General features: G+C 37.7%; 58 protein-coding genes and 1 pseudogene (2 of these 59 running past the window's edge). 36 read left to right on the forward strand and 23 right to left on the reverse strand.

What is annotated here, in order from left to right:
• From ACIQZI_RS09885 to ACIQZI_RS09915, 7 genes are all read right to left on the reverse strand, one after another.
• Nucleotides 1-185, reverse strand: partial view of a PucR family transcriptional regulator gene (locus tag ACIQZI_RS09885; RefSeq protein ID WP_403072560.1) — the 5' end (the start) only. 706 nt of this gene lie to the left of the window's left edge; only the first 185 of its 891 coding nucleotides appear in the window; its start codon is at nt 183-185; its stop codon lies beyond the left edge, outside the window.
• A 222-nt stretch (nt 186-407) separates the two neighbouring features.
• On the reverse strand, nt 408-593 hold the full coding sequence (locus ACIQZI_RS09890; RefSeq protein WP_403072563.1) for a hypothetical protein: 186 nt from the start codon (nt 591-593) through the stop codon (nt 408-410).
• 377 nt (nt 594-970) lie between these two features.
• Entirely contained in the window at nt 971-1183 is a 213-nt protein-coding gene (locus ACIQZI_RS09895; protein WP_403072566.1) for a DUF5342 family protein, read from the reverse strand.
• 57 nt (nt 1184-1240) lie between these two features.
• Complete coding sequence (locus tag ACIQZI_RS09900) at nt 1241-2440, reverse strand: YheC/YheD family endospore coat-associated protein (protein WP_403072569.1); 1200 nt, start codon at nt 2438-2440, stop codon at nt 1241-1243.
• Nucleotides 2437-3813 carry a YheC/YheD family endospore coat-associated protein gene (locus ACIQZI_RS09905; protein ID WP_403072572.1) on the reverse strand — a complete coding sequence of 459 codons (1377 nt, stop codon included), beginning with the start codon at nt 3811-3813 and terminating at the stop codon, nt 2437-2439. The genes ACIQZI_RS09900 and ACIQZI_RS09905 overlap by 4 nt, the downstream gene beginning before the upstream one ends.
• The gene (locus tag ACIQZI_RS09910; protein WP_403072575.1) at nt 3782-4888 is read right to left on the reverse strand and encodes a YheC/YheD family endospore coat-associated protein; all 1107 of its coding nucleotides are present in this window, start codon (nt 4886-4888) and stop codon (nt 3782-3784) included. Before ACIQZI_RS09910 ends, ACIQZI_RS09905 begins: the two co-directional genes overlap by 32 nt.
• Nucleotides 4889-4922: 34 nt before the next feature.
• Nucleotides 4923-6287 carry a YheC/YheD family endospore coat-associated protein gene (locus ACIQZI_RS09915; protein WP_403072578.1) on the reverse strand — a complete coding sequence of 455 codons (1365 nt, stop codon included), beginning with the start codon at nt 6285-6287 and terminating at the stop codon, nt 4923-4925.
• 188 nt (nt 6288-6475) lie between these two features.
• Between ACIQZI_RS09915 and ACIQZI_RS09920 the strand changes: the two genes are divergently transcribed.
• The 6 genes from ACIQZI_RS09920 to ACIQZI_RS09945 all read left to right on the forward strand — a co-directional run bounded on the left by ACIQZI_RS09920 (nt 6476) and on the right by ACIQZI_RS09945 (nt 12145).
• Nucleotides 6476-7615 carry a DUF445 domain-containing protein gene (locus tag ACIQZI_RS09920; protein ID WP_403072581.1) on the forward strand — a complete coding sequence of 380 codons (1140 nt, stop codon included), beginning with the start codon at nt 6476-6478 and terminating at the stop codon, nt 7613-7615.
• A 156-nt stretch (nt 7616-7771) separates the two neighbouring features.
• Nucleotides 7772-8122 (forward strand): YlbF/YmcA family competence regulator, encoded by a 351-nt coding sequence (locus ACIQZI_RS09925; protein ID WP_403072584.1) that lies wholly within the window; start codon nt 7772-7774, stop codon nt 8120-8122.
• A gap of 310 nt (nt 8123-8432) precedes the next feature.
• Nucleotides 8433-9299, forward strand: a complete 867-nt coding sequence (locus ACIQZI_RS09930) for a Cof-type HAD-IIB family hydrolase (RefSeq protein WP_403072586.1) — start codon at nt 8433-8435, stop codon at nt 9297-9299.
• A gap of 156 nt (nt 9300-9455) precedes the next feature.
• A complete protein-coding gene (locus tag ACIQZI_RS09935) occupies nt 9456-9674 on the forward strand; it encodes a hypothetical protein (RefSeq protein ID WP_062182345.1) in 219 nt (72 codons plus the stop codon).
• 367 nt (nt 9675-10041) lie between these two features.
• Nucleotides 10042-10314: an HU family DNA-binding protein gene (locus ACIQZI_RS09940; protein ID WP_028393229.1), complete on the forward strand. Its 273-nt coding sequence runs from the start codon at nt 10042-10044 to the stop codon at nt 10312-10314.
• 322 nt (nt 10315-10636) lie between these two features.
• Nucleotides 10637-12145: a coproporphyrinogen III oxidase gene (locus tag ACIQZI_RS09945; protein ID WP_403072591.1), complete on the forward strand. Its 1509-nt coding sequence runs from the start codon at nt 10637-10639 to the stop codon at nt 12143-12145.
• A 136-nt stretch (nt 12146-12281) separates the two neighbouring features.
• Here ACIQZI_RS09945 and ACIQZI_RS09950 read toward each other — a convergent pair whose 3' ends face one another.
• Together ACIQZI_RS09950 and ACIQZI_RS09955 are read right to left on the reverse strand one after the other, a co-directional pair.
• Nucleotides 12282-13130, reverse strand: coding sequence for a dimethylarginine dimethylaminohydrolase family protein (locus tag ACIQZI_RS09950; RefSeq protein ID WP_403072594.1), 849 nt, complete (start codon nt 13128-13130; stop codon nt 12282-12284).
• Nucleotides 13131-13417: 287 nt separating this feature from the next.
• Entirely contained in the window at nt 13418-13606 is a 189-nt protein-coding gene (locus ACIQZI_RS09955; RefSeq protein WP_403072597.1) for a YhzD family protein, read from the reverse strand.
• Nucleotides 13607-13856: 250 nt separating this feature from the next.
• On the opposite strand from ACIQZI_RS09955, the gene ACIQZI_RS09960 reads away from it, so the two are divergent.
• The 6 genes from ACIQZI_RS09960 (at nt 13857) to ACIQZI_RS09985 (ending at nt 22025) form a co-directional block, all read left to right on the forward strand.
• Nucleotides 13857-14756 carry an ABC transporter ATP-binding protein gene (locus ACIQZI_RS09960; RefSeq protein ID WP_062182322.1) on the forward strand — a complete coding sequence of 300 codons (900 nt, stop codon included), beginning with the start codon at nt 13857-13859 and terminating at the stop codon, nt 14754-14756.
• Nucleotides 14749-15999: an ABC transporter permease gene (locus tag ACIQZI_RS09965; protein WP_062182319.1), complete on the forward strand. Its 1251-nt coding sequence runs from the start codon at nt 14749-14751 to the stop codon at nt 15997-15999. The genes ACIQZI_RS09960 and ACIQZI_RS09965 overlap by 8 nt, the downstream gene beginning before the upstream one ends.
• Before the next feature lie 260 nt (nt 16000-16259).
• Entirely contained in the window at nt 16260-17468 is a 1209-nt protein-coding gene (locus ACIQZI_RS09970; protein WP_403072602.1) for a metallophosphoesterase family protein, read from the forward strand.
• Nucleotides 17469-17482: 14 nt separating this feature from the next.
• Nucleotides 17483-20482 carry an ATP-binding protein gene (locus ACIQZI_RS09975; RefSeq protein WP_403072605.1) on the forward strand — a complete coding sequence of 1000 codons (3000 nt, stop codon included), beginning with the start codon at nt 17483-17485 and terminating at the stop codon, nt 20480-20482.
• A 164-nt stretch (nt 20483-20646) separates the two neighbouring features.
• Entirely contained in the window at nt 20647-21591 is a 945-nt protein-coding gene (gene yhaM / locus ACIQZI_RS09980) for a 3'-5' exoribonuclease YhaM (protein WP_062182310.1), read from the forward strand.
• Between the two features lie 245 nt (nt 21592-21836).
• Nucleotides 21837-22025, forward strand: coding sequence for a sporulation YhaL family protein (locus ACIQZI_RS09985; protein ID WP_062182308.1), 189 nt, complete (start codon nt 21837-21839; stop codon nt 22023-22025).
• A gap of 105 nt (nt 22026-22130) precedes the next feature.
• On the opposite strand, the gene ACIQZI_RS09990 is transcribed toward ACIQZI_RS09985, so the two are convergent.
• Nucleotides 22131-23003, reverse strand: coding sequence for a peptidylprolyl isomerase (locus tag ACIQZI_RS09990; protein ID WP_062182305.1), 873 nt, complete (start codon nt 23001-23003; stop codon nt 22131-22133).
• Nucleotides 23004-23263: 260 nt separating this feature from the next.
• Between ACIQZI_RS09990 and ACIQZI_RS09995 the strand changes: the two genes are divergently transcribed.
• Both ACIQZI_RS09995 and ACIQZI_RS10000 read left to right on the forward strand, forming a co-directional pair.
• Nucleotides 23264-23350 (forward strand): YjcZ family sporulation protein, encoded by an 87-nt coding sequence (locus tag ACIQZI_RS09995; RefSeq protein WP_403073970.1) that lies wholly within the window; start codon nt 23264-23266, stop codon nt 23348-23350.
• A 154-nt stretch (nt 23351-23504) separates the two neighbouring features.
• On the forward strand, nt 23505-23588 hold the full coding sequence (locus ACIQZI_RS10000) for a YjcZ family sporulation protein (RefSeq protein WP_082190951.1): 84 nt from the start codon (nt 23505-23507) through the stop codon (nt 23586-23588).
• Nucleotides 23589-23755: 167 nt separating this feature from the next.
• Here the strand turns inward: ACIQZI_RS10000 and ACIQZI_RS10005 are convergent, their stop codons facing one another.
• On the reverse strand, nt 23756-23935 hold the full coding sequence (locus tag ACIQZI_RS10005) for a hypothetical protein (RefSeq protein ID WP_082191243.1): 180 nt from the start codon (nt 23933-23935) through the stop codon (nt 23756-23758).
• A gap of 116 nt (nt 23936-24051) precedes the next feature.
• The gene (locus ACIQZI_RS10010) at nt 24052-24594 is read right to left on the reverse strand and encodes a DUF3267 domain-containing protein (protein WP_403072612.1); all 543 of its coding nucleotides are present in this window, start codon (nt 24592-24594) and stop codon (nt 24052-24054) included.
• 215 nt (nt 24595-24809) lie between these two features.
• Between ACIQZI_RS10010 and ACIQZI_RS10015 the strand changes: the two genes are divergently transcribed.
• Nucleotides 24810-25145 carry a DUF1878 family protein gene (locus tag ACIQZI_RS10015; RefSeq protein WP_403072615.1) on the forward strand — a complete coding sequence of 112 codons (336 nt, stop codon included), beginning with the start codon at nt 24810-24812 and terminating at the stop codon, nt 25143-25145.
• On the opposite strand, the gene ACIQZI_RS10020 is transcribed toward ACIQZI_RS10015, so the two are convergent.
• Nucleotides 25142-25720, reverse strand: coding sequence for an HTH-type transcriptional regulator Hpr (locus tag ACIQZI_RS10020; protein ID WP_062182296.1), 579 nt, complete (start codon nt 25718-25720; stop codon nt 25142-25144). The two genes, ACIQZI_RS10015 and ACIQZI_RS10020, sit on opposite strands and share 4 nt — an antisense overlap.
• A gap of 246 nt (nt 25721-25966) precedes the next feature.
• On the reverse strand, nt 25967-26332 hold the full coding sequence (locus ACIQZI_RS10025; RefSeq protein WP_403072618.1) for a YtxH domain-containing protein: 366 nt from the start codon (nt 26330-26332) through the stop codon (nt 25967-25969).
• Between the two features lie 275 nt (nt 26333-26607).
• On the opposite strand from ACIQZI_RS10025, the gene yhzF reads away from it, so the two are divergent.
• The gene (gene yhzF, locus ACIQZI_RS10030) at nt 26608-26784 is read left to right on the forward strand and encodes a membrane protein YhzF (RefSeq protein ID WP_403072621.1); all 177 of its coding nucleotides are present in this window, start codon (nt 26608-26610) and stop codon (nt 26782-26784) included.
• 55 nt (nt 26785-26839) lie between these two features.
• On the opposite strand, the gene ACIQZI_RS10035 is transcribed toward yhzF, so the two are convergent.
• From ACIQZI_RS10035 to ACIQZI_RS10045, 3 genes are all read right to left on the reverse strand, one after another.
• Nucleotides 26840-27361 (reverse strand): tryptophan transporter, encoded by a 522-nt coding sequence (locus tag ACIQZI_RS10035; protein WP_403072624.1) that lies wholly within the window; start codon nt 27359-27361, stop codon nt 26840-26842.
• 102 nt (nt 27362-27463) lie between these two features.
• The gene (serC, locus tag ACIQZI_RS10040) at nt 27464-28570 is read right to left on the reverse strand and encodes a 3-phosphoserine/phosphohydroxythreonine transaminase (protein WP_403072627.1); all 1107 of its coding nucleotides are present in this window, start codon (nt 28568-28570) and stop codon (nt 27464-27466) included.
• Between the two features lie 176 nt (nt 28571-28746).
• A complete protein-coding gene (locus ACIQZI_RS10045; protein ID WP_403072630.1) occupies nt 28747-29172 on the reverse strand; it encodes an HIT family protein in 426 nt (141 codons plus the stop codon).
• A 1276-nt stretch (nt 29173-30448) separates the two neighbouring features.
• Here ACIQZI_RS10045 and ACIQZI_RS10050 point away from each other — a divergent pair.
• The 3 genes from ACIQZI_RS10050 (at nt 30449) to ACIQZI_RS10060 (ending at nt 33306) form a co-directional block, all read left to right on the forward strand.
• Complete coding sequence (locus ACIQZI_RS10050; RefSeq protein WP_062183369.1) at nt 30449-31192, forward strand: ABC transporter ATP-binding protein; 744 nt, start codon at nt 30449-30451, stop codon at nt 31190-31192.
• Nucleotides 31185-32390 carry an ABC transporter permease gene (locus ACIQZI_RS10055; protein WP_403072633.1) on the forward strand — a complete coding sequence of 402 codons (1206 nt, stop codon included), beginning with the start codon at nt 31185-31187 and terminating at the stop codon, nt 32388-32390. The genes ACIQZI_RS10050 and ACIQZI_RS10055 overlap by 8 nt, the downstream gene beginning before the upstream one ends.
• 202 nt (nt 32391-32592) lie before the next feature.
• Nucleotides 32593-33306, forward strand: a complete 714-nt coding sequence (locus tag ACIQZI_RS10060; RefSeq protein ID WP_403073973.1) for an EcsC family protein — start codon at nt 32593-32595, stop codon at nt 33304-33306.
• A gap of 133 nt (nt 33307-33439) precedes the next feature.
• Here the strand turns inward: ACIQZI_RS10060 and ACIQZI_RS10065 are convergent, their stop codons facing one another.
• Nucleotides 33440-34255, reverse strand: a complete 816-nt coding sequence (locus tag ACIQZI_RS10065; RefSeq protein WP_403072636.1) for an ABC transporter ATP-binding protein — start codon at nt 34253-34255, stop codon at nt 33440-33442.
• Between the two features lie 110 nt (nt 34256-34365).
• The gene (locus ACIQZI_RS10070) at nt 34366-35550 is read right to left on the reverse strand and encodes a M20 family metallopeptidase (RefSeq protein WP_403072639.1); all 1185 of its coding nucleotides are present in this window, start codon (nt 35548-35550) and stop codon (nt 34366-34368) included.
• Between the two features lie 117 nt (nt 35551-35667).
• On the opposite strand from ACIQZI_RS10070, the gene ACIQZI_RS10075 reads away from it, so the two are divergent.
• From ACIQZI_RS10075 to ACIQZI_RS10085, 3 genes are all read left to right on the forward strand, one after another.
• The gene (locus ACIQZI_RS10075; RefSeq protein ID WP_403072642.1) at nt 35668-36330 is read left to right on the forward strand and encodes a phosphatase PAP2 family protein; all 663 of its coding nucleotides are present in this window, start codon (nt 35668-35670) and stop codon (nt 36328-36330) included.
• A gap of 264 nt (nt 36331-36594) precedes the next feature.
• Nucleotides 36595-36849, forward strand: coding sequence for a hypothetical protein (locus ACIQZI_RS10080; protein WP_062182266.1), 255 nt, complete (start codon nt 36595-36597; stop codon nt 36847-36849).
• A gap of 339 nt (nt 36850-37188) precedes the next feature.
• A complete protein-coding gene (locus ACIQZI_RS10085) occupies nt 37189-37827 on the forward strand; it encodes a superoxide dismutase family protein (protein WP_403072646.1) in 639 nt (212 codons plus the stop codon).
• Nucleotides 37828-37855: 28 nt separating this feature from the next.
• Here ACIQZI_RS10085 and ACIQZI_RS10090 read toward each other — a convergent pair.
• Together ACIQZI_RS10090 and ACIQZI_RS10095 are read right to left on the reverse strand one after the other, a co-directional pair.
• Nucleotides 37856-38752 (reverse strand): annotated as a pseudogene (locus tag ACIQZI_RS10090) (hypothetical protein); the annotation flags it as partial.
• A 228-nt stretch (nt 38753-38980) separates the two neighbouring features.
• Nucleotides 38981-39496 carry an antibiotic biosynthesis monooxygenase family protein gene (locus ACIQZI_RS10095; RefSeq protein ID WP_403072649.1) on the reverse strand — a complete coding sequence of 172 codons (516 nt, stop codon included), beginning with the start codon at nt 39494-39496 and terminating at the stop codon, nt 38981-38983.
• A gap of 299 nt (nt 39497-39795) precedes the next feature.
• Between ACIQZI_RS10095 and hemE the strand changes: the two genes are divergently transcribed.
• The 10 genes from hemE (at nt 39796) to ACIQZI_RS10145 (ending at nt 50826) form a co-directional block, all read left to right on the forward strand.
• Nucleotides 39796-40833, forward strand: coding sequence for a uroporphyrinogen decarboxylase (gene hemE, locus ACIQZI_RS10100; protein ID WP_403072652.1), 1038 nt, complete (start codon nt 39796-39798; stop codon nt 40831-40833).
• Nucleotides 40834-40949: 116 nt separating this feature from the next.
• On the forward strand, nt 40950-41885 hold the full coding sequence (gene hemH, locus ACIQZI_RS10105; RefSeq protein WP_403072655.1) for a ferrochelatase: 936 nt from the start codon (nt 40950-40952) through the stop codon (nt 41883-41885).
• A gap of 507 nt (nt 41886-42392) precedes the next feature.
• Nucleotides 42393-42965: a TetR/AcrR family transcriptional regulator gene (locus ACIQZI_RS10110; protein WP_403072658.1), complete on the forward strand. Its 573-nt coding sequence runs from the start codon at nt 42393-42395 to the stop codon at nt 42963-42965.
• Between the two features lie 75 nt (nt 42966-43040).
• Nucleotides 43041-45245, forward strand: coding sequence for a YhgE/Pip family protein (locus ACIQZI_RS10115; protein WP_403072661.1), 2205 nt, complete (start codon nt 43041-43043; stop codon nt 45243-45245).
• A 297-nt stretch (nt 45246-45542) separates the two neighbouring features.
• Complete coding sequence (locus ACIQZI_RS10120; protein WP_403072664.1) at nt 45543-46277, forward strand: MBL fold metallo-hydrolase; 735 nt, start codon at nt 45543-45545, stop codon at nt 46275-46277.
• Between the two features lie 31 nt (nt 46278-46308).
• Entirely contained in the window at nt 46309-47298 is a 990-nt protein-coding gene (gene lplA, locus ACIQZI_RS10125) for a lipoate--protein ligase (RefSeq protein WP_403072667.1), read from the forward strand.
• 165 nt (nt 47299-47463) lie between these two features.
• Nucleotides 47464-47643 carry a hypothetical protein gene (locus tag ACIQZI_RS10130; RefSeq protein WP_403072670.1) on the forward strand — a complete coding sequence of 60 codons (180 nt, stop codon included), beginning with the start codon at nt 47464-47466 and terminating at the stop codon, nt 47641-47643.
• A gap of 48 nt (nt 47644-47691) precedes the next feature.
• Nucleotides 47692-48213, forward strand: a complete 522-nt coding sequence (locus tag ACIQZI_RS10135; protein ID WP_062182234.1) for an HD domain-containing protein — start codon at nt 47692-47694, stop codon at nt 48211-48213.
• A gap of 97 nt (nt 48214-48310) precedes the next feature.
• Entirely contained in the window at nt 48311-49582 is a 1272-nt protein-coding gene (locus tag ACIQZI_RS10140; RefSeq protein WP_403072674.1) for a M48 family metallopeptidase, read from the forward strand.
• Nucleotides 49583-50013: 431 nt separating this feature from the next.
• Entirely contained in the window at nt 50014-50826 is an 813-nt protein-coding gene (locus ACIQZI_RS10145) for a YitT family protein (protein WP_403072677.1), read from the forward strand.
• A gap of 251 nt (nt 50827-51077) precedes the next feature.
• Here ACIQZI_RS10145 and ACIQZI_RS10150 read toward each other — a convergent pair whose 3' ends face one another.
• Complete coding sequence (locus tag ACIQZI_RS10150) at nt 51078-51314, reverse strand: IDEAL domain-containing protein (protein WP_403072680.1); 237 nt, start codon at nt 51312-51314, stop codon at nt 51078-51080.
• A gap of 218 nt (nt 51315-51532) precedes the next feature.
• On the opposite strand from ACIQZI_RS10150, the gene ACIQZI_RS10155 reads away from it, so the two are divergent.
• On the forward strand, nt 51533-52108 hold the full coding sequence (locus ACIQZI_RS10155; RefSeq protein ID WP_062182223.1) for a competence protein ComK: 576 nt from the start codon (nt 51533-51535) through the stop codon (nt 52106-52108).
• Between the two features lie 70 nt (nt 52109-52178).
• Here ACIQZI_RS10155 and ACIQZI_RS10160 read toward each other — a convergent pair whose 3' ends face one another.
• Nucleotides 52179-52538, reverse strand: coding sequence for a YhjD family protein (locus tag ACIQZI_RS10160; RefSeq protein WP_403072684.1), 360 nt, complete (start codon nt 52536-52538; stop codon nt 52179-52181).
• Between the two features lie 494 nt (nt 52539-53032).
• Here ACIQZI_RS10160 and ACIQZI_RS10165 point away from each other — a divergent pair, with 494 nt between their 5' ends.
• The 3 genes from ACIQZI_RS10165 to addA all read left to right on the forward strand — a co-directional run.
• Nucleotides 53033-53644, forward strand: coding sequence for a TVP38/TMEM64 family protein (locus tag ACIQZI_RS10165; RefSeq protein WP_403073975.1), 612 nt, complete (start codon nt 53033-53035; stop codon nt 53642-53644).
• 229 nt (nt 53645-53873) lie between these two features.
• Complete coding sequence (gene addB / locus ACIQZI_RS10170; protein WP_403072687.1) at nt 53874-57377, forward strand: helicase-exonuclease AddAB subunit AddB; 3504 nt, start codon at nt 53874-53876, stop codon at nt 57375-57377.
• Nucleotides 57370-57671: the 5' portion of a helicase-exonuclease AddAB subunit AddA gene (addA, locus tag ACIQZI_RS10175; RefSeq protein WP_403072690.1), read on the forward strand. 3460 nt of this gene lie beyond the right edge of the window; only the first 302 of its 3762 coding nucleotides appear in the window; its start codon is at nt 57370-57372; the stop codon falls past the right edge of the window. The genes addB and addA overlap by 8 nt, the downstream gene beginning before the upstream one ends.

Consider the following 57671-nt stretch of genomic DNA (forward strand, 5'->3'; position numbering starts at 1 on the left):
CCGTCGAAAAAGTCTGTATGGAATAAGAGACTAAGAAGGTTGATCTCTTCAGGTGTAATGGCTGATTTAGGTATCCCGATTTCATTGCCATTATCATCTCTAAACCAAAAGTATTTTTCAACGTAAGGAGCATCCTGTTTATGAGCAATTGAATTTGGATATTTGTTAAGTAATTTATCTATCATAATGGACTGCCTTTCTTGTTTGTATTCAGGTGAACTTTTCTTTATTATAACGAAGTTTTAATTATTAGAACAATTTGATGTATTTTTTATCAATTTTAGGGATAAGTAGTAAATTGGGTGAGAAAAGACCTTTTTTAAAAAATTAGAATAGCGAAGAGGGGAATAATGGAGTTATTAAGAAAGAGACAGACCCATGATGGGTTCAGTCTCTTTCGCATCCTGTTAGTCACTTATTTGAGGAGGATCTTCGTCATAAAAATCATGCGACTCCTCAATATTTTGCTTGCTTCCTGCTTGATAGACGTTACCGCCGGCCATACCTTCGTTAATAATTCGATCAACATCTAAATAGGCTGTATCTTTTCCTTCGTAATCAGTATCTTTGAGAAATGTGTACTTTTCTTTCATGTAGCTTTCCTCCTATAATGGCACTTTTGCACGTGATTATAGTTTTACCGAAGAAAAAGTTCATTATTCATAAAGTGAAACTTCAATCAGTGGGGGGCATCCCCAGCTGATTGTTAGTCCCGTTCTACTGTCGCTAATACCTCCACTTCGCTTCGGTCAAGCGACATTACGAACCTGATCAATGAACTCAGACTAAGTACGCCGCATCCTGCGGCAACGTCTGAGTGACCCACATCCTGTGGGCCTCAACTAAACCTTTGAAGACCACAAAGGTAAGTTTCACTGTATCTCACCAATCGGGCTTTGATGGGCAGTTATCCCCCACCTACGCTTCCTCGATTCCTCTAAGCTTTGAGGTGGGGGGCTTTTACTGCCCGTTAATGCAGATAAACGTGAAAGACCATTAAGTCGTGAATCCTGCTTGTTAGCTGATTCATATTGGCGCGAGCGGGTTCTGAATTTCGATACTCAATCCTTCCATCAGGATGATAAATGGCTTGATAATATTTTTTATCATAGTAAAAGGAAATCGTCCAACCAGGCAATTGTTTGTCTTTATATAATGGTGCCACCTGAAAATGAGTGATCACATGATTACCCCCATAAATGGGATTATTAGTCGTATAAAGGAAGAGCACTCTGTATTGCTATCTTGGAAGAAGCTTTGGCAGTCCGATTTCTCTGAATATTTGTCGCAAATGCTTATGACGGGCTGCTTCGATTTCCAGCTCGTCGAATTGCATGGGCTTTGCGTTTACTTCATAAATGAAAAGATTCCCATTAAGATCTTCACCAATATCAATTGAAAATTCTCCGAAAAAACCAAATGACTTCGAAAGAATGATGCCGCATTGTTCAGCAATCGTTTTAAATTGCTCGTCAAGTTCTGCCGATTGCAATCGAGTATATGGATAAAGTTTTCCGCCTCTTGGAATATGTGTGGTAACTTCCTGGGTTTGAGACATCCGAACCGCTTTGCCTGTGACAAGATGGACTCCATTCTGGTAATGGACAAGGATTCGATAATCAAAGCGATGGCCTCGTATTTTTTTCGGTTCTATTGCACGTTGAGCGATATACTTTTTTCGTAATAGTCTGTCTGCTTCAGACTTCCAATAATCTTCGAAAGCAGGGTAGGTTTCTGTGCCACTCGTTTTTTTTACAAGTATCGCTGAATGATTTGTTAAGGAAAGTGTTGCAATGCCGTATCCACGATTTCCTTTTCCTGGCTTCACATAAATTTCACAATGATTTTCAAGGAAATCTTTAAGCACTTGGGATGTAGATAGAAGAATGGTTTCTGGTAAAAATGGACTTAGTCCGGGACTTTTAGCTAACGCTTCAAACATATCGTATTTATGAAAAAACCCAGGATTGAAAACCGCAATGTTACGGGCTTTAAAATCATTCAGTAATGATTGGAACGAAGTAGTTTCTTCAAATGAACGGAAGGGAATCCGGTTGTAGATGACACATGGCTTGGGAACGGCGACCTTCATCCATTTCTCATGATCAGCACTATAAACGAGACCAAGTCCGGTATTTGCTAAAGCGTCTTCTGCAGTAAAAATAAATGAGAAGATCCCATGCTTTAAAAGCTCTTGGTGCAAGTCATAAAATAATGGCAAGTTTCCAGCAATACCGAAATCGTTCTTTTTGTTTTGGCAGGTCATGATCCCAACGGTCAATATTCGGTTTCTGTGCTCCAGTTTTGATTGTATGGAAAATGATGGTAATGGAATTTCTTCATTAAAATGGATTTGTGAAGATTCTTGACCAAAGTAGGCCTTTTGACCAAAAGAGCAATGCGACCATAAATGATTAGTTAAATCGTAATACAATTTCATTTCTGTAAGCCGCCAGTGCTGGCGAGTGATTGCTCTGTTAAATAGACGGCATAGTCTAGAGCAAGCTTCCTTGTTAATAATTCAAATTCACGCAATTTAGGATGAGAAAAAATCGACCGTCCAGGCTTTGAATTGGCTTCAAACATCCAGACTTGCCCTTGCTTATCTAACCCTAAGTCAAAACCGATTTCAGCAACGATCCCATCCAAGTGCTCTTCGATCGCCTCACTTAAGATAAGTGCGGCTTTTGATAATTGTTGATGGACTTCAAATACTGTATCATCATCACCAAAAAGTTCATCAAGTGTCATGATCGTCCCGCCATTTTTCACATGGGTTGTGAGGCTACCTTCACCAGCAATTTTTGCGGCAATTGCAGTAACTTGCCAATCCCCATCAAGGTCTTTATTCGTATGGACGCGAAAGTCAATTGGGCGGCGGTTATTACGGATTAAGGATATCCCTTGTTGTACGATTAAATGGTCAATCCGTTTGTTTTTAAACACATGCTTTAGCATCGATTCAAGTGTGGAGAAGCGTTTTAATCGGTTTTCATTCTCATGATCACGATAACGGCAGTAATACATGTCTCCATGCTTATCATAAAGAACTTGGTGAATCCCTAATCCAAGGCTGCCATGAATCGGTTTAATATAAACTTGACGATGTTCAGAAAGTAATGTTTCAACAATTGAAAAAGACTGAAATGGATAGGTGACTGGTAAGTAGGGGGTAGCGCGTTCATCATCTATTAGACGCTCATATACATCCCATTTATTAAAAAAGCCTGGATTATACCAAGGAATGGAATAGTCGGTTTGGAATTTTCGTTTCACTTCCTTTGGACCCGTTTTATTCTCTGTTTTTCGGTTAGGAAGACGGTCATAGATGACATTTGGAAAAGGAAATTCACAGATGTCCCATTGATTGTCCTGATACACATAGCCACGAATTGTTTCTTGCTCCCAGTTGATGTGATTTTCACCAAAAATGAAGGGAATGCAGCCAGTTGTTTTATTTAGAGATAGAAGTTTAGAAAAAAATGATGAGCGTTCACCCAATGGTTTAGTTAAAAAAGGTCCAAAGCCCGCTGAAAAGATGCCGACTAGTGGCCCGATATGAATGCTGTTCTGATATAGGAACACATGCAAGGAAGTTTCTGTTTCTGGAAAGTATAGGGCTTTTGCAAGCGATTGCGAAAGAGCGAAAGTTTGCCGAATAGAAGGGTTGCTTCTTATGTCAGCCTGATGTGCACGATGACCAAAGCACACGGCTTCCTTATCTGTAAAATTGACAACCCCTTCTAGCTCAGACGGGTAATAAAAAACATCTCCCAGCATATCAGTTATTTCGCAGGGATAGATTTTCTTCAACGGTTTCACCTGCTTTCACTAAGTTGTCAGATAGATATTGACAATAAGCAATTGGAGCATGATATAAGTCATCTTTCTTATCTGGTTGCAATGTTTCAATGATTTTCCGACCAGGTTTGGAGTTGATATCAAGAATCCAAACTCGATTTTTTCGATCAATGCCAAGATCAATCCCTAGTTCAAAAAGCGGCTGAAATTTTGCTTCGAGTTCCTCAGGTAGCGTACGAAGGATATGCCCTATGGTAAGTTCAATATATTTTTGATGGGGATGGGCAATTTCTTTGATAAATTTTTCATAGGTGATGGCCGTACCGCCTGTCGCTAAGTTTGATGTGATACAATCCTTGTTCCCTTTACGAATTCCCCTACCTTGTTCTACCCAGTGATTGGTTGCATCTTTTTGCAGGAGAATGCGCAGATCGAATGGTTCGTTATCAAGATTGGATAATGGTAAATAAGGCTGAATAAGGAATTGGAATTTGTTTAAGAGTGATTCAATCCATCTATGAAGCTGTTCTTTTGATTTAAAGTGTCTTTCATATCGTTTTTCATGTTTTGTCATCGTTACGACGGTTCCATCTTCAACCTTAGATAAAAGATAAATTCCGATTCCTCTCGAGCCGAATGATGGTTTTAGAAGAATCTGTTCATATTCATGAAGATGATTCCAAACGGTTTTTGCATCTGTTGCCTGTGCTGTTACGGGGATATAAGCTTGGAGCAGTGGCAAATCCTTAAGTTTAGTATAAATTTCCCATTTACTAGGGAGGCCATGACCGAGAAATTGAGCCTGCCCTTTTAGCCAAGTTATTTTATTTCGAACTTTTTGGTCGTCTCTAGTTAATCCATGAAAGCTACGGTCATAGATAAATGTTGGGATCGTAAACTTTTTTACATCCCAAAGATTAGTTACCGGATTGTACGATTCACCTTGTATTGTTTTAGCTTCCGTGTCAATACCGGAAGACTTGAACCGAAATACCTTCCACCCACTTTTACTTGCTCTTTTTGCAATTTCAGTACTATAACGCTGTTCCTTTGATAAATCGGATAACATGATGCCTAGGGAAACCATAGTTCCCGCTCCTTTCCATTGGCCATGATTAGATTTAAGGCGCCTTACTTACATACAAAGTGTTCATATATTCAACGATGCGTTTCACAGAGGGACGAATTTTATCAGAGTCTGTATGAAATTTCTTCGAAGGTTTTGAGTTCACTTCAAGAATCCAAGGCTGATTGTCTGAGTCAAGTGCCAAATCAATACCGAGCTCCCCGAATAAATCCTCTCGCTTGCTTTCAACTGTTTTGGCAACGTTTAATGCAAGGCTGGATAAGCTTTTATAAATCCGAATCGCTTCTGGTCGTTCGAAAACAGAGGAGAGAAATGCAGCAGCATTTTTCATTTCGCCTCCTTGAGCGAGATTTGAAACAATATGTCCGGCATTACCAAGCCTTGCAACAATGGATGTGATCGTCCATTCTTGCTTTTTACTTTTATTAAGTAGCACTCGAAAATCAGTTTTATGCCCATTAATATCGAGTAATGGGATGCCTCTTTGGACGATATAGGAACGCTTTTTTGTATTTTTCATTAGGATTTGATAAAGGCGTTCCTCGGTTTCGATTAGATGAGTATCCTGTATATTGCTTGAATGCTCTAGGACCCATCCTTCAAAAACCCGTGATAGCTTACAAATATTGCGACCTTGACTTCCAAATACAGGCTTTACAAATACTTCTGTATGATTTTGCAAAAAAGTGACAAAGTCTGCTTCTGACTGGAGCAGGATGGTTTCAGGCAAGTATGGATCAAGTGAATCTTCAGTCAATAGTAGTTCATGAGTTTCCCATTTAGACAGAAAACTTCCATTGAAAAAGGGAATAGAAGCTTCTTTCAATAATGTACGGAAACGAATGAATAATTCTGTGTTTTCCAATTTTCTTGAATGGATTCGGTTATATACAACATCGGGAATGGGCACAGACATCCGTTCCCAACCTTCATCAATTGGAAGGTAACCTGTTAATTCCTTTGATTTTTCAAGAGTTTGCAGGGGAATGATGAAAAAAAGAAATCCATTCATGCAACAAAACCTGTACAATTCTCTAAAAAAAATTTCCATATCTCCAAATCCATTCGTTTCACTTGGTGTATGATGGGTGAGAAGTGCTAGAATAGGTCCAATTGAAAGCTTGGAATTTATCGGACAAAAGCCTATTTGTACAGAGAATGAACGGTTAGGAAGTGCTAGAAACTGAAGTACATTTTCGGGAATCTTAAGTTGTGCTAAATGATCTTGATGGATCCTTACGAACACATCTATTTGTTTGGAACCTACTTGTAATGAGATACGGGTGGAGTCTGTTAGCTGCCACTTTTTTAAAAGAAATGGAGGGACATAAATAGTGGGAGTACGACCCGCAGTACTTTTATCTGCAATTATTGAAACGTTGTCGTATAATACCTTCATTGTCATTCCCCGTTTACGCTCGGTTTAGATAAGTCATACCACCTATTTTAGGCGATTTTGCTATTCTGGGTTATTGTATGATTAATGAATAAAGAATGTGTGCAAACAGCCCGTTAATATTTGTAACTTCCATCAGCGATGTCTTTCCCGCTGACGATTTGTTAAACCCGAATAAAAGGAGAAACTTCATGAATTTACTATTAACCATCATCTTTATGGTCTTGATTGGAGCCATCATAGGAGGATCGACCAATTATTTAGCGATTAAGATGCTTTTTCATCCCTACAAGGCTGTTTATTTATTTGGAAAACGCCTTCCCTTTACACCAGGTCTATTGCCTAAACGCCAAGAGGAATTGGCTACACAGCTTGGAAAAGTCGTAGTTGATCATTTACTTACACCTAAAAGCATTCAGAATAAGATTATGAACGCTTCCTTTAAAAAGGATATGAATGAATGGATACAAGGAGAAGTAAAAAAAGTCATAACAACTGAAAAAAGTTTGGATGCAATGTTCACTCAATTCGGAGTACATCAACCTGGAGAAAAATTAGAAAACTATGCCAAAGAATTTGTTTTGAATAAATATGATAACTGGCTTACCGAATATCGCCATCAAACCTTGGATGAGGTATTGCCTCCCAAAATCAAAGAAAAAGTTTCAGAAACAATTCCGACACTCTCCACGTACATATTGCAGAAAGGAAAAGAATACTTTATTAGTGAGGAAGGAAAAGCACGACTAGAGTTTATGGTTAACGACTTCTTTAAAAACAGAGGCATGTTCGGCAATATGATCCAAATGTTCGTTGGCAATGGAAAACTTGTTGATAAGGTGCAGCCAGAACTAATCAAATTTCTTGAGCAAAAGAAAACGGCAGAATTGATCACCATTCTAATGGTTGGCGAATGGAGCAAAGTGAAGCAATGGGAGTTTAGTAAAGTCGAGGATATGTTCGGTAATGAAAAAATCAAAGCATTGCTATTAGAAAAAACGGCAGAGTTACTCGCCATTGAAGAAATAATGAATAAACCGCTTAAAGAGATCACAAGTAATATGGAAGAGCTAATTATAGAAAAAATGGTTCCAGCTGTGCTTGACCATGGTATTGGCTATTTAAGCAAGCATATTACACCATTAATTGCAAAGCTACAAATCGCAAAAATAGTTGAAGAACAAGTTGCAGGTTTCCCAATGGAGCATCTTGAAAAAATTGTTTTATCGATTGCAAAAAAAGAACTATCGATGATTACGTATTTAGGTGCTTTATTAGGAGGAATTATCGGGATCGTTCAGGGATTAATTGCTGTTTTTGTCCCGCATTAACGGAAAGTCAAAATCCCCACCTTAAGGCATAGAGGAATCGTAGGTGGGGAAGAGCACCCCACTGAATTGAAGTTTCACTTTATGGGGGAATATGTGTGATTTTCAGTTTAGATTTGGTATAGTGGAGAAGAGAAATCCATGAATGGGGGAATATGAATGAGTAATCTATATGATTCAGCATATGATTTAGAAAAAGCAATCCGTGAGAGCAATGAATACAAGGAGCTAAAAAGCCTATTTGATCAAGTAAACAGTGATGAATCTGCTAAAGGGATGTTCGAGAACTTCCGTAATATGCAGATGAACTTACAACAAAAGCAAATGACTGGACAAGAAATCACGCCAGAAGAAGTCGAACAAGCGCAAAAAACGGTGGCATTAGTTCAACAACATGAAGCCATTTCAAGACTGATGGAAGCCGAACAACGAATGAGCATGGCAATTGCTGATTTAAACAAAATTATCATGAAACCGCTAGAAGATCTTTACGGTTCTCCACAACAATAATCGTTCACTTTGTTAATTCGTAACGGACTCATATCAAGGTGCAATTAAACAAATAAAAAAACATGGCCATTTTTAAATGATCATGTTTTTTTATTTCATTTTTAGCGAAAGTAGAACGGGACATTAGTGGGGGATGAGAAAAACTGATGGAAGTTTCACTTTTTTTTCTAATAGGCCATGTGATTTAGTTAGCTTTCTCCTGTCTGGCAACTTGTAAGTGAACCCGAAATCAAAATGGAAAAATTCTTGCTATCCATATGTTCTACCGCCAATTTATCCTTCATAAATTGGAATAGGAGGGGTGGTCAACATGGTGTATCGCTTACTTGCCGTGAATATTGATGGGACATTGCTTCAATCGAATGGCCGTTTACATAAATCCACGAGGGAAGCTATTGAATATGTACATCAAAAAGGTGTGAATGTAGCCCTTGTAACGTCAAGAAATTATCTCTCAGCAAAAAAAGTAGCGAAAGCGTTGAAAATTAATCCGATGCTGATTGCTCATCAAGGAGCCTTTGTCGGTTCAACGATTGAGAAACCAATTTTTATAAAAAGAATGAGTGAAGAATTAACACTTGAAATGGTTCAGATGCTTGAAAAAACTGAATGTCAGATTCAATTAATCCGGGAAAAATCCTTGATTGGCAATCGAATGAATCTTCCTGAAAATTTGCTAGGAAAAACGATCATCTACAATAATGAGCCAAGTGTATATTCGCAGAACTTTGTAGATGTTTTAAGCGAAGAGTTAAACGAACAGCCGTTTTCACCAGTGAAAATCGATGTGATTTTTAAAAGTCGTAAAGATCAAGCTGATTTGTTAATCTTATTTAAAGAGCTATTCCCCGAAGTGGAAGTAATCGAAAAACATTATCAAAAAATTACGATTGTTCCAAAAGGTGTTTCTAAATGGAATGGGATTCTTTATTTAGCGGACTATTTAGGCGTTAAAAGAAATGAAATTGTCGCAATTGGTGATGATGAGGATGACTTCGAAATGATTTCAGAATCAGGCCTTGGAGTTGCTATGGGCAATGCTCCAAATGATGTGAAGCTTGCTGCTGCATGGGTAACTCGTACGAATGATGAACATGGCGTGGCGTATATGCTGAAGGAGTTTTTTAGAAAGCAGTATGATATTGAATTTTTAACAAGGATGAACATGTTGAAATAATTAAAAAAGAATAATTTCTAGTTTCCTTTCAACAAACCTAACAAAAGCTATATAGGTAAAAATGATGGGTAATTTCATTTTTATAGAGCAGATCATTCTTCTTTCTCGAAGTTAATCATTATAATAGAAGATTAACAAGAGGATAGGAGTGATACGATGAAACAACGGTATCTTTTTGAGTATGAAGTGCTTTCCACTCAGAAAAAAGGTGAATTTAGTCAAGTAGCCGAAACAGAAGAACAGGCGAAAGCATTGATCCACGAAAGAATCGTCGACTTGGAATTTACTGAGGATGAAGATGTGGTGATTGGACAGTTATTAAAAGTATTAGACGCAGAAAAACAAATTTTTCAGTGTGAGGGCTGCGAATCTTAATTTTATTATCTTTCTATACTAACAAATCAACAAAAAACACATGGTTTTGCAGTTAGCCATGTGTTTTTTGTTGATTTATTTATGTTTTTCTGACATGATCTAATCATTATAAGTTAAGTATACTTATACTATCCAATGTTTTTGGACAGACTGATAGAGAGAACTACTGTTCAAATTTTAATCAATACACAAGATATACGAAATCAATCGCAACAACAAACAAAAAATACTGTAATTTTCAACTTAACAATAGTTACAGGAATTTAGTTTGCCTTTTCTTAGCCTTACTAGGTGACAGATATAGAGATAATATGTTATGGTTTCATTTCTACATACTATTTAAGAATAAAGGACGAGGTGTAAGACTATGAACAAAACTGAATTAGTCAGTGCTGTAGCAGCACAAGCAGAATTAACAAAAGAAGATGCTAAAAAAGCGGTAGATGCGTTGATTGAAACGATCTCTACTACGCTTTCTAAAGAAGAAAAAATCCAATTAGTTGGATTTGGCACATTTGAAGTGCGCGACAGAGCAGCTCGTACAGGTAGAAATCCACAAACAGGTGAAGAAATTCAAATCGCTGCTTCCAAAGTTCCCGCATTTAAACCAGGTAAGGAATTAAAAGAAGCTGTTAAATAAGTAATTCTATTTACAATTGTGTAAAAAAACTCTGGGGATGAGTTCATCTCCAGAGTTTTTTATTTAATAACGTTTGAAAACGGTTATCCAGAAAAAAAGTAAGATATGTATACCTTTTAACAAAGCTTTCGTTTACCTGCCGTTCAGTTATCGGCCGAAATTCTTTATAAAAGGTCGGAAAAGTATCGCTTCTAAATATTCAGATGAAACGATGGATTAGTCACTAGCAAATTGCTTTGGTTGTTGTTAACATTGACCGAACTAGTCCAATTCTGTAAAATGAGAAGGATATTTACGAAATAAAATTAAACAGGTGATCATTTTGCAAATTGAAATAAAGGGATTACATGATGAGCGTTTTGAACGTCCGCTTCGAAATATTGCGAACTTATTTTATGAAGAAACGGAAATTGTTTTTGGCGAGGCTAGTGATGCTGATTTTGAGGTGACACTTCAGTATGAAGTAACCGATAAAATTATCGTGACCGCAGCACTTCTGATAAAAGCTACGCAAAAAAACTATACAGCTGGTTATGAGCAAGAGCTGATTCCAGCAAAAACAGATAAAGAGCAGTTTAAACAAGTGAAGCGAGTTGTTTCCCATGTGTATTTGGATGTGCTTCAGAAGATCACAGGCATCACACAGAAATGGGGTATCTTAACAGGAATTCGTCCCACAAAACTCCTCCATCAAAAGCTTCAGCAAGGGCTATCGAAAGAACAAGCACATGCTGAACTCCGTGAAGATTATTTAATTTCTGATGAGAAAATTGATCTAATGCAGCGTATCGTCGATCGTCAATTGGCAGCTATACCGGACTTATACGAATTGAAAAAAGAAGTGAGCATCTATATTGGGATTCCATTTTGTCCAACAAAATGTGCATATTGTACGTTCCCTGCCTATGCGATTAATGGTAGACAAGGTTCTGTGACTTCATTTCTTGGCGGTCTTCATTATGAAATTAAAGAAATGGGCCGTTGGATGAAGGAACATGATGTCAAAATCACCACGATTTATTATGGTGGTGGCACACCAACAAGTATTACTGCGGAAGAAATGGATATGCTGTACGAAGAAATGTATGCAAGTTTCCCGGATGTTGAAAAGGTTCGTGAAATAACAGTTGAAGCAGGGCGTCCTGATACGATTACACCAGAAAAGCTCGAAGTATTGAAAAAGTGGAACATTGACCGCATTAGTGTGAATCCGCAATCGTATATTCAAGAGACGCTGAAGGCAATCGGGCGCCATCATACGGTTGAAGAAACGATTACGAAGTTCCATCTTTCAAGAAAAATGGGCATGAATAATATTAATATGGATTTAATTATTGGCTTGCCTGGAGAGGAGCTACCTGAATTCCAGGTAACCTTGGATGAGACGGAAAAGCTACTGCCCGAATCACTGACTGTGCACACGTTATCGTTCAAACGTGCTTCGGAAATGACACGCAATAAGCAAAAGTATCAAGTAGCTTCACGTGAGGAAGCTGAGAAAATGATGCGAACGGCCGAAAGCTGGACAGAAAAGCATGGGTACACGCCATATTACTTATATCGCCAGAAGAATATTCTTGGCAACCTTGAAAATGTCGGTTATTCCTTCCCAGGTCAAGAAAGCTTGTATAACATCATGATCATGGAAGAACAGCAAACCATTATCGGGCTTGGCTGTGGGGCGGCAAGTAAGTTCCTTGACCCAGTCACAGGGAAGATTACTCATTTTGCAAACCCGAAGGATCCTAAGTCATACAATGACAATTTTGAACACTATACAGAGAAGAAAATAGAGATTCTTGAAGAACTGTTCGGGGTTATACAAAAATAATCGAAGAAGAACCCTACACCATGATAGAAATGGTGTAGGGTTCTTTTGGTGATTTATGTTAATAACTATCCGGGATTTTGTGGAAATAGCAAATATGTGTCAAATCCAAGATTTATGCATCAAAACGCAAAAATATCTATTCCCGTACAAGTGGCATTGTGCAGCATCTAAATGAACCACCTGATTTAATAATTTCGGAAATGTCTACTTCAATTAATTCGTACCCTCTCATACGGAGCTGATTATTCACCATCTTATTGCAAGGAAGACTGAAGACTTTTTTTCTACCTATTGAAAGCACGTTTGTACCTAATGTAAATTGTTCTTCGTCATTAATTTCAATCAGATCAAAACGTGAACGAAGCATATCGATTTCCCTTTGTTCAAATGCTTCTGGGAAAATCAGTGCTTCGGTCGGCGAAAGGATATTGAATACACAATCTAGGTGCAGGAATTTTTCCTGAAAAGGCATGGAAATGATTTCAAAATGCGGAAGGAGACTTTGCAGTTGTCGGATAGACTTTTCATGGGTTCGAGAACTGACACCAATGTAAATCGATTTTCTGTCAATCAATACATCTCCACCTTCAATATGCTCCTTTGTTAAGTCGTAAAATGGCAGATGTTCCTCGATAAGCCAAGACTTTAATACCTTGTCCTCACCATGTCGCAAATGAGTCGCCATTTCGGCAACAAATACAGTTTTTCCAATGGTGAACCCGATGTCACGTGTGAAAACTTGTTCAGGAAATGCTTCAAGAGCGGGAAGTTTACATACTTTCACGTCTAATTCTTTTAATCGTTCAATAAATTGCTCATGTTGCTGCATTGCCAGTTTTCGATTAATATTTTCATTTTTGAATCGCTTTTGAGTTTCGTTGATCACTTCGCGGATTTCCATATATTGTGGTTCACAGACAATCACTTTTTTTAAAAGATCGTATTCACTCGTGCAATAGCTTGCGGCATCATGACCTATTAACATGCATATCCCCCTAATTAGACTTTTTCTTTTATTCTTTCCTTTATTCCCTCTTAGAAAACATTATGAATTAAAGGATTTAAGAAAAAGAAAGAGAATAGAACCATGGAGAATTTAGCCTTAATAAAAGCGGTGGTGGATAGATGTCATCTTTTGATTTAGAGAATGCATGAATGATGTTTGAAGCAGCAGTGATTATGGTTCCCCATGAAAAGTGGTCTGAACGCCCAATTGTTTGTATTCAAAAGCCGATGTGGTTCATGCACCAGCTTTTGTTGACGTTTTTCTTTTTAACGGTGAAAGAGAAGAAGTTTACCTGCGGAAGAAGTGCAACGGTGTGTTTTGTGTTCAAAGTTTTTTTCAATTAATAATTGCTGACCTATTTCTTTTGCCAAGTTATCATTTTCAGCTGTAAAAGCCTCATCTAACAATTTTTCCCCAGTAGTTTCAAAGACTGTCAACTTATAGGTTCTGCTCATGTAAAACTCTCCTTTTACTCTAGAATGATACACACTGAACATTTTTAATTTTCAGTTTTATTTAAGGATTATACCATTAATATTAGGATTTGCGTGTTGTACATGGATAGGAATTCCGTTAAGATGAAAGGGGAATGGTGCTTTATCCCATTTTAATTGGCAATAATAGCTTACATTCATTTTATTGTGAGAAAATAGGTGCGGATAAAAAAACTACTGATGGAAGTGTTACTTTATAGGGGGGAATCTGTTGGCTTTACAAATTAAAGGAGTCACAAAAAAGTTTGGGGAATTTACTGCTGTCAATAATCTTAATTTCACAATTCCTGAGAAAGAAATGTTTGGTTTTTTAGGTGGCAACGGTGCTGGTAAAACAACGACGTTTCGGATGATTCTTGGTCTTCTTGACCCAACAGAAGGGGAAATTGTTTGGAATGGAAAGAAGATAGATTATGCGAGCAGCTCTTTAATCGGCTATCTTCCTGAGGAACGTGGTCTCTACCCGAAGCTAAAGGTACGTGATCAGATTGTTTATCTGGCAAGATTAAGAGGAATGAACAAAGGAAAGGCTTTGAAGGAGCTAGAATATTGGCTTGACCGCTTTAAGGTTCCAGAATATATCGATAAGCGTGTTGAAGAACTATCTAAAGGAAATCAGCAAAAAATTCAGTTGATTGCTTCCATGATTCACAAACCGGAATTGCTTATTCTTGATGAACCATTTAGCGGGCTAGATCCGGTGAATGTGGAGATGTTGAAAGAGGCGGTCATCGATTTGCGAGATAGTGGCACGACGATCGTTTTCTCGAGCCATCGTATGGAGCATGTTGAAGAAATGTGTGAGCATCTTTGCATTATGCATAAGGGATCACCTGTAGTTGAAGGTAAACTGAAAGAAATTAAGCGTTCATTTGGGAAAAAGAATGTGTCGATTCGAGCCGATTTTGATCTATCTTTCTTGGATGCTTATCCTGGTGTAACGAAAGTCAAGACAACGATGGAAGGGAAGATTCTACAGGTGACGGGTGAGGATGTTGCTGCTGATATCATTCGTGATCTTGTACCAAGAGGGTTTGTCCGGAAATTTGAATTGGAAGAGCCGTCATTGACAGATATCTTTATCGAAAAAGTGGGTGCAGCCTATGAATAAATTTTGGATTGTGCTTTCGCATACCTATTTATCAAAATTAAAATCGAAATCTTTCATCATTACTACAGTCATTATGATGGCCTTAGTTCTTATTCTTTCTAACATGACGAATATTTTGAAGACATTCGGAAGTGATGACAGAGAGCAGGTTGCCATCATCGATCAAACGGGAGAGCATTTATTTGATGGCTATAAAGCTGAAGTAGCCGTCGTGAACGACGAAATTACGATTATCGCTTCTCAAGATGAAGAAAATGCAGAGAAAAAGGTAATAGACGAAGAAATCAGCGGCTATTTACTTCTTGAAAAAGACGTGGACAATGGCTTAAAAGGAACGTATAAAGCCAATCAAATATCAGATTCAATGATTAGCGATGATTTATTTCTAGCACTTTCTCAATTGAAAAGTAAACGTACAGCAAGCGAATTGAGCTTGACGGATCAGCAAATCGTACAATTGAATACACCTCCAGCCTATGAAACGATTGCTCTTGCAGAAAATGCAAAATCAGAGGAAGACTTAAATCAAGCTCGAGGTCTCGTTTATGTGCTTTTGTTCGTTATTTATTTTGGTGTGTTAATGTACGCAACGATGATTGCGATGGAAGTGGCCACAGAAAAAACATCACGAGTGATGGAAATTTTGATTTCAAGTGTCTCGCCCATTACTCAGATGTTTGCGAAAATATTAGGTGTTGCCTTGCTTAGCCTTACCCAAATGATCTTATTTTTCGGAGTGGGGTATGTCTCGATTAAACGAAATTTGACCGATATGAATGAAGGATTCTTCGCGATTTTTGGTTTTGGTAACACGAATATATCGACTATTATTTATGCGATCATATTCGCGATGCTTGGTTATCTGTTGTATGCGACACTTGCCGCATGTCTTGGCTCCGTCGTCAGTAAAATAGAAGATGTACAGCAAATGATTTCACCGATGACGATGCTTGTTGTCATTGCTTTCCTGATTGCGATGTTTGGCCTTGGCAATCCTTCAGCTAGTTATATTACGATCACATCATTTATTCCATTTTTCAGTCCGATGATCATGTTTTTACGCGTTGGCATGCTTAATGTTCCTTTCTGGGAAATCGCCATAAGTATTGGCTTATTAATTGCGACAATTATCCTGTTAGGTATTGTTGGAGCTAGAATCTATCGTGGTGGCGTCTTGATGTACGGAAGCTCAAAATCTTTAAAAAGCATTAAAAACGCCTTACAATTATCAAAGAAAAATTAAGAGTCTGACCTCATACTCTATACACTGTTTATAGTCTCTTCACTTCATATAAACAGTAAATAGTAGATATGGGGTCTGACCTTTTTGTCGTCCTCATACTCTATGCACTGTCTATTATGTCCGTTCTCGTCACATAAACATTTTTGTTAGGAGAGAGACTTTTCTTTCTCATGAATGATAAAAATGGGAAAGTGTGTTCTGTTTGTGCTACAATTAGGATAAACTAGAGACAAGAATCAAAACGGAATCGAGGTTTGGGTATGAGACCGATTGTTTTTTTACATGCGGCAGATTTGCATTTGGACAGTCCGTTTACGGGACTAAAATCTGTGCCTCAAGCATGGGCAGACGAGTTACGGGAAAGTCCGTTTAAGGCGTTTCGCAGCATCATTGATACGGCCATTCACCAGAAGGTAGACTTTCTGCTTTTATCGGGTGACTTATATGACGGTGAAAATAGAAGCTTACGAACTCAAGTGAGGTTTCGAAGGGAAATGGAGCGATTGAAGGCTGCTGGGGTTCCTGTATATATCATTCACGGTAATCACGATCATTTGAGCGGGTCATGGATACATGTGGATTTTCCTGATAATGTTCATGTATTTTCGGAAAAAGCGGAAATGAAGTCGTTTCACAAAAGTGATGGTACGCTAGTTCATCTTTATGGATTCAGCTATCCGAAGCGACATGTAACTGAGAAAATGATCGATACATATGTAAAAATAGAGGGAGCCGATTATCATATTGGACTTCTACACGGAAATTTAGAAGGCTTTACAACTCATAGCCCTTATGCTCCGTTCTCCTTACGAGATTTAACGGAGAAGAATTTCGATTATTGGGCGCTTGGTCATATTCATAAAAGGCAAATTGTCGCTGAGCAACCACTCGCTATTTACCCAGGAAATATTCAGGGAAGGAATCGCAAGGAAAGTGGAGAAAAGGGCTGCTATATCATCGAGCTGAATGGTGTTGATTGGAAACACAGATTTATTCGAACGGCAGAAATGATTTGGGATACAGCGACTGTAGTGATTCCTGAAACAAGTACATTCGATTCGATCCTTACTGAATGCAAGAATAGGTTAACAAAGTATCATACTTTTACAGAAAAATATTTACTTGAGCTTATAATAGATGGTAGAAATGTTCATCATCCTAATGTATGTAGTGAAGAATTTCTAGCAGACATTCTCTCTATTTTACAAGAGCAGTCAGAGCATGAGGAATGGAATGTGTGGCCATATCGGATGACAGTTCACAAGGACACGATGCCAGCTGTTTTACAGGACACTCCGTTTACATCAGAGCTCCTTTCAAAGGTAGAACGTTTTACAGAATTTGAAGAAGCCCTACAGCCTCTATATCGGCATGGGATTGCTAAGAAATGGCTTGATTCTTTGACGGAAGAGGAGCAAGAACAAATTCTAAAAGACGCCAAACGGATGCTTTTGCAAATGCTGCATTAAGGGGGGAGAGTGGTTTGAGAATAAGAGAGATATACGTATATGGGTATGGAAAAATGGAAAATGAACGGTTTACAAATTTGACTGAATTGCATGTGTTTTTCGGGAAAAATGAAGCAGGCAAATCGACAATCATGTCGTTTATCCATAGTATATTATTTGGCTTTCCAACCAAAGTACAAAACGAGTTACGGTATGAACCGAAAATGCACGCTAAATATGGTGGGCTTCTTATTGTTGCAACAAAGCAATATGGCGAGATAAGAATTGAACGGGTAAAAGGAAAAGCAACGGGGGATGTATCTGTCACTTTTGAAAATGGTGAAGTTGCTGGAGAAGAAATACTTAACAATATCCTACATGGCATGGATAAGGCCTATTATCAATCAATTTTTTCCTTTGACCTACAAGGTCTACAAGGGCTTCATATGCTGGGAGAAGGAGAAATTGGCAAATATTTACTTTCGGCTGGTTTAGTTGGCAATGATAGGATTTTGGATGCAGAAGGGAGTTTGCAAAAAGAGCTGGATCTACGGTTTAAACCTTCTGGACAGAAACCGTTACTAAATAGTCAAATGAAGCAGTTGAAAGTGCTTCAACAAAATATGAAACATTCAGGTGATGATCAGCTGAACTATAACGAACTTCAAAATGGGTTAAAAGAAATTGGTGAAAAACTTGAAGAGCTAAAGCAACAATTTCAAGTTAACGAAGAACAGCTATTTTATACAGGGGAATATCTTCGAATCAAGCCGCTTACAAAAGAACAGACTGTCCTCCAATCGAGACTGGACCGGTTAGGTGATCAAGTTTTTCCGATTGACGGTTTAAAACGGCTGGAACAGCTAAACTCTCTTCTTATTCAGCATGAGGCCAAGCAAGTCTCACTTCAACAACAGTATCAAGAACTGATGACCGGAAAGGAAAAGATGGCCCTTTCACCTTTTTTAGAAGAACATAAGGAAAGTATCGAAACAGCTATCGAGAGTTCTGCACTACTTGAACAATTGGAGCTTGATAAACATAAAGAGGACAAAGCTTTAGAACTAGTAAGTAAGGAAATCGACAATCTTAAGGATGATTTGTCCTTTAAAAACCATGTAGAAGCAATCCTACAGCTAGATTTCAGCACTTTTATGAAGGAGAAAATAAGAACGCTTGCTCAAAAAAAACGAGTGTTACGTAATGAAAAAGAGCAGCTTGATGAGCGGTATAAACTAGTAAAGGGACGGTTAGAACAGTCTGAACTGAGGCTTGAAGAACTAAACTGTAGACGCTTGCCAAAGGAGCAGAGGCTAAAGCTCGAAACAGCAAAAGATCAAAGGCAAAATAAACAGTATCATATAGTGAAAAAAGAAATGCTGGATGAACAAATTGCGGACTTGGAGCGGAACTATAAGGTACAGGAAAAAAAAGAGCGGGATCAACTTAGTAAAAAACGTGGTATTTTTTCTTTCATTAGCTTGATTCTATTAGGCCTATCGTTCTATTCGATTTTGACTAAGCAGACAATACTTACGTTTTTCTTTGTAGTTGCGCTGGTTGCTATTTGGATCGGTTTCTTCTTTTTTAAGGAGAAACACACGTTAGCCGATGATATACGGAGACTTTCTGAGGCTAAAGAAAAGAGGGCGTCCATTGAGAAGGAAGAATCTCAAACTCGTTCAATGGAATATGAGTCAGATCCAGCTTTGCGTTTACTTGAACAAGATCGTGAACTAGAAAGATTAATAGCCAATGAAGCATTTAAGAAGGAAGAACGGGAACAAGCATTTGATGATGTGATTCACGATTTTGAAACTTGGGAATCATCATGGAAAACAGTTCAGGCGGAAGCGATGACTATTGTTAAGATATGGGGTATCCCAGATGAAGCGATCGAGCATGACCTAGAGGAAGTCTTTGGCTTGCTTGAAAAATTAAAAGTGAAAGTAGAAGAAAGAAATGTGATTCGTAAAAACAATGAGTATATTCATAGTGAAATACAAAATAGGAAGAAAACGTTGTTTTATTATACAGGGGAGCTGGGGGAATATCCGGGTACTTGGCAGGAAGCTCTTACTATTTTAAAAAGGGCATTAAATGATTTGTTCGAAAAGAAAATTCAACTGAAACAGCATGTTGAGGAAGAAACGAAGACAATGGTTGAACTTGAGAATCACAAATCTGAAAAGGATTATGTCATCGGGCAAATCCAAGAATTGTACAACAAAGCGAATGTGGCGGATGAAGATGATTTTCGCGAAAAAGCATTACGGGCTGAAGAAAGACTACAGCTTCTTAGCCAACTGAAGCTTGTCGTCATGCAACTGGAGCAGTCACGTTTACAAGGGAAACAGCTAACTGAGTATATGGGAATGGATATTAGTAAGTATACGATTGAAAATCTGGAAGCAATCCGAAATGAAATCACTAGTAGACAATCGACGCTGCTAGAGAAACAATCGGATTGGAAACATAGAATTAAACAGCTTGAAGAGGGTGGATTATATGATGATAGAATGCATCAATTTCATGAAGCGCGCCAAGTGTTTAACGAAGATGCCAAAGACTGGGCCAAATATGCTGTTGCACGAAGTTTGCTGAATCAAACGATTGATACGTTCAAAAAAGAACGTCTCCCTAGTGTTATAAACAAAGCAGAAGAGTATTTTTCCTATTTAACGGATGGACAGTATAGCCGAATTTTCCTGAATCATGATACGGAAGGATTCACTGTCCAGCGCTCTGATCATCTGATGTTTGATGTCAATGAAGTGAGTCGTGGCACTGCCGAACAAATATACGTAGCGATTCGCCTTGCGCTGGCGGACCACACATTCAAGGAGGATCCTTTTCCGCTTATCATTGATGATAGCTTCGTGAATTTTGACAGTAAACGAACAGGAAACACGATTGCTTTATTAGCAAAAATATCTGAACAAAGGCAAATTATTTTCTTTACATGCCATGAACATCTGCTCAACCATTTTTCACAAGGAAGCTTGACCTATTTATCCCGCATTAACGGGCAGTAAAACCCCCACTGATTGAAGTTTCACTTTATCTAATCCTATTGGGTGCCTCTTTATGAACAAATAATAGACATGCTGTTTTTTGTGAAAATCGAATAAGGTGAAACCGTACTATTGCGCGATATGGTATACTATTGATACTTAACTTAGAACGGGGGTATATACACATGCAAAAAGGCATCATTCACTTCGGTGTTGGTGAGTCAATGGATACATATATGTATATAAAAAGCAGTACCAAGGCAGTGGCTAGTAATGGCAAGCCCTTTCTGACACTGATCCTTTCTGATAAAACAGGAGAAATAGAAGCAAAGCTATGGGATGTTTCTGAAGATGATGAGCGTAATTTTTCAGGTGAAAAAACGGTCAAAGTGCTAGGAGAGGTTCAGAATTTCCGAGGACGCAGCCAATTGAAGATTCGGAATATCCGTTTGACGACTGAACAGGATGGTGTGACACCTGCAGATCTTATTCAAATAGCTCCATTGAGCCAAGATGAAATGATGGGGAAAATCACGCAATATATTTTTGAAATGAAAAATCCGAATATCCAAAGAGTCACACGTCATTTGCTGAAAAAATACCAAAGTGATTTCTTAACATTCCCGGCTGCAACAAAAAACCATCATGAATTTTATTCAGGACTTGCTTATCATGTGGTTTCCATGCTTGACCTAGCGAAAGGGATCACTGCTTTATATCCAACACTTGATAAAGACCTTTTATATGCAGGAATTATTCTGCATGATCTTGGTAAAGTGAAAGAGCTATCAGGTCCAGTATCAACTGTTTATACAACTGAAGGCAATCTACTAGGCCATATTACGATTATGGTCAATGAGATAGGCAAAGCCGCTGATGAATTGAATATCCAAAGTGAAGAAATCATGATTCTACAACATCTTGTCTTGAGCCATCATGGCAAAGCAGAGTGGGGGAGTGCCAAACCACCTCTAGTTCGTGAAGCAGAAGTTCTTCACTATATTGATAACTTAGATGCGAAGATTAATATGATGAACCGTGCTCTTGAAAAGGCTAAACCAGGCGAATTTACTGAAAAAGTATTTGCTCTTGAAAATCGTTCATTTTACAAACCGACATTTTCTGAATAATGATACATGCACCGTGCGAAGATTTTGCATTGGTGCTTTTTTGTATTCATCAGAAATGGGTCAGAGCTTACACTTTATAGACCGCTAATGTGTCATCTTCACGTTATATCAATGATGTATAGCAGATAGGAGGTCTGACTTTTTCGTTATGGGACATCTACAATGAAAAATATGACATATATCTTCACTCCATGCATATTCATTAGTAATACGAGTGGGACAAGATCCCCGAGAGGAGTAAGAGCATGCCGATATGGATCTGGTTTATATTTGCAGGGATTTTAGTCAGTGCTTGGATGAGTGTTTATACGGCGAGGCAGGACCGAAAAAAAGAGCAAGAGTGGATTGAACAGGAAGGGCAGAAGTATATAGAGAGAATGAAGGAAGAACAAGAGGGCCGAGAAAAAGAGCAGCAGCCAGGAATGGAACATTAGAAAAGGCAGGTCATCAGACCTGCCTTTTTGTTTGCTTAAGATTTGGGAGTTGATATGAAGGTTGCTTGTATACATCCAGCTCTTACTCTTAAACGTGTTTCTGTTTTATTTCTTAGCCGGTTCTGCTGGTTCTTCTGTTTTAAATGTGTCTTTCAAATCTTTATCGCTGACTTTTACATCTGCATCTTTCACTTCTTTATTAAGGGCTTTTTGAACTGAAGCAGCATCAAGTTTAGAAAGTTTTAATTCTTTTTCTATCTCAGCCTTTGACTCTTCAAAAGATTTTTTTTCTTTTTTATCTAGAAGTTGAATGATATGGTAACCATACTGGCTTTTAACAGGTTCGCTGATTTCATCTTTTTTCAAAGCATAAGCAGCGTTTTCAAATTCAGGAAGCATTGCTCCTTGACCAAACCATCCAAGATCTCCGCCATTTTCGGCACTTCCAGTATCCTTTGAAGATTCTTTCGCTAACTTAGCAAAGTCTTCGCCTTTGTTCAGCTTTTCTTTTATTTCTTTAGCAGTCGCTTCATCTTCAACAAGGATGTGTCTTGCGTGAATTTCAGGTTTTTGTTGATCGTAGTATTCTTTCACTTCTTTTTCAGTTACTTTAACACTAGCAAGTGCTGCTTTTTCTTGAAGCATTTGAACTTTAATAGAATCTTTCAAGGCAGCTTCATCCATACCAGACTGAGCAAGTGCCATCTCATAGTTTTCGCCTAGTTGTGTCTTAAGCTCGTCCAATTTTTTGTCTAGCTCTTTATCGGTTACTTTATATTTATCTGAAAGAATCTTTTCGTATACGAGCTCTTGTAAAACTGCATCGCCGTACCTTTCTTTCATTACATCATAAAGTTCTACTTTCGTGATATCTCCAGCTTTGGAAGTTGCCACCGCTTCAGAATCGCCGCCATTGCTACAAGCAGCTAGTCCAAGAAGACCTGCAATTACCGTTATGGATAAAGCCCATTTTTTCATTTAGAACAACTCCTGTTATCTAGATTCGTGGCTGTTGTGTGAATCCACAAATCTTACTATACCATATTTGGAAGTTTTTCGAAAATTAAAGTGCGAAATTTGCATCTTAATTTGTAGAAAGTAGGCAAACGCCCATCCGTCTACATGACCAATACATATGATGTAAGGATAAGGATCGTTCACTCATATCGGTTCTATGCAGATTAGGCAGCACCTACTTAAACAAAAGGCTGTCGATCAATATAAAGGAGGTAATATATATGGGCAATGCATTTGGCGGAGGGTTTGCTTTGTTGGTGGTTTTGTTTATTTTATTGATCATCGTTGGTGCTTCTTTTTGCAGGTAAACACCACATCTAATTAAAAACACAAAAAGCCCACGCTTCTTAAAGCTAAGCTGAATAGAATATCGTAGCCGTTAGAGTGGTGGTTGTAAAAAAAGAGCAACCAGTTTTCTGAAAACGGGATTGAATGTATGTACCATTGAGAGGAGGATACACAATGTCTGGAGGAGTCGGCGGAGGTTTCGCTTTGATTGTTGTACTTTTTATCCTTTTGATTATCATCGGAGCTTCATGGTTATAAAATTGGATACTAAAAAAGGTGAACCGTTAATGGGTTCACCTTTTTCCGCTTCGTTTTGATGTCTGACCTTACACTTGCTACCTACGGGTCAGAAGGCACTCGAGGGTGGCCTTTTTTGCTGTATCAAGGATCGATAACGGTTATTCTGACCGCCGCCTATACATTACTTATGTAAAGGATATTTCAACATACGAGGACAATAGTAAAATCGTAATTAAGATATTAATAGTCCGAAATACTTTCGTCTGGCGGTCTTCAGGAATTTCTTTTTGGATACATAATGAGTTTGTCATTCTGTTAATATTATATAGAATTAAGGCCGAGAAGATGATAAACACGATTATTATCACTCCTGAATCCCTCCCTCTAGAACAAGTATGTATCATTACGATACCAAATAATTTCATAAAAAGATACTTAAAACTTTGTAACTCCTTGTATTCATCATTTTTAAATTACCTAATTAATCTTTAAAAATAAGAATATCATAACCTTGCTCTGTTTCTTCTACGAAGCTTTGTTCAGGTGATCCGGCCATACATTTGAGCGCAATAAAATCAGAAACGCATAATCCGGTGTGAATGGAAAGCAGTATGGTAAAATAATGCGCGTAATGTGGGAAAGCGTATGCGCCACTGATAAAAACGCTCGTTAATACAAGAAAAGGAAAGAGTAAGGTTAATCTGTACAGTTGTTTTGGAATGGGGTCATCTACCTTGAATGAAATAAGTGGAAGAACACTCCATTTTACATGCAACGCCGGTTTAATTTTTGGATATTCCAAAATACATGGACAGTAGTGCATTAGTTTATGAATCGGATATAAGAGAAGCACTGAAGAAAGTAACACCCAGCCATAGTCATCAGACATGGAGACATTAGGAAAAAACGCGCTCATACTTAAATAAATAACAATAAAAGAAAATAACGTGGTCATCATGGATAGAAATAAGATAAATTGATTCCCAAATTGTCTATCCAAGTTGATCGACTTCCAGCTATTCAAAAAATTCGCCTCCACAAGCGGGATAGTATAGATAATAAGATAAGGCCTATATGCTTTTCTTATAAAATCCTTCCCATACTTTACGATGATTAAGCCAAAAAATCAATAGAATATTACATGAAATAATCCGTATGCGTTTTCAATCGTGGAGAAGTAAACGAAATCATGTATAATGGAGAAAAGCGGTAATTGAACAAGATTGGTGGAGGCAGGAAATGCGAGACCTAGAGAGGGAAATTAATAGACTGAAATTTCATCAAACACTCTTATTAAACGTTATTCGGAACCCGAAAGCGGAATTGGATGTGATCTTTTTTGAAAAAAATCTTTCGGAAACAGAAGCTCATGAGATTTTGAGACTATGTGATAAATTGAGCAAGCAATATGAAATAGAAAAAGCGGAAGGGTATATACATTTTCAACCGCTTTTTAACCGCCTTACAATGGAGTTGACTCTAAAAGTAACAGTAAAAGAACTTATTGAAGCTTGTTTAAAGCAAGGATTATATGTTTCTTTCATGAAGGATATGGAGAAAATTGCAAAGAATTAAACAGCTTCAGTTTCTTTCTCTGACTTTTTTTTTGCAATTTTACCTTCTTCTTCGGTAAATTCTTGATTGATACTATCAAATGAACGTTCAAATATCCCCATGAAATCCTCGCCATAAATATTTCGAATAATCGCCATCATCTCCATCATATCAGGGAATTTCCCATAGAGCTCTCGCATCGGAAGGGTTCCTGAAAGAACAGAATTGCTAGCGGGGTCATACTGTTCCATTAAATCTAATAAAATGCTTTCACCCTCTAAGGTAATTTGAATATACGTATTACGTTTGTCATTTTCTTTCTTTGAAAAACTTAATAAGCCGCGTTCCTCTAACTTTTTGGAGAAGTTAAATGCAGTTGAAACATGCATAACTCCGAATTTAGCTACATCTGAAATGGAGGCACCGTTTAAATGATAAGCAATCCACAAGATGTGATGTTCGTTAATGTTTAAATCAAAGGGCTTAATCCATTGTTGCCAATCCTTTTCTGCAGCCTTCCAAAGTGCTTTACTTAATTGAGCAATTCTTTGGCTGAAGATCATAGCATCTTTCATAGTATAATTTTTTTCCTGCATGAATACACTCACCTACTTATCAGAATTCTCTAGTTTTATTATGACAATAAAGTAAAGATTAATAAAGCTAAATTTGCGAAATTTTTAGAATTTTTCATATAAAAATTTTGTATAAGCTTATGCTGCTACGAAAAGGTGAAAGTGCCGGCAATGCTTAATGTTAAAAAAACCTGTTTTTTACTAAAGAAATATGTACACTCTGTCTAAAAAAAATATTAGGCAAGCCGGCAGTTGTTTTTTAGTTATTCATGATTCAATTTTAGGAGAAGCAATCATTTCGAGTTCTTGAATCGTCGCCTCAATTTCTTTTATGTTTTTTGACAATTCTTCTGCATTTGGTTCAATATCTTTTTTCCAGCCTTCAATCAATATTTTCACATCTTCTATAAAAGCTTTGATGGTCTCTTTGCTTATTTTCGAAGCGTGTATGGCATCTTCTTTTAAATTCATCAACTGGATCTTCAACTCTTTAATGGAGTTAGAAATTTCAGTTGTATTTGCTTTCACACGGCTGCGAAGCTCTGTTCCAGAACTTGGTGCGGTGAGAAGAGCTGCTGCTGCACCAACAATAGTTCCTGTTATCACTCCAAGAATGACTGATTTTGCCTTCATATGATCACCTCATTTTTCTTCTATATTGATTTCGCCTTATAGTTAAAAAAACCTGCTAGGTAAGAAAATAATAGTTGGTAATCTTTTTATTAAAATATCATAATTTTCTTATTAGTGAAAGAGTTAATTTATATATTCTTTATATCACAAAAATGTTTTTTAAAACATCTTTATTTTTTTCAATATATAAAAATAGTTTAGAGATTGGGAATTCATAAAAAGTAGAGGCTTGACATATACATGACAAAAAGATTTCGAAAAGGAGGAGATGCGTCTTGTTTTTCTTTATTTTATCGCTCGTGTTTTTAATGGCGGCATTCTTTTATTTGGTTATTTTACAAAGACCAGGCATGTTTCCGCCCAAAAAAACTATAAAACAAAGAGTACTGATCTTAGCTATAGCAAGTATCGCTTTCCTTCTAATTGGCATTCTAATCCAGCTTGTCATATAATAGATGGTTTTAAAAAAACACCGGAAAAACATCCGGTGTTTTGAAAAGTTTAAGATTATATATTTGCAGGAATGTTTGATCGCTTGACAAGCCCAGTCACAATTGGATAAATGATAGCAACTGCGATTACGTTCAATACGATTGCCGGAAGTACGGCTCCAGCAAACATTAAAAGGAATGCTTCTGGTAGACCCACAATGTAATGAGCTGAAGCAAGGAATACCGTACCGGAAATTAGGGTTCCAATCGCCGTTAGAAATCCAATGCTGATAAATGATTTAGTGAATTTCCGAATAGCCAAAAACATGAAATAAAATAGAAAGGCAGTGATAAATTTATCGATAATGTTCGGGATGAAACCTCCACCTGGGAAGGTTGATGTAAGTCCGGAAATGACTCCGGCTGTTACTGCTACTAAAAAGACATTTTTCTTTTCTGGAAATAAGATAATGGCTAAAAACATCATAGTTAGCATCATATCGGGCTTAACTCCAAAAGCAATTCCAGGGACAACTAGATGCAGGACAGCACCTAACCCCATTAATAAGGATAAGGACACTAGTACTTTCGTATTCATTTCTCATCTCTCCTATTCTCATCTCGTCTAAAGTTTCTCCCCAACAGTGCACTATTGCCTATTGCGAGAGGTTTAAAATAGTATATCATGACTATCCTTTTTTTAGAAGGAGTTTTTTTCTTGATGCTGGTAAGTATCTTTAAATGTATTCATAAAATTAGCAAGCTCCTGGCAATGTTCAAGTGGAACGGCATTATAAATGGATGCACGGCAGCCACCGACAGATCTGTGGCCGTTCAAGCCGATAAACCCAGTTTCTTTCGCTTTTTGCAAAAATTCCTGCTCAATTTCTTTGTTCGGAAGGGTAAAGGTAACATTCATATAAGAACGACTGTTCAGCTCGGCATGTCCTTTATAAAATCCATCGCTTGAATCAATGGCATGATAAAGTAATTCTGCTTTCTTCGCGTTCATTTCTTCAATCTTGGTAATACCACCTAAATCATTTGCCCAATCAAGTACAAGTGAGAGGAGGTAAATAGCTAAAGTTGGTGGCGTATTATATAGTGAATTGCTAGCTTGATGTGTATGGTAATTCAACATAGTTGGAATTTCAGCCAAAGAATCAGAAATAAGGTCTTTACGAATGATGACAACGGTAATACCAGATGGACCAAGGTTTTTTTGCGCGCCGGCATAGATTAAACCGAATTTGCTGACATCTATTTTTTTACTCAAAATATCGCTGGACATATCCGCAACTAAAGGAACATTTTTTGAATCCGGAAATTCATTCCATTGCGTTCCGTAAATGGTATTGTTTGAAGTGATATGTAAATAAGCTGCATCTTGATTATAGACGATATCAGAAAGTTTCGGGATGAATGTATAATTTGACTCTTTTGTAGAAGCTACAACTCTAGTTGTTCCGATTTTCTTCGCTTCTTGTAAAGCCTTTTCCGACCAACTTCCAGTTAGAACGTAGTCCGCTTGACTATCGGCTTTTAATAAGTTCATTGGAATCATCGAGAATTGAAGGCTAGCACCGCCTTGCAGGAAGAGAACATCATAATTTTCTGGAATATCCATTAGTTCTTTAAGTGTTTGAATGGCGTGATTATGGATCGTTTCAAACGTATCACTGCGATGGCTTAATTCCATGACCGACATCCCTGTGTTGTCGATATTTAACCATTCAGATTGCGCTCTTTTTAAAACTTCTTCGGGTAAAGCAGCAGGACCTGCATTAAAATTACGTGCTCTTTTCATATTTATTCCTCCTTGTATGTGTGAAAGGACTTGATTGTTTCTATCCTATCAGAAAATGTTTACAAGTTGAAAGAAAAAAAAGAATGTTTAGTGAAATAATCATGATTTGATTGAAATTTCCTTTAAATCATAAAAAATTCACCATTGAGTTAGGCTCCAAGGTGAATTTTTTATGATTAATTTTCCATGTTTTCTGAAATGGATTGTGCCATAGCTTGCAAGTCTTCAGGTGTGTATTCACTCGTATGCGTTTTCCAAACGGCTCCGAATCCATCACCTTCACCGTAGCGTGGAATTAAATGAAGATGGTAATGGAAAACGGACTGTCCGGCAGCTTCACCGTTATTGTTAATAGTATTCAAGCCAATTGGATTGAACGCCTTTTTTAGAGCACGAGCAATTTCTGGCACTACTTCAAAAATACTTTTTGCCATGTCAGGTGTTAATTCATAAACATTTTCTTTATGTACTTTTGGGATGACCAATGTATGACCTTTCGTTACTTGACTAATGTCAAGAAAGGCAAGTACATGTTCATTTTCAAATACTTTTGTACTCGGGATCTCTCCAGTAATAATTTTACAAAAAATACAATCGCTCATCTTTGACATCCTTTCCTGGTTAATGTTTAGGTAATCTTATCCTATCATAGCTACATGAAAGTCGGAAAGAAAAAGAAACAGGATGCAGCTGATTGCTGCACCCTGCGACTTGAAAAAGGGGCCATACTTCAATACGTTTCATTACATAGACTTTCTTTAACAAACACCTCATTTACTAAAAGTAAGTTTAGCGTTTAAAAAAGTTTTTGCATACAAAGCAACCATCTCCTATATCTCTAAAGCATTATAACAGTAAAGTATAGTGGATCGTGCATGAATGTTTTCTTCGTCTAATGTGTGCAAAGCAACCATCTCCTTGCATAAAAACGTTTGGTTCATTGAAGTTTCTGGTTTATTGCAGTTAGTTGTCTTTAACTGACACCTCATTTGACAAAATGATGAAATCATAAGTTTAATGAAGAACCCCTTCTTCACTACTTATGATAGCCATGATTTACGTTTTATATACATGATCAATTAAAAAAACATGTGTCTATAAAAACAGCGAAATTTTCTAAATTGAAATAAATGTATATAGAAGTGCGTACTCAAAAAGGAGGATAAAAAGAGCCGAGAAGTTCGAGGAGCGCATTTCGAGAACCTTTCACGTATACAGTAATACGTGAGGGCTGAAGGGAAAGAGCTTTGAGGCAATTCCCAAGCTTTTGACTTTTTGAACAACCTCTAGAAGGAAAGTAGTGGTGGAGATATTTGTATTCTTATGTTAAAAAGAAACAGGATGCAGCTGATGGCTGCACCCTGCCTATGAAAAAGGGGTCACACTCCAAATACGTTTATTTACATAGACTGTCTCCGATAAACACCTCATTTACTAAAAGTAAGTTTTAGCGTTTAAAAAAAGTTTTTGCATTCAAAGCAACCATCTCCTATAACTCTAAAGTTTTGCAACAATAAAGCGTATTGGATCGTGCATGAATGTTTCTTTCGTCTAATGTTTGCAAAGCAACCATCTCCTTGCATAAACGTTTGGTTCATTGAAGTTTCTGGTATATTGCAGTTAGTTGTCTTTAACTGACACCTCATTTGACAAGATGATAAAATCAAAAGTCTAATGAAGAACCCCTTCTTCACTACTTATGATAGCCACAATTTAAGTATTATATACACGGGGATTCCAAATGTTTTTTCACCATTAAAAAAAGCGCTGTAGGTTAGAAAGTAAAATTCGTAAAAAAACTAAAGCTTTCTTAGCTCGATAAACAAAACGGAATTTGTTAAAATGGAACTAACGTACATTATGGAAGGGATCGTTGATATGTCCTTATTAGAAATAAACAACTTAGTCGGAGGTTATACAAGAATTCCTGTATTAAAAGGAATCAGCTTTGACATTCGGCCGAATGAGCTTGTTGGACTTATAGGTTTGAATGGTGCGGGGAAGAGTACAACGATTAAGCATATCATTGGATTGATGGAAGAGAAAAGTGGTTCGATTACAATAAAAGGAAAAACGTTTGCTGAGAATCCAGATGAATATCGAAAGCAGTATACCTATATTCCTGAAACACCTATTCTTTATGATGAGCTTACACTAGAGGAGCATTTAAGGCTTACTGCGATGGCATACGGTCTAGAGGAATCCGTATTTAAAGATAGGATGGGGAAATTATTAAAGGAATTCCATATGGAGAAACGTTTATCTTGGTTTCCAGCCCATTTTTCAAAAGGGATGCGGCAAAAGGTGATGATTATGTGTGCGTTTCTTGTTCAACCATCTTTGTATATTGTGGATGAACCGTTTGTGGGACTAGACCCGCTCGGGATCCAGTCGTTGCTTGACCTTATGCAAAATATGAAAGAAAGCGGTGCAGGGATCTTAATGTCTACTCATATCCTTGCGACAGCAGAAAGATATTGTGATTCTTTCGTCATTCTTCACAATGGAGAAATTCGTGCAAAAGGTGATTTGGAACAGCTTCGAAGTCAATTTGATATGCCAGGGGCAACACTTGATGACTTATATATTCAACTGACAAAGGAAGAAACTAAACATGAATAGCCGAGGGTTATGGAAAGAGCGATTCCTCGGCTACAGCCAAGAAATGCAAAAGTATTTACGATATATTTTTAACGGGCATTTAATGTTTGTTATGGTGATTGGTTTAGGCGGACTCGGCTTTTATTACAGCGAATGGGTGAAGACCTTGACCGCTGATTTTCCAGCAGCTTGGATCATGGCTGTCGTTCTTGGTTTTTTCCTAACAAGAAGCCCGATCATGACTTTTTTGAAAGAAGCGGATGTGGTGTTCCTATTGCCGCTAGAAACGAAGCTTAGAATGTATTTTAAAAATTCTATTTGGTTGAGTGCGATGATGCAGGGCTTTATGTTGATAATTGTGTACATTGTCTTCCTGCCGATGTATACAAAGGTAGCAGATCCTAGTAAAGTTTCCAGTCTTTACGTTATCATCCTGTTGTTGGCTGTTAAATTTTTAAACATACATATTCATTGGTATATGCTGAAGTATACGGAGCCGTCTGCGATCAAAATTGACTTCTTTATCCGATTATTAGTGAATATTGTTTTACTCTATTTAGTTTTTGCCGATGCGAGTCATTTAGGTATAATACTACTCGTACTTCTGTGTGGTTTATTCTTTTATTATAGGCATACAACGACAAAGAAGGGCATTAAGTGGGAGCGATTAATCGAACTAGAGGGCAAGCGGATGATGTCGTTTTACCGGATTGCGAATCTATTCACCGATGTACCTAAGCTGAGAGGAAAAGTGGCCAGACGAAAATGGTTAGACTGGTTACTCACTTTCATACCTTATCGTCAAAAATCAACGTACATGTTCTTGTATGCTCGGACGATGCTCCGGGCCAATGACTATGTAGGCTTACTAGTAAGGCTGACTGTTATCGGATCGTTTGTATTGCTTACCTTTCCTTCAATGGTTGCGAGTATACTCGTCACGATTTTGTTTCTTTATATGACAGGAATTCAAATTCTTCCTGTTTGGAAACAGCATGAGTTGAAAATATGGGTATCATTATATCCACTGCCTGCTAAGTTACGAGAAACAGCAGTCATACAACTTGTATCTTGCTTTTTACTTTTTGAAGCAATCGTGTTTACCCTCGTGTTACTTATTGCGGGAAATTGGTGGGGTGCTGGGGTGTCATTCTTAGCAGCAATTTTATTTATTCTACTATTTAGAGGCTATTCTGCAAAAAAATTGAAGAGTTTCTAACATACAAAACGAATATAGCGTTAAACCCACCATTTACCACATGTAGCACGCGACATTGGCCTAATCACAATGGTGGCGGTGCAAAGCCGGAGTTTTGGATGCTTTCTTGATAAAATGAGTATACCTGCTAAGTAGCGGGCTTATTAGTAAGTCGCGAAGCCTAAGTCCCCATATCCTTCACACAAAACTGGAGATGATTGCAATCGACACGTATGAACAAATCACCCATCGTGAGCTTATGGCATGGAAAAAGAAAATTTTGCGGAAATCAGGTACCTTTGAGCGGATTTCCAAAACCGCACAAAATAAAATGAATACCTTCATTCCTAAAAAGGTACATGGCGTCATTACCGAGAGCATCCGGAATCTTGTTGAAGCTGTTTTAAAAGGGTCCAAATTTGTTTCGAAGGAAAGAGATGTTTCTTGCTTAAGTTTGCAGCAAAAGGATCAATGGGTGAAGGAAACGATTGTAACCTATCGAAAAACGGCGGTAATTGAAGGGGCAGGTACGGGTGCAGGGGGTATTTTACTAGGCCTTGCTGATTTTCCGTTGTTATTGACGATTAAAATGAAACTTCTCTTTGAAATTGCTGGATTGTATGGCTTCGACGCGAAGAAATACGAAGAACGACTATTCATCCTTCATATTTTTCAGCTTGCTTTTTCTAGTGAAGACAAGCGACGAGAAACACTGGATATTATTGAGAATTGGGATCATATTGAACATGCTAAGGAATTAGACTGGCAACAGTTTCAGCAAGAGTACAGAGATCAAATTGATTTCGTCAAAATGTTTCAGCTCGTTCCGGGAATTGGTGCAGCGGTAGGGGCCTACGCCAATCATCAATTGTTGGATCAACTAGGAGAAACGGCGATGAATGGGTATCGCCTGCGAATTCTTTCTGAAAAAGCATAAGAAATGAGCCGCTTGTGTCAATCGCAGCAGATGATACAAGCGGCTCTTATATATTTTAAAATATCATTTAATTTATCCCACATTAACGGGGAGTAATCCACCCACTGAGTGAAGTTTCACTCTATTAAGGAATTTATCCTTTATTCATTGATTTAATTCGAATCCAAGGACGTTCATCTTCCCATCCCAATGAAATGGGGAGATCAAAAGTCTTTTCTAATAACGTCTCGGTCAAGACTGATTTTTTTTGTCCATTCGCAATAACATTTCCTTTATTTAATAATAAAGCGTGCGAAATAGATGGAACGAGTTCTTCGATATGATGGGTTACATATAATAGAGTAGGACCTTCAGCTGATTGGGTCAACTTCTCGATCGTTGAAAGAAGCTCTTCTTTTGAATAGAGATCTAGACCATTGCATGGTTCATCCAGGATAAGTAAGCTTGGTGAAGACATGAGCGCTCGAGCGATCATTACTTTCCTTTTTTCTCCTTGAGAGAGGGACAAGAAAGCTTGGTCAGTTAAATCACTAATTCTGAACTGTTGAAGAAGCTCACTAGCTTTTTCAACATCAATTTCCGTTATTTCTTCATACAATCCAACCGAAGCGTTTTTTCCACTTAATATGACTTCTATAGCTGTATCACTTGGACGGGAGTGAAATTTTTCATCTAATGAAGTGCTTACCCATCCAATTTTTTTTCGAAGCTCAGGGATGTTTGTCTTTCCGAATATGTTTCCCAAAACGGAAACATTCCCTTTAGTTGGCCATTGATAGCCCGTTATGATTTTTAGGAGAGAAGTTTTCCCCGATCCATTTAACCCTAAAATTGCCCAGTGTTCTCCCTTGTTAACCTTCCAGGAAACCCCATTCAATATCTTCTTATTATCTCGGTTCCAGATAATTTCGTTCAGTTGAATCACAAGACTATCCATCTCTTGAATCATCTAGACTCCTCCAGTAGTTAAGTTACGAAAGTGTATACTTGCTTATATGAAATTTTAGAGTGATTCGGGAAACTCTTATTAACTTATCTAATAATGGTAGTAGAGTGGCTTTATTTGTTTTCACTACTTTGGTGATAGGAAATCGCCGCACTGCCCAATGTTTTAGCTGCAATGAGCATTGCTTTTTCGTCAATATCAAATTTCGGATGGTGATGACCATAGGGGAAATCAGGATACGGCTTAGCGCCAGTGAAAAAGAATGTTCCCTTCACATTTTGTAAATAATACGAAAAGTCTTCTCCTGTCATATCAGGTAGCGTTTCTTCAATCGTATCTACTTCTGCTACTGTAGCAGCTGCTTCTACGAGTAAATGTGTTTCTATTTCATGGTTGACAACAGCAGGGTACCCATAATCATACATATATTCATACGTACAATTTCCAGAAAGACAGGTTCCTTTCACAATGCGTTCAATTTCTTCTGCAATAAAGGCACGTACATCTTCACTAAATGTCCGTACAGTGCCGCCAATTGTTGCTTTGTCGGCTATCACATTAAAGGCGTTTTCAGCCACAAAGGATCCAATAGTAACGACAGCAGAATCGAGTGGACTAACACGTCTACTGACAATTTGCTGTAGGTTTGATACGAGTTGAGCGCCAATCACAATGGCATCTTTCGTTTTATGTGGCTGTGCACCATGTCCACCTTGGCCAAAAAGAGTTATTTCGAAGCGGTCAGCTGCCGCCATGAAAGGACCGACTCGATGTTGGATCGTTCCAGTTGGTACAGTTGCCCAAAGATGAGTACCGAAAATGACATCTACTCCATCTAAACAGCCATCTTCAATCATTGGCTTAGCACCGCCTGGGGCGTATTCCTCGGCATGTTGATGAATAAGTACATAATCACCTTCTAGTTCATCTTTCATCGTATGGAGCGCTTTTGCTAGAATTAACAGAGTCGCTGTATGTCCATCATGACCACATGCGTGCATGACACCAGGCACGGTAGACTTATAAGGAACATCTTTTTCATCTTGTATCGGTAATGCATCGAAATCAGCTCGTAGTGCGACAGTTTTACCAGGTTTAGCACCTGATATTCTTGCCACAACGCCATTGCCACCGATACCTGATTTTACTTCAATCCCAAGCTGTTGATAAAAATCAGTAATATAGGCAGCCGTTTTCGTTTCCTGAAAAGAAAGCTCAGGGTGTTGGTGTAAATAGCGACGAATGGCGACCATTTCTTCATAAGAATTTTCCAAAAGGGTATGTAACTTAGCAATCATAATTTACCTCCGTAATTAAGTGAATAGTTGTTATATAGGGAATAGTATAGCATACAATGTTTAGAAAGGAGGCCAAGCTGTTTTGGTATGTTCTTAGTCAAATAACTGGAGGGGAAAATGAGAAAAGAGTATAAAAAGAATGTACCGATTATTCTAATTGGTTTTTTTATGTGTTTAGCTGTTTACTTGATCATTACAAAAGCTGTTCAAAGTGGCCAGCCATTGAAGCTGGATCAAGCCTTTTTACCTTTCATTTCAAGTGTAGCAGGTACATGGATGTATGGTTTTTTTTATAAGCTTACAGAAATGGGTTCAACCATTATACTTGGAGTTTGCGCGTTGATTTTAGTTCTTTGGCTGTGGATCTCGAAAAAAGATTATCTCGCGATGGCTGTCGTTTCGATAGGGGTTGCCGGGTCTGATCAGCTGAATCGGTTTGTGAAAGGAATTATCGAACGTGACCGGCCGAGTATTAATGCAGCGATAGATGCAGTAGGGTACAGCTTCCCGAGTGGACATGCGATGGTGAGCATTACTTGTTACGGTTTGGCTGTTTATTTTATTGGGAAGCATATAAAGTCCACTTTTTTGAAAAGATTGTTTAGACTCGTTCTCTATTTACTCGTTCTACTAATCGGTTTAAGCAGAATTGTCTTAAAGGCACATTACCCGACAGATGTATTGGCAGGATATTCACTTGGGGGAGCGATTGTGATCGCATGCGTTCTGTTCTACTCATGGTTTACGAATAAAGGTCGAGGGTATTCCAAAAGGGTTTAATCTACACGCTCTTTAACGGTTATTGTGACATTAGACGTCATATAAACGTTCAAGTAGATGTGGGTCTGACCCTTTCTTTTTTTGGGGTACCCTCGCTTTTTTGTTTTTATGAATATGACAGTTGAAGTAACCAAGGTAAATTTTCTATACGTAGATTTTATCCCATCCTTAAGAGGCAGTAAGCCCCCCTACTGATTGAAGTTTTACTTTCTTTTGAATAGTATTCATTAAACGTCGAATACTTAAAACAAGGAGGGATTATCTATGGAAAATCACGCATTTTCGGAATTGAGGTTATTAAATCCATTACTTCTAGGGGTATTATTAGCTGCTAATTTAGGCTATTATTTATCTCTATCTACAGCTCAGTTTCCTTGGTTAGCGTATATAGGAGCAGCTGTGGGATTGGCAATCATATTGATATTGTGGATTGGTAAGCGTTCGACTTTGTTTATTTTCGGTTTTTTTGCAGCGACAATTCTTAATACATTACATTATGAGTGGCATCATTTATTTTAATAAATTTAGATGTTTATCGAAAGAGATAAACTTCAAGCAGTATGAAAAGAATCGAAATATTTGTCCATTTTTTGAGAAAAACTACCTTTTTCTGGAGTGTAACAGGAAAGGTAGTTTTTGCTTTTAGCCATATAAGTGTATATTCATTTTTTCATGTTCTATTATGTTACTACTGAAAATGTTACGAAAAAAAGGGCAATACATCCTTGTATAGTGTTAAGACTTAGAAATGTTTAAAGATGGTCAATTTTGTAAAGAGTGTATGTAGAAGTAACGTAAATAGAGAAAGGGTAGATAAATATGAAGCGTTTCCTTTTTTTAAAAATTTTTATAGGCATAATGTTTGTGCTAGGGGCTTGCGGAAGCGGCAATGACAATAGTGATAATAATGGTAATAGCACTAGCGGTAGCAATACTGAAAAAAGTGACGAGCGGTCAATCTCAGATGAAGGGATGAATCAAGAAGGGAATCCAGCCAATGCAGGTGTAGAGCAAAATAACCCTCAAGAAAAGATTAAGGGTGAGGGTGAATTGGTAACTGTTGACTTACAGAATACGGAAGGCGTGAAAATTGGGACAGTCAACCTGGAAGAAATTGATACAGGTGTACGCATCAGTTTAGAGGCGTCAAATTTGCCACCAGGAATACATGGTTTTCATATTCATGAAACAGCGTCATGTGTTGCTCCTACTTTTAAAACAGCAGGCGGGCATTTTAATCCTACAAATGCGAGTCACGGTATAGATCATGAAGAGGGACCACATGCAGGTGACCTTCCCAATATTGAAGTCGGAAAAGATGGCATGATTAAAGAAGAAGTTATAGCTAAACACGTTACATTAAAGACTCATCAAGAATATTCATTGTTCGATTCAGATGGCTCGGCACTTGTGATACATGCAAAAGCAGACGACAATAAATCCCAGCCAGCCGGTGATGCAGGAGATCGCATCGCATGCGGTGTGATTGGTGAATGATAATGAAGCTAGATAAGAATGAAGGATGCCTAAAAGAGTGTGACAGATACGCTGTAATTTTTTCCAAACCTTGCTGTTTATGTGTAAAAAGTGAAAGAATGATCAAAATGAATACAGCTGTCCCACCTACTAAAGCTGTAGCATCCCCGCCCTGAAGCTTCAGAACACTCATGGCGACAACATCAAGAATAAAGGCGATAGGAATGAAAACGGCAAAGAACTTTTTCTGACTTGAAGATAAAAAATCTTCTGATCGAATATTTTCATTTTCTACATGAATACTGGTGCTGACAGGTAATGATCCACGTATCATGTCTCTGCGAAGAAAAAAATATGCCGTTATCGTAGTGACAAGCCCCATTGTGATAACGAGAGGAATACTTGCACTAATTACTTCTCCAACAGGAAGAGAAGCAGCATCAGCTGTTAATTTAGGTGCTGCCTGAATGATAAAATCGCTTGATAGAGCAATGCCGTGACCAAACAAATTCATTGCCATGGCAACGCCGAGAGTTGGTAAACCCGCACGAATGGCTACTGGTAATAAAACAGCTCCGAGTAATGCTACGGCTGGTGATGGCCAGAAAAACCATGAAATGACCATCATTAAGATACCAATTATCCAATAGGCAAGTGCAGGTGATGTAATAAAGCGTGTAAACGGTGAAATCATCGCATCATTAATTCCTGTTTTCGTTAAAACTTGTCTCATAGCTACAATGATAGAAATGACAAGAATGGTTGACATTAGCTCGGTAATTGCAAAGATGAAGCTATTAAATATCCCGCTGACTGAAGCAGAGAGACTGCCTGTTGCAATGAGAGCAAGAGAAAATATTCCAAGTATACAGATAAGTGTCGTATCCCGCCTCTTTACCATAAAACCTATAATCAATACGATGAATACAATATAAATCCAATGCAGCGCTGTTCATTCTACGCCCATAAAGAATCCTCCCCTGTAATGGTAAAGAACGTGATTTTCATACAGAATATGATGGGCGATTAGATTGGTGTTTGACCTGCCTAGATTTTGGTGGTTGGAAACTATGCGGAGTTGATACAAAATCGAAAGTAATCTGAGGTTTATCGGTGGATTGGTTCAACTAACCATCAGTAGGAGATACCCCCCACTGATGGAAACTTTACTTTATTAGCCTTCCTCATTTATTAAGGAATACTGTGTCACATAAGCTGGTCCTGAGAAAATCTTTTTATTCAAATCGGGATTATCAAGAGATTTACTATCTTTATTATGAGCGGATTGGAAGGAATTTGAGTTTTTCCAATTCGTGAATGCTTCTTGATCTTCCCACATCGTCAAAATAACATACGTATCTGAGTTTAAAGGTCTGAGAATTCGAAGTGCGGTGAATCCAGGTTCCTTTTCAATCAAGCCTGCTCGATTTTTAAACCGGAATTCAAATCCTGGTCGGCCCTCCTCTGTAACCGGGATGTTGTTCATCACGACATACCCTATCTCCTTTAGTTCACCACGACCATCCACTACTTCAAATTTTCTTGGGGACGAAAAGATGGTTTTACCAGTTGTCTCATGTAGTAAAAGTGCATGTTCCGCATTTCCCATAAAATAAAGTTTTTCATTTACGTGCTTTTCTTTTACCTTTTGTAGAAATTCTCGTGTTCCAGTCGTTATAAATATGTTCATTAGTTTCCCACCTTTTTTGTTTTGGTAACCTTTTCAAACTTCTTTGGTTAAATCATAGCAAGAATAAACTATCAATACAAAACAATACATGTTTGTTTATTCAGTTTTCTTTTTTATTCAGGCCATTCCTTCAAATAAAAAAGTCGAATTAGTGACAATGTCAGAGGAGTTCTATACTTCTATAAAGGAATAGCATAAAGTAGTAAGCAGTTGCATTTGAAAATAATCTGACTTCTGTTATTCTAATATTAGGAAGACGATGATCGATAAAATTCGTCATGTTCGAAAGGTGGATATGAATGGTTAAGATTACGAATGATACTTTTTTACAGGCTGCAAGAGGGGAAAAGACGAGCCATGTTCCAGTTTGGTATATGCGCCAAGCTGGTAGGTCACAGCCGGAGTATCGTAAAATTAAAGAAAAATATTCCTTGTTTGAAATTACTCATCAACCGGAATTATGTGCTTATGTTACACGGCTACCGGTTGAGCAGTATGACGTAGATGCTGCTGTTCTTTATAAAGATATTATGACACCACTGCCAGCACTTGGCGTTAATGTGGAAATTAAATCTGGAATCGGTCCAGTGATTGATAATCCTATTCGTTCGATTGAAGATGTCGGTAGACTGGGTGAATTAAACCCTGAAAAAGATATTACTTATGTGTTGGATACGATTAAGTTGTTAACAAAAGAACAATTAACTGTTCCATTAATTGGTTTCTCAGGTGCGCCATTTACGATTGCGTCGTATATGATTGAAGGTGGACCTTCAAAAAATTACCATAAAACGAAAGCATTTATGTATACGGAGCCTCAAGCTTGGTTTGCTTTAATGGATAAGTTAGGTGAGATGGTCATTACATATGTTAAAGCGCAAATAAATGCGGGTGTAAGCGCAATCCAAATCTTTGATTCCTGGGTAGGTACGTTAAATGTAGAGGACTACCGAAAGTATATTAAACCAGTTATGAATCGAATATTCTCTGCTTTACGTGAAGAAAATGTTCCATTAATCATGCATGGAGTAGGTGCAAGGCACTTGGCATTGGAGTGGAATGACCTTCCGATTGATGTAGTTGGCTTAGATTGGAGACTTCCGATCAGAGAAGCAAGAGAAATGGGCATTAAAAAGGCTGTACAAGGAAATCTCGATCCTTCTTACCTTTTAGCTTCATGGGAAGTGATTGAAGATAAAGCGAAACAAATCCTAGATCAAGGCATGGAGCAACCTGGCTTCATCTTTAATCTTGGGCATGGTGTTTTTCCAGAAGTTAATCCGGAAACACTGAAGAAGTTGACTGCTTTTATACATGAATATTCTTCATGGAAATAAGAAAAGAATAAGCTTCGAATAAGGAACTTATACTAAGGTCCGCCACGGCCTTGTAGTACGTTAAAAATATAGATTGTGAAGTTAGATAGTTTATTCTAAATGAGGTGTTAACAACAATGGCAAGAAAAAAAATGGGTCTTTTAGTAATGGCTTACGGAACTCCGTACAAAGAGGAAGACATTGAACGGTATTATACACATATTCGTCATGGAAGAAAGCCTTCTGTGGAAGCACTTGAAGATCTCCGCGGACGTTATAAAGCAATTGGCGGAATTTCTCCACTTGCCAAAATTACAGAAGGTCAAGCAATAGGGCTACAGAATATGTTGAACGAAGCGCAAAACGATATTGAATTTAAAGCATATATCGGCTTAAAACATATTGAGCCTTTCATTGAAGATGCAGTACAGCAAATGCATGCAGATGGTATTACAGAAGCTGTAAGCATTGTTCTTGCACCTCATTTTTCTACGTTCAGTGTTAAATCTTATAATGAACGTGCGAAAAAAGCAGCTGAGTCGCTTGGAAATGTAACGATTACATCTGTTGAGAGCTGGTATAAAGAACCGAAGTTTATTCAATTTTGGGTTGATCAATTAAATGAAACGTTTGCGAAAATGACACCGGAAGAAAAAGACCATTATGTTTTAATTGTTTCGGCTCATAGTCTGCCAGAAAAAATCTTGCAAAATGGCGATCCGTATCCTAAACAATTGGAAGAAACGGCTGAGCTAATCGCAAAAGCAGCAAATGTTAAGAATTACGAAATAGGTTGGCAAAGTGCTGGACAAACACCAGAGCCTTGGCTAGGACCAGATGTTCAGGACTTAACGAGAGAACTTCACGCTCAACAAGGTTATAAAGCTTTTATATACATACCAGTCGGTTTTATTGCCGAACATCTAGAAGTTCTTTATGACAATGATTATGAGTGTAAGGTTGTAACCGATGAAGTAGGAGCAAGCTACTATCGCCCCAATATGCCGAATGTAGATCCTGCATTTATCGACGCATTGAAAACGATTATTATGAAAAAATTAGATCTACAATAGAAAACAAAACAAGAGGATAATTCCATAGAATTCGATTTCCAAAGAGGCTGTCTTATAACAAAAGGCTTAAGATATCACAACTACTATATACCTTTTAAGACGTGAACATGACACAATAAACGGTGTATAGAGTGTGTGAAGGTTAGACCCTTTTGGGACAACCTCTCTAAATGGAAGAACGACTTCGTGGAGTGTCCTCTTTTTCTTTCGGAAAAACAGTAGGAAAATTATAAGTACGTGTTAAAAAGAGCTGAGAAGTTCGAGGAAAGACAGAGCGAAGAAGAAATTCTACAGCTATTATTACCGGACTTTATGAACAACCTCTATAAGTAGAAAATCTAAGTAAGCTATCTCAAAGAACGTGGAGATTTACTGCTAAATATTATTTTTCTTCTGTAGTAATGATTGATCTTTTATATTAGGTATTTGCAATTTCAAAACCAATTTGTTAATATGTTACTGAACTTAATGACTGAAATGTTCATTTGGTCAATTGCGAGGTGGAAGATGTCAGTTAATCGAAAAAAATTAATTATCGAGGCCGCCACAAAGTCTTTTTCATTATTTGGGTATAAAGCAACAACGATGGATCAGGTTGCCAAGATTGCGAATGTTGGTAAGGGGACTATTTATACGTTTTATGCAAATAAGGAGGAATTATTTAAAGAAATTGTTGATAATATGATTGTAGAGATGGAGCAAGAAGCGAACGATGCTATTAATCCTGAGCTAACCTTTACGGAGAATCTTCATCTTACACTCTATCGTCTATTAGAATTTAGGCGTGAACATCAATTGATGATAAAGCTATTTCAAGAAGAGCGAGAAATAAGAACGCCTGCTGTATTGGAAATAGTTGAGGAAATTGAAAATGCCATTATTTCTTTTATCGCACAGAAGATTAAAATAGCAAACCAGAAGAAGTACATTAAAGATTGTGACCCTGAATTGACGGCATTTCTTATGCTGAAAATATATATCACACTTATTGTAGATTGGGAGAGAATAAGGAAGCCTCTAAATAAAGAAGAGATAGCCGAATTGTTCGACCTATATTTATTTAAGGGATTATCACTTTAAAACGGGTAATCCTCATTTTTTGCACATTAATGACTAAATGAACAAATTGGTCATTTAGAATCAAGGAGGCAGTTTATGTTGAAAAGTGAATGGAAGTCTATTTTTACAAATCGAAAATTGCTTGTTTCTATAGTAGCTATATTATTTATACCAATTATGTACGGTGGCATGTTATTATGGGCATTTTGGGATCCATATGAGCAATTGGACGATTTACCCGTTGCTATCGTTAATAATGATCAGGGCGCAGTGCTTGATGGTAAAACCTATGAAATTGGTGAGGAATTTGTCAAGAATTTAAAGGAAAGTAAGGATTTTAACTTTAAATTTGTCGATCATGAAACAGGATATAAAAATTTAAAAGATCAAAAATATTATTTGCTTGTTGAAATTCCTAAAAATTTCTCTAAAAATGCAACAACCTTGCTCGATGATACACCGAAAAAGTTGGAATTGAAATATGTACCGAATGAAAGTTTTAACTTTTTATCGGCACAAATCGGTGAAACGGCGTTACAAAAAATTCAAATGAATCTTCAAGAAAAAGTGACCGAAACCTATGCCGAAACGATGTTCGACAGTTTAACAAAAATGGCAGATGGCTACCAAACGGCTGATGAAGCGGCGGGGAAACTGTTAACTGGTGTAGCGGATTTAAATAGTGGTGCTAAAACGCTTGAAGAAAAATTAGCGCTATTAGCTGAGAAACAAGTTGAATTTACTGGTGGTACGAATAAATTGGAAAGCGGCACTAAAGAGCTGAAAACTGGGGTTGAAGTCCTTACTAATGGATTAGGTCAGCTTTCAAAAGCTCAAATTCAGCTAGTTGATGGCGCTAAGAAAGCGGAAGATGGAACAAGAAGCTTACAAGTTGGAATTCAACAAGCACATCAAGGGATTAGCACCATTGTGCAGAAGATGAATGAGGCTATTTCGGGTACAAGTAAGCTGAATGAAGGCTCTAATCAAGTAACAGATGGTCTTAAGCAGCTTCAAGATGGAGCGAATTCGGCTTATATGGGAGCGACGGACGTTAAGAATGGAGTAACCGCTCTGCAAAATCAATTAACTCCAGTACTTGAATCTCTTCCAGAAGAAAACCAAGTGGCACTTCAGCAAGCTTTAGAACAATTATCTCAAGGAACAGCTGCACTCCAAGCTGGTAACGAGAATATCGCTGCTTCAGCAGGGAAACTTGCCGCTGGTTCAGCCGATGTCTCTAGCAATCTAGCAGCGTTAACCGAAGGACAAAAGGCTCTTCAAAACGGGTTGCAGGATCTAAATAATGGAACAGCTAAATTAGATACTGGTGCAGATCAGTTGCTTAGTGGTCAAAAGCAGTTAAGTTCTGGACTAACGACGTTCTCAAGTAAATTGAATGAAGCCAAAGCAGGCGGAGATAAGCTTGTAGCAGGAGCTAGTAGCTTAACGAGCGGAGTTAGACAATTAGAGGAAGGTTCGAAAGCATTAGCTGACGGATCTACGCAATTAGTAGATGGATCAAAGCAACTTGCTAATGGCACAACAGATCTTAAAGAGGGTTCCCAAACATTTAAAGATGAACTAAATAAAGCGGCGAATGAATCAGAAGGATTACATCCTACGGAAGAAACGTATAACATGGTTGCCAAGCCAGTACAGGTTGATAAAGAAGGGATCAACAAAGTGCCGAACTATGGAACAGGTATTGCGCCATATTTCTTATCTCTAGGTTTATTTGTAGGAGCATTAATGCTTTCTATTGTCTTTCCATTAAGAGAACCTGTTGGTATTCCGAAAAATGGATTTACCTGGTTCTTTAGTAAATTTGGTGTTATTGCAGCTGTTGGGATTACCCAGGCAATACTTGTTTCTGGATTACTAATCATTCTTTTAGATCTCAAAGTCCAAAGTGTTCCATTATTCATCTTATTTTCAATCATTACAAGCTTAACATTTATGGCACTTATCCAATTATTAGTTACAACAATGGATAACCCAGGCCGTTTTTTAGCAGTTATCATTTTGATTTTGCAATTGACAACAAGTGCTGGTACATTCCCAGTGGAGTTAATCCCGTCACAGCTACAATGGTTAAATCATGTATTGCCTATGGCGTATTCTGTACGAGGGTTTAGGGAAGTCATTTCAAGTGGGGATTTCGGTCTAATGTGGTCGGATGGCTTGGTACTATTAGCATTTATGGTTAGCTTTCTTGTGCTTACCATACTTTACTTTGTAGTGAAATATAAAAAAAGCTACTCAGAAATGAACGACGCAGTTCAAGAATTAGAAGCGTAAATAAAAGGGTCTAACTTCACACTATATACATGGTTTAATTGTGTTATTACACTTCATATTAACCGTATATAGTTGGTGTGGGGTTTAGACCTTTTCGTTATGGAACAGCCCATTGGTGTAAAGGTTTAACTTGAATAGGTAAAAGATGAAAAGAACAGGATAATACGATATATTTAATATATAAGTATAGGTTTTGATGTCTAATGTAAGCGACTAATTACGCTAAAGCCTAACCTTTGGGGTGAAAAAAGCGTATGCGTTTCTCTTATCGAAATCACCACAGGAGGAGATTGTTGTATGAAAATTACTGTAATAGGTTGCTGGGGCGGCTATCCTGCAAAGAATGAAGCATCTTCAGGTTATCTTGTGGAATATGGAGATTACAGGGTGCTGCTCGATTGTGGTAGCGGTGTTTTGGCTCAACTGCAAAACCATATGCAACCGGAAAAATTAGATGCTGTTGTATTAACTCACTATCATCCGGATCATATTGCAGATATCGGTGTACTTCAGCACGCCTTGCTAATTGGTAGCTTTTTAGGGAATCCGAAAAAAACACTGCCAATCTATGGTCATCATTTAGACGAAGGAGAATTTAAAAAGCTAACTTATAAAGATATTACAAAGGGGATTGCATATAAAGAGGACGAGCCTCTTTTAATTGGCCCATTTACTTTTACTTTTTTAAGAACAAAGCATCCTGTTCCTTGCTTTGCCATGAAACTTGAGGTGAATGGCGAATCCATTGTCTATACAGGAGATAGTTCGTATATGGAAGAGTTGTCGATTTTTGCAAAGGATGCGAAAGTGTTATTATGTGAGAGTAGTCTTTACGGACATACAGATGGCTCATCAGCAGGTCATATGACAGCAAGAGAAGCGGGGATGATTGCGCATCTTGCTGATACCCACTTGCTCATGCTTACTCACTTGCCACATTATGGAGATTTACAACAGTTGAAAAAAGAAGCAGGAGAAGTATTTAAACGTGAAATTGCCCTTGCTAGAAGTGGCATGGAATTTCAATTGTGATTTTTTAGGTAAAATAAAGGAGGAAACACGAATGATCTTTGTAGATAATAAAGGGATTCACGATCCGCAAATGAATCTTGCTATTGAAGAATACATATTAAAAAACCTTGATATAAATGAAACGTATTTATTATTTTACATCAATGGTCCGTCCATCATTATCGGTAAAAACCAAAATACGATTGAAGAGATCAATACAGAATATGTCGAGAATAATGGAATTAAAGTGGTTCGAAGACTTTCGGGTGGTGGTGCTGTGTATCATGACCTTGGAAACTTAAACTTTAGTTTCATTACTAAGGATGACGGTCAAAGCTTCCATGACTTTAAGAAATTCACGGAGCCTGTTGTTAAGGCGCTTAGTAAGCTGGGGATTAACGCAGAAATAAGCGGGAGGAATGATATTCTAGCTGAAGGCAGAAAGATCTCCGGTATCGCCCAATTCAGTACGAGAGGCCGCATGTTCACGCATGGTACGCTTTTGTTTAATTCCGAAATGGATCATATTGTCTCAAGTTTAAAAGTGAAAAAGGACAAGATCGAATCGAAAGGAATTAAATCGGTCAGAAGTCGTGTAGCCAATATCGCAGAGTTCCTTGAAGAACCCATGACCATTGAAGAATTCCGTTCTTTGATTCTTAAATATATCTATGAAGAAAAAGAAACCATTCCCGAGTATGTTTTAACGGAAGAGGATTGGGCAAAAATTAATGAGATTTCTAAAGAACGTTACCAAAACTGGGATTGGAACTATGGTAAATCACCGAAGTTCAACTTACAACATTCACACCGCTTTCCAGTAGGGTCAATTGATATTCGCTTAGAAGTGAATAAAGGAAAAATTGAAAACTGTAAAGTATATGGAGATTTCTTTGGTGTCGGCGATGTGAGCGAAATTGAAGAGAAACTTACGGGGATTCGCTATGAACGCACTGAAATTGAGCGCGTCTTAGCAGATGTTGATGTGAAGCATTACTTTGGGAATGTAACAAAAGAAGAAGTTATTAATCTTATTTACTGATAGAAAATTTAAAAAGCCGCCATATATCGTTTGTTCGATAGATGGGGCTTTTAGTTTTCTTCTATAGATAAATCACTGGCGATTACAAGAACTCTATCGTGAACTTGTGATTATTAGGCTGAATAGAATAATAAGGCCATATTTTTATAATACTCCTTAAAGTACATGTTCAAAAGGGAGGATAAAAGAGCCGAGAAGTTCGAGGAGCGCATCTCAAGAGGACCCGGAAGACGGATCTTTGATGCGATTCTCAATCTGTTTACCGGACTTTTTGAACAACCGCTTAAAGAGCATTATGATGTTCCACTTGAAAAATTTCTGCATATTCGATATGATAACATTTAAAAAATTCAGGCTTGACAATAAGCTTACTATAATAGAGGAGGGGATTGAATGAGAGACGTGACCCTACTTGATATATTTCAACATCATATTACACAGAAATATTTAAATCGTTCTGGGTTAGTGCACGCTATTGCTGTTGCATACCATGCCTTTCACTTGGCTAAAGAGCAGAATGTGGACGTCGATATAGCTGCCAAAGCCGGTTTGCTTCATGATATGGGACATTTTACATGGTATAAAAATGGGAAGTGGGATTATGACCTTTATAAACAAAATGATATACATGCAATAAAAGGAGCAGAAAGAGCTCATAAGCTACTTATTCGACTTGGAGAAAATCCAATCCAAGCCAAAACCATATCCCTCGCGATTCTATTCCATACTGATTCATTTCTACCTACAAATGACATTATTCGCACGCCACTTCAACAAATTGTAAAATGGGCTGATGAGAAAGACGAAGAAGAAGGTGGTCTCCATCATTATCGAAAGATTGATTTTGAGCGTGCAAAAAAAAGCATTATCCGTCTTGATGAAATGATTGAAAAAGTAAGAAATCATGAAGGTTAGTTGCACAAAACTTACAATTTCAATATTAGGAAATGGTTCTAACTTGTCCGTTATGTACTACACTTAAAGTAGGAAGTGATAAGGAAGGGGTTGGATTATGGTAAGAAAATCGGTCTTAACTGCAATCGTTTTATTTGGTTTATATATAGCTGGTATGTATGTGTATATATTTCACGGAGCCCAATCTATTATACCTGAAGCTTTAAAAGGAACGGTTGCAGATCCAGCTGTTTTTTTGAGTGAAAGGGAATGGGTATTGAGTGAAGAGTATTCGAAAATCAGAAATTTTCTGTTTTTTGCGGCGGTACCATTTGATTGGTTATTTTATTTTCTTATTTTAGCATTTGGCATTTCACGAGGGTTTGAAAAATGGTCTTTATCGCAAACGAAGTGGAAAATTGTTCAAAATGCTATTTATTTATTTTGGTTATCTTTGTTGAGTTATGTTGTTGTGTTCCCGCTTAATTATTATCGCTACACCTTAGGCAAGAGCTATGGAATCAGTACTCAATCTTTTACTTCATGGATGAAGGATGGAGTGATTGAGTTTTGGGTCGATTTCGGGACGATGATTCTTATTGTCTCTGTTTTATATTGGCTGATGAAAAAAAGTGCGAAGAAATGGTGGCTGTATGCCTGGGTTTTGACGATTCCTTTTTCATTATTTATCATGTTCGTTCAGCCGGTAGTTATTGATCCACTTTATAATGACTTTTATCCGCTTAAAAACAAGGAATTAGAAACAAAGATATTAGATATGGCAGATAACGCGAATATTCCATCTGAGCATGTATATGAAGTGAATATGGCGGAAAAAACGAATGCCTTGAATGCATATGTCACGGGAATCGGCTCCAATTCCCGAATTGTTTTATGGGATACGACTTTGAGTCGGCTTAATGATCAAGAAATTCTCTTTATCATGGCGCACGAGATGGGGCACTATGTGGAAAAACATATTTATTTCGGAATTGCAGGTTATTTAGTCTTAACGCTTGTTGGTTTATGGTTCACTGCGAAATTGATGAATTATACCATTAGGCGCTGGGGGAAAGTTCTAAACATATCAGAAGTTAGCAGCATTCGTTCATTCCCATTATTTTTATTGATTACATCTATTTTATTGTTCGCTTCCAGTCCTTTATCTAATTATGTGTCAAGGTATCAGGAAAGCCGAGCGGATCACTATGCGATTGAAATGACTCAAGATAAAGATGCTGCAATTAGTTCCTTTCAGGAGTTGACAAGAGCTGGGTTAAGTCAAGTGAATCCTCCTTTGCTCGTGAAATGGTTTCGCTACACACACCCCTCCATGCTCGAGAGAATTTCAATGCTTGATCAATATGATACGAGTAATCAGAATGAATAAGCTGACTTCGGTCAGTTTATTTTTTTGTAAGAAAAGAATGTATTTTACATTAACGGCGCTTAAAGACTTAGATAGATCGAAGAAGAGTAGGGGGATGAAGAAAACCCCATTGATTGAAGTTTCATTTTATACATTTTGCAATGAGTTTTAGTGTCAATTCATACACCTGACATATTCGAGTATTGAATGTATATTAGAATAATTATTTTTGTGACCTATAGCAGATGACAGTTTTTCTTATCATTTATCCCCTAAGGAATTTCCTATATAATCTGAAAAGACTATTAAATTATTTTTCCTTTATTTCTCTACTATAATAATAATCATTAGTAGAAAAAATATCTAAACCGAACAATTATTTCTGTGGACAGAGGAGTCTTTTGTGGCTTTAAATGATCAGGAAATATCACTGGTTTAAAGGGAGAGTAGTTATGCGTAATATTTTGGTCATAATAATTGGCTCCATCATTGTTGGGGTTGCTTATAATTTATTTTTGATTCCCCATCAAATTTTAAGCAGTGGACTTAGCGGGATTGCGATTATGCTTGGAATCATTACACCCTTCAATACCGGAATTTTGAACTTTCTGCTTAATTTACCTTTATTAATATTCGGAGTTATGAAATTAGGAAAACGTTTTATTGGGTATACAATTTTGTCTGTCGTCGTGCTTTCAGTTACCTTGTATGTGGTTCCTGTTCAAGCAATCTCAAATGAAGCGATCTTGTCATCGCTGTTCGGCGGTGTTATTACGGGAATTGGGATCGGGATTATTTTTCGGGCATCCGGATCTTCGGGTGGCTTTGATATAATTGCGATGCTGCTTACTAAGAAGAGAGACTTTCCGCTGGGAGCGTTAATTTCGGCAATGAATGCTATTGTTGTTATTATCTCTGGATTTGTGTTTGATTGGGATTCGGCTCTTCATACACTTGTTGCAATTTATGCAACAGGAAAGATCATCGATACGATTCATACGAACCATATTAAATTAACATTAATGATCATTACAAATAAGGGTGATGAGATGAAGGAGAAGCTGCTTACTAACCTTTATCGAGGGATTACAGTAATGGATGGAGAGGGCGCATATACAGGGGAAAGTCGAAAAATTCTTATGACAGTTATTACTCGCTATCAGTTAACGGATGTTAAATTGATGATTAATGAAATCGATTCGAATGCATTTGTTAATATTACGGAAACGACCGAGGTAATGGGGATGTTTGATAGAGGAAAATAGTGAAGAAAGTAAGAGTTTCATAAGGGTCTGACCACACACGCTTCATACAGCTATCGTGTTATACACGTATTTTATTCTGTGTGAAGAATGGTGGGTCAGACCTTTTTCTTTTGTAGACAACCTCATTTTTGGGGGGCAAGTTGCCTACCTCCTCTTGTCACATCACACTAGCTTAAGAAGTAAAAGAACGATCTCAACCGAATGGAATGCGAGTGTTTTCAAGGTTGAACAAGGCGCTTGCGCTTTTGTTCTTAAGTACCAAACATTTTTATCAATTCGTTCATTTCGCTGCTTAATTTTAGAAATAAAGGCTTATTCCTCTCATCGAGTGCTTGGTCGATTTGCTGTTCAAGCTGTGTTCTTTTGTTAATGAGTATAGATTCGTGAATAATCATCTCAATGAATGTATCCTGCAGTGAAGCGTCCTGGTTTTTCTTATTGGCCAAATACGACTTTACTAATTCTGAAGGTAATTTTTCATTTTTCATGAAGATCCACTCCTGACCTTTTTTTTATTATATGGAATCCTTAGAGGAAAAATCAATAAAAATTTTAAATTTTCAAAAAATATTTTAATTCTTGTGGAAATGTTTAGGTTTTGTAAATTTGTTACAGAATTGCTAAATGTACACAAAGTGGGTATATATAACTATTTTTTGTGATATTATTGATCCCGAATGATGTAAAAAGGAAGGGGAAAAGAAAAGTGAAAAAATCAAAACGATCATTAATTGAAAATTATGAAATCACTCCATTTACGTGTTTCATTAAGTCGATTGTATACGGCAGCAAAATCTATTCGCAAGTTGTTGAAACAAATGATGAATTTATCTCGCCATTCAAGCCCAAGGTAATTATCAATCAAAGCTGTGAATACTTTGGAAGTAGCTATGAAGGAAGAAAAGGTGGAACACGGCGATTAATTGGCGTTACTCATAAAGCGCCAATTATTATTGATCAGACAAACCCTATTTTCTTTTTTCCAACTACTTCACCCATAAACGATGATTGCATTTGGATTGCGCATCACCATGTTATAAAGTATAAACAGAAAGACAATAGAATGGTTCAAGTTTATTTTCGTAACAATATCACGTTAGAGGTGAATATATCAATTGGTTCATTCACGAATCAAATGCAAAGAACTGCAGAACTTGAGTCTAAGATTAGTAAAATAAATAAAGAGACAGGAAAGATGGCTTATGGATTGCACAGAATGTATAACAGTATGGAAGCTTCAGAGACCCCTCGCAATTATTCAGCTAAAAAAACTGAAGAATAAGAAAAGGAACGGAGACATGATGAATTTGTGTGTTTCTTATGTCTCCTTAGATAAGGTAAGAAAGAGCCATTTAGGTAAATACTTCTTTGAAATAACTTTGCAATAATTCTTCTACCTTATTTTTTAATCGTGGATTGAAATAATTATGGTGCTCTTCATATCCTTTGTATAAAAAGCAATACATCGTAAATTCCTGGTCTCTCTTTAGTTCGCTAACCTTAATATTTTCTTTTTTTAAGTATTTTCTAACTTGAACCAAATCGGATTGAGCTAATTTCAACGCTGCTTCTACCATTTCTAAGTAAGGCCTCTTCATCTTGAAAGAACTGCCCTCAATTATGTGTAAATCGCGATTGAAAATTGTAACGACCATAGGAAGATAGAGTGCTTTTTCAATGATATTGCGGTCGTGTTCTGGAATTCGAGTCATTATCATCCTTCTTTCTGACAATACCCAACTGAAATTAAAGCAGGAACGTTTGTTCTCTGTTGTAATGATAATGGAAAATGTATCACTAATCAAGTTAAAATTAAATGAAAATGTGATTATCGGTTGTCGAGTGAGGGAAGTATGAAAATGAGACTAAATTCTAGATAAGTCATAAATTATTTATTTATTTCAAAAAATAGCTTATGATTTTAGTTAAAAGATAGGCGTATAATCGGGAAGCTTCACATTGTTCAAACATAAGGGTGTCCCAAAACGAAAGGGTCAGGCCCATATCTACTTTATATCGTTTATAAACGTGCAAATAGCGCAATAAACGGTGTAAAGAGTATGGGGGTAGATGCTTTGGGACATGCCTATGTTTCACATATTGTAAGTGGATCAAAAGAGCATAAATGATATACATCTAAGCTGACTACTCCAGAAAATAAGCAAGAGAAGGAGCATTGGATTTTTTTGACATTGAGGAGATTGAAATGGATTTGGAGCATATTCGTGATTGGTTTACATTAGAAAATATATTGGGGTTAATTGAACAGTATCGATCGTTCGGACCATTACCAGGGATTTTTTTACCGATGTTTGAGTCGTTCCTACCTTTTCTGCCGCTCTTTGTATTTGTATTTGCAAATGCGAGTGCTTTTGGCCTATGGCTGGGGTTTATGTATTCATGGATTGGGACCGTTACGGGATCGTTGCTTGTTTTCTTCTTATTTCGCCATTATGGGCACCGAAGGCTATTAAAGTTTCTTCAAAAAAATAAACAGATTAAAAAGCTTATGAATTGGGTAGAGAGACATGGATTCGGCCCGCTTTTTCTTCTACTTTGTTTTCCGTTTACTCCTTCTGCCCTTGTGAATATTGTAGCTGGTCTTTCGAATATAAGACCGATGCCATATGCACTTGCATTATTAGGTGGGAAGCTGGTCATGATTTTTACGATTAGTTTTATAGGATACGATATAACTTCATTGTTCCATCAGCCGTTACGCACGGTAATCGTTATCATTATAATCTTTGTATTATGGCTTGTTGGGAAACAAATAGAGGCAAGGCTAAATAGAAACATGAGTAGGGAAAATGAGTAATGGCAGCGGGTAAAATGAAACGTAAATAATGATGACATTCTGGTCGGTGTTATATGTATGATGAAAGTTTAACGTGCCACCCCTACCAATCATGGAACAAGAAAAATTATCGATTTAAGAGTATAATAAGTAAAAAAGGCATTGGAGATCCAATGTCTTTTTTTGATTAAATACTTGATATGATGAACGAATAGATACAGAAGAAAAAGCTAGAAAAGGGGGCAGGGTAATGGCGTTGAGATTTATTACTGGACGATCAGGGTCAGGAAAGACGGCAAAGGTGCTTGATGAGATACGTGATAGGCTTGTTGAAGACCCAGCTGGAAAACCGATTATTTATTTAGTTCCGGATCAAATGACATTTCTGTCTGAATATAAATTAATTAAAACACCAGGCCTAGAGGGAATGATGCGAGCGCAGGTGTTCAGCTTTAGTCGTTTAGCATGGCGAATCCTTCAAGAAACAGGCGGGGGCAATAGGCGCCATCTTGACAGTGTCGGAGTGAACATGCTCATCCGCAAAATCATGGAAGACAAAAAGACTGAGTTAAAAATGTTTCGTCGTTCAGCGGACAAGCCTGGCTTCATCGTGCAAATGGAAGAAATGTTGTCTGAGTTTAAACGCTATTGTCTTGATCCTAAAGATATCAATGAATTCCGAGAACGTTCTATACAATATTCATCAGAAGATGCCGTTCGTGATAAACTACATGATTTAGAGTTAATTTATCAAGCGTTTGAAGATGAATTGGTAGGCAAGTATTTGGATTCAGAGGATTACTTCCGTTTATTGATTGAAAAATTGGCTCAATCAAGTTATATAACAGAAGCTTCGATTTATTTAGACGGTTTCTATAGCTTAACGCCTCAGGAACTGCAAATTGTAGAAGAATTATTGAAACAATGTAAGGATGTAACTGTTGTATTAACGCTTGATCAGCCTTATAGGATATCCCCACCTGATGGGTTAAATCTTTTCAGACAAACCGGTTCAACTTACTTTAATATTTATCAACGAGCATTGGCCTTAGGCGTTACTGTTGAGAATGATGAACATTTAGAGAGTGCGCCACGTTTTAAAGGAAATCAAGGGCTGTCGCATCTCGAAGCCAATCTTACTGTGCGACCAGCGCATGAACTTAATGGGGAAACGAGCGTTACAATCGTACAGGCGATGAATCGAAGAGCAGAAGTAGAAGGAGTTGCCCGGACAATCTTGCGGTTTGTTCGCGATGGCAATTACCGCTTTCGGGATTTGGCTATATTGGTCCGAAATGGCGAATCCTATCATGATCTGATCAACACGGTTTTTTTGGATTATCAGATCCCTGTTTTTATCGATACAAAAAGAACCATGTTGAATCATCCGGTAATTGAACTCATTCGCTCTACCTTAGAGATTTTGAACACAAATTGGCGTTATGAACCGGTGTTTAGAGCTATAAAAACAGAACTTCTACATCCGATCAACCTGAATTCCGATATCATGCGTGAAAAGGTAGACCGATTGGAGAACTATGTACTCTCTCGTGGAATAAAAGGGAATAGATGGTATCAAAAAGAACCATGGACCTATAGAAGAATAAGAGGATTGGAGCTTTTGGATAGGCGCCAGACTAATCAGGAAAAGCAATTGGAAGATGAAATTAACGAGCTGAAGGAACTTTTTAATTCTGCCATTTTACGTTTATCCAAACGCTTGAAGCGTGCACAAACAGGCCGAGAAATGTGCGAAGCGCTGTATTTATATTTGGAAGAACTAAACATTCCGGAGAAGTTAGAAAAATTGAAGGCTGAAGCAGAAGAGCGAGATGATCTGATCAGTGCACGAGAACATGAACAGGCGTGGAATTCGGTTGTTAATTTGCTTGATCAATTCGTAGAATTACTCAGCGAAGAAAAAATGACGTTAAAACAGTTCTCAACTGTAATGGAAAGTGGTTTTGAAACATTAAAGTTCTCCCTCGTTCCACCGGCAATTGACCAAGTGCTTGTCGCAAACCTTGATTTATCAAGGCTAGATGACATTCGTACCGCATTTGTTATAGGTCTAAATGAAGGTGTTTTACCAGGTAAGGCTGGCAAGGATGGGATTTTATCAGATCAGGACCGTGAAAACCTAGCCGCTAACGGATTTGGGGTTGCACCAAGCTCAAAGCTCCGTTTATTAGATGAAGAGTTTGTCGCGTATAAAGCTTTTACAACACCATCTGAATCACTGTATTTGACGTATCCGTTAGCAGATGAAGAAGGGAAAGCACTGCTTCCTTCTTCCTATATTAAGCGGGTAAAGGACGTGCTGCCGCAAGTGAAAGAAGTAGTGTTCATGAATGACCCGTCTGACTTAGATGCAAGTGAACAGGCAGAATATGCTGCGAATTACGATGTTGCTTTGTCTTATTTAACAGCGCAGCTTCAGCTTAAAAAAAGGAATTACCCAGTTCATCCTGTATGGTGGGATGTTTATAATGCCTATATGGATCATGAATGGATGAGGCCAGAAGCAGTTCGGGTGCTGTCGAGCTTATTTTACCAAAACAAGACCAAAAGAATATCTGAGGAAACGAGTAGAAAAATCTATGGAGAAACCATTTTGGCCAGTGTATCTCGGATGGAAATGTTCAATAGCTGCGCGTTTGCTCATTATGCTGCCCATGGATTGAAGCTACAGGAGCGTAAGATTTTTCGTCTGGATGCTCCTGATATTGGTGAAATGTTTCATGGTGCGTTAAAAATCATCTCGGATTATTTATATGAACGGAACATAGCCTGGTCCTCTTTAACAAAGGAACAATGTTTGATGCTTGCAAGAAAGGCTGTTGAACGACTCGCACCGAAGCTGCAAAACCAAATTTTATTGAGTAGCAATCGACACCACTATTTAAAGCGAAAGTTAGAGCAGGTAATTGGACGAGCTTCCATCGTCCTAAGCGAACAAGCAAGGCAAAGCGGCTTTGTACCAGTAGGATTAGAGCTAGGTTTTGGGAAAAATGGTCAGTTACCACCGCTTTCATTTGAGTTGAGAGATGGAACAAAGATGGAGTTAGTCGGCCGGATTGACCGCATTGATAAAGCGGAAGAAAACGACAGTGTTTATTTACGGGTGCTAGACTATAAATCCAGTGAAAAGGATTTGAATTTAAGTGAAGTGTATTACGGACTGGCCCTGCAGATGCTCACATATTTAGATATCGTGATTACTCATTCAAGCTCTTTGGTTGGAAAAGAAGCATTGCCTGCCGGTGTACTTTATTTCCATGTCCATAACCCGGTTGTCAAAAGCAAGGGTATGGTCGATCTTTCGGAACTTGAACAAGAAATATTTAAAAGTTTTAAAATGAAGGGTCTGCTATTAGGTGATCCAGACGTTGTTCAATTAATGGATCAATCATTGGAACAAGGGGTTCTTAGTAACTCAAATATGATTCCAGCAGGTTTAAAAAAAGATGGAACATTGCAGGCTAAATCTAAGATTGCAAGTCAGGAAGAGTTTTCGCTCTTGCAAAATCACATCCGTCATTTATATCAAGAAGCGGGTAATGAAATTGTTGGCGGCAACGTAGAGATTAATCCTTATAAACTTAAGGATAAAATTCCTTGTACGTTTTGTGCATTTAAGTCCGTGTGTCAATTTGACCAATCCACGGAGGAAAACGAGTATCGATTATTATCTTCTACTAAACAAGATGAAGTATTGAATGTATTAAGAGGGGAGGCTGCAACACATGAGTAAGACAATCATCCCGGTAAAGCCTGATCATGTTACATGGACTGAAGACCAGTGGAAAGCGATCTGGGCAAAAGATCAGGATATACTCGTGGCTGCGGCGGCTGGATCAGGGAAAACAGCTGTACTTGTGACACGGATTATTGAAAAGATTTTATCGGAAAAAGAGCCAATTAACGTAGATGAGCTATTAGTTGTTACCTTTACGAACGCCTCTGCCGCAGAAATGAAGCATCGAATTGGTGAAGCGCTGGAAAAGGCAATTTCAGACAATCCGAAATCACAGCACTTACGAAAGCA

It is taken from the genome of Peribacillus sp. NPDC096379, from assembly GCF_044762875.1.
In the GTDB taxonomy this organism is placed as follows: domain Bacteria; phylum Bacillota; class Bacilli; order Bacillales; family DSM-1321; genus Peribacillus.

Excerpts from the sequence above, each read along its gene's own strand:
- ACIQZI_RS09890 (WP_403072563.1), bottom strand. The coding sequence starts at position 593 with ATGAAAGAAAAGTACACATTTCTCAAAGATACTGATTACGAAGGAAAA.
- ACIQZI_RS09900 (WP_403072569.1), bottom strand. The coding sequence starts at position 2,440 with ATGAAATTGTATTACGATTTAACTAATCATTTATGGTCGCATTGCTCT.
- ACIQZI_RS09910 (WP_403072575.1), bottom strand. The coding sequence starts at position 4,888 with ATGGTTTCCCTAGGCATCATGTTATCCGATTTATCAAAGGAACAGCGT.
- ACIQZI_RS09915 (WP_403072578.1), bottom strand. The coding sequence starts at position 6,287 with ATGAAGGTATTATACGACAACGTTTCAATAATTGCAGATAAAAGTACT.
- ACIQZI_RS09920 (WP_403072581.1), top strand. The coding sequence starts at position 6,476 with ATGAATTTACTATTAACCATCATCTTTATGGTCTTGATTGGAGCCATC.
- ACIQZI_RS09925 (WP_403072584.1), top strand. The coding sequence starts at position 7,772 with ATGAGTAATCTATATGATTCAGCATATGATTTAGAAAAAGCAATCCGT.
- ACIQZI_RS09930 (WP_403072586.1), top strand. The coding sequence starts at position 8,433 with ATGGTGTATCGCTTACTTGCCGTGAATATTGATGGGACATTGCTTCAA.
- ACIQZI_RS09935 (WP_062182345.1), top strand. The coding sequence starts at position 9,456 with ATGAAACAACGGTATCTTTTTGAGTATGAAGTGCTTTCCACTCAGAAA.
- ACIQZI_RS09940 (WP_028393229.1), top strand. The coding sequence starts at position 10,042 with ATGAACAAAACTGAATTAGTCAGTGCTGTAGCAGCACAAGCAGAATTA.
- ACIQZI_RS09950 (WP_403072594.1), bottom strand. The coding sequence starts at position 13,130 with ATGTTAATAGGTCATGATGCCGCAAGCTATTGCACGAGTGAATACGAT.
- ACIQZI_RS09955 (WP_403072597.1), bottom strand. The coding sequence starts at position 13,606 with ATGAGCAGAACCTATAAGTTGACAGTCTTTGAAACTACTGGGGAAAAA.
- ACIQZI_RS09965 (WP_062182319.1), top strand. The coding sequence starts at position 14,749 with ATGAATAAATTTTGGATTGTGCTTTCGCATACCTATTTATCAAAATTA.
- ACIQZI_RS09970 (WP_403072602.1), top strand. The coding sequence starts at position 16,260 with ATGAGACCGATTGTTTTTTTACATGCGGCAGATTTGCATTTGGACAGT.
- yhaM (WP_062182310.1), top strand. The coding sequence starts at position 20,647 with ATGCAAAAAGGCATCATTCACTTCGGTGTTGGTGAGTCAATGGATACA.
- ACIQZI_RS09985 (WP_062182308.1), top strand. The coding sequence starts at position 21,837 with ATGCCGATATGGATCTGGTTTATATTTGCAGGGATTTTAGTCAGTGCT.
- ACIQZI_RS09990 (WP_062182305.1), bottom strand. The coding sequence starts at position 23,003 with ATGAAAAAATGGGCTTTATCCATAACGGTAATTGCAGGTCTTCTTGGA.
- ACIQZI_RS09995 (WP_403073970.1), top strand. The coding sequence starts at position 23,264 with ATGGGCAATGCATTTGGCGGAGGGTTTGCTTTGTTGGTGGTTTTGTTT.
- ACIQZI_RS10000 (WP_082190951.1), top strand. The coding sequence starts at position 23,505 with ATGTCTGGAGGAGTCGGCGGAGGTTTCGCTTTGATTGTTGTACTTTTT.
- ACIQZI_RS10015 (WP_403072615.1), top strand. The coding sequence starts at position 24,810 with ATGCGAGACCTAGAGAGGGAAATTAATAGACTGAAATTTCATCAAACA.
- ACIQZI_RS10020 (WP_062182296.1), bottom strand. The coding sequence starts at position 25,720 with ATGCAGGAAAAAAATTATACTATGAAAGATGCTATGATCTTCAGCCAA.
- ACIQZI_RS10025 (WP_403072618.1), bottom strand. The coding sequence starts at position 26,332 with ATGAAGGCAAAATCAGTCATTCTTGGAGTGATAACAGGAACTATTGTT.
- ACIQZI_RS10035 (WP_403072624.1), bottom strand. The coding sequence starts at position 27,361 with ATGAATACGAAAGTACTAGTGTCCTTATCCTTATTAATGGGGTTAGGT.
- serC (WP_403072627.1), bottom strand. The coding sequence starts at position 28,570 with ATGAAAAGAGCACGTAATTTTAATGCAGGTCCTGCTGCTTTACCCGAA.
- ACIQZI_RS10045 (WP_403072630.1), bottom strand. The coding sequence starts at position 29,172 with ATGAGCGATTGTATTTTTTGTAAAATTATTACTGGAGAGATCCCGAGT.
- ACIQZI_RS10050 (WP_062183369.1), top strand. The coding sequence starts at position 30,449 with ATGTCCTTATTAGAAATAAACAACTTAGTCGGAGGTTATACAAGAATT.
- ACIQZI_RS10055 (WP_403072633.1), top strand. The coding sequence starts at position 31,185 with ATGAATAGCCGAGGGTTATGGAAAGAGCGATTCCTCGGCTACAGCCAA.
- ACIQZI_RS10065 (WP_403072636.1), bottom strand. The coding sequence starts at position 34,255 with ATGATTCAAGAGATGGATAGTCTTGTGATTCAACTGAACGAAATTATC.
- ACIQZI_RS10070 (WP_403072639.1), bottom strand. The coding sequence starts at position 35,550 with ATGATTGCTAAGTTACATACCCTTTTGGAAAATTCTTATGAAGAAATG.
- ACIQZI_RS10075 (WP_403072642.1), top strand. The coding sequence starts at position 35,668 with ATGAGAAAAGAGTATAAAAAGAATGTACCGATTATTCTAATTGGTTTT.
- ACIQZI_RS10080 (WP_062182266.1), top strand. The coding sequence starts at position 36,595 with ATGGAAAATCACGCATTTTCGGAATTGAGGTTATTAAATCCATTACTT.
- ACIQZI_RS10085 (WP_403072646.1), top strand. The coding sequence starts at position 37,189 with ATGTTTGTGCTAGGGGCTTGCGGAAGCGGCAATGACAATAGTGATAAT.
- ACIQZI_RS10095 (WP_403072649.1), bottom strand. The coding sequence starts at position 39,496 with ATGAACATATTTATAACGACTGGAACACGAGAATTTCTACAAAAGGTA.
- hemE (WP_403072652.1), top strand. The coding sequence starts at position 39,796 with ATGGTTAAGATTACGAATGATACTTTTTTACAGGCTGCAAGAGGGGAA.
- hemH (WP_403072655.1), top strand. The coding sequence starts at position 40,950 with ATGGCAAGAAAAAAAATGGGTCTTTTAGTAATGGCTTACGGAACTCCG.
- ACIQZI_RS10110 (WP_403072658.1), top strand. The coding sequence starts at position 42,393 with ATGTCAGTTAATCGAAAAAAATTAATTATCGAGGCCGCCACAAAGTCT.
- ACIQZI_RS10115 (WP_403072661.1), top strand. The coding sequence starts at position 43,041 with ATGTTGAAAAGTGAATGGAAGTCTATTTTTACAAATCGAAAATTGCTT.
- ACIQZI_RS10120 (WP_403072664.1), top strand. The coding sequence starts at position 45,543 with ATGAAAATTACTGTAATAGGTTGCTGGGGCGGCTATCCTGCAAAGAAT.
- lplA (WP_403072667.1), top strand. The coding sequence starts at position 46,309 with ATGATCTTTGTAGATAATAAAGGGATTCACGATCCGCAAATGAATCTT.
- ACIQZI_RS10130 (WP_403072670.1), top strand. The coding sequence starts at position 47,464 with ATGTTCAAAAGGGAGGATAAAAGAGCCGAGAAGTTCGAGGAGCGCATC.
- ACIQZI_RS10135 (WP_062182234.1), top strand. The coding sequence starts at position 47,692 with ATGAGAGACGTGACCCTACTTGATATATTTCAACATCATATTACACAG.
- ACIQZI_RS10140 (WP_403072674.1), top strand. The coding sequence starts at position 48,311 with ATGGTAAGAAAATCGGTCTTAACTGCAATCGTTTTATTTGGTTTATAT.
- ACIQZI_RS10145 (WP_403072677.1), top strand. The coding sequence starts at position 50,014 with ATGCGTAATATTTTGGTCATAATAATTGGCTCCATCATTGTTGGGGTT.
- ACIQZI_RS10150 (WP_403072680.1), bottom strand. The coding sequence starts at position 51,314 with ATGAAAAATGAAAAATTACCTTCAGAATTAGTAAAGTCGTATTTGGCC.
- ACIQZI_RS10160 (WP_403072684.1), bottom strand. The coding sequence starts at position 52,538 with ATGACTCGAATTCCAGAACACGACCGCAATATCATTGAAAAAGCACTC.
- ACIQZI_RS10165 (WP_403073975.1), top strand. The coding sequence starts at position 53,033 with ATGGATTTGGAGCATATTCGTGATTGGTTTACATTAGAAAATATATTG.
- addB (WP_403072687.1), top strand. The coding sequence starts at position 53,874 with ATGGCGTTGAGATTTATTACTGGACGATCAGGGTCAGGAAAGACGGCA.